Source organism: Kitasatospora sp. NPDC050543, assembly GCF_044457565.1.
Taxonomy (GTDB): domain Bacteria; phylum Actinomycetota; class Actinomycetes; order Streptomycetales; family Streptomycetaceae; genus Kitasatospora.
Genome location: NZ_JBITGZ010000041.1, coordinates 1 through 53,471, shown reverse-complemented (window position 1 = coordinate 53,471; position 53,471 = coordinate 1). Strand labels below are relative to the sequence as shown.

Sequence of the window (53,471 nt, the reverse complement as noted above, 5' to 3'; positions counted from 1 at the left end):
ATCCACAACGCGCTCAAGAACACCGACGGCACCCCCGCCCTCAACATCCACGCGACCACCGCCCACGGCGACATCACCGCCCGCAGCCTCTGAAGCGCCACCCGGCCCGAAGGAGCCGACGGGACCGTCCGTCCACGCTCCTGATCCACCTCCGACAAGCTCCGACCCCTCCGCCACGAACGCCGAATCCCCGGCCGGGGGCGACGGCCGGGGATTCGGTGGAGGGGCTTCAGCCTTCGGTGCCTAGCACTCGATGACGTTGACGGCGAGGCCGCCGCGCGAGGTCTCCTTGTACTTGACCTTCATGTCGGCGCCGGTCTCCTTCATCGTCTTGATCGCCTTGTCGAGCGAGACGTGGTGCCGGCCATCGCCGCGCAGAGCCATCCGGGCCGCGGTGATCGCCTTGACGGAGGCCATGCCGTTGCGCTCGATGCAGGGGATCTGGACGAGGCCGCCGACCGGGTCGCAGGTGAGGCCGAGGTTGTGCTCGATGCCGATCTCGGCGGCGTTCTCCACCTGCTCGGGGGAGCCGCCGAGCACCTCCGCCAGGCCGCCGGCGGCCATCGAGCAGGCCGAGCCGACCTCGCCCTGGCAGCCGACCTCGGCGCCGGAGATGGAGGCGTTCTCCTTGAAGAGCATGCCGATCGCGCCGGCCGCGAGCAGGAAGCGCACGATGCCGTCGTCGTCCGCGCCGGGGATGAAGTTCAGGAAGTAGTGCAGGACGGCCGGGATGATGCCCGCCGCGCCGTTGGTCGGGGCCGTGACGACCCGCTGGCCGGAGGCGTTCTCCTCGTTCACGGCCATCGCGTAGAGGGTCACCCACTCCATCGCGTTGGCCGGGCCGATGCCCTCGGCGCGCAGCGCCCGGGCGCCCGAGGCGGCCCGGCGGCGGACCTTCAGGCCGCCGGGCAGGATGCCCTCGCGGGACATGCCGGCGCTGACGCACTCCTGCATGACGCGCCAGATCTCCAGCAGGCCGGCGCGGATCTCCGCCTCGCTGCGCCAGGCCTTCTCGTTCTCCAGCATCAGGCCGGAGATCGACAGCCCGGTCTCCCGGGTGAGGCGCAGCAGTTCCTCGCCGGTACGGAAGGGGTAGCGCAGCACGGTGTCGTCGGGCACCACCCGGTCGGCGCCGATCGCGTCCTCGTCGACCACGAAGCCGCCGCCGACGGAGTAGTACGTCTTCTCCAGGATCGTCGCGCCGGTGGAGTCGAAGGCCCAGAGGGTCATGCCGTTGGCGTGGTACGGCAGCGAGCGGCGACGGTGCAGGATCAGCTGGCTGTCGGTGTCGAAGTCGATCTCGTGCGTCGCGCCGAGGTCGTGGCCGAGCAGCCGCAGCCGCTTGTCGGCCTTGATCCGTTCGACGTCCAGGTCGGCCTGGTCGACGTCGACGGTACGGGGGGAGTTGCCCTCCAGCCCGAGCAGCACGGCCTTGGGGGTGCCGTGGCCGTGGCCGGTGGCGCCCAGCGAGCCGAAGAGCTCGGCGCGGACGGCGGTGGTCTGGGCCAGCAGCCCCTCGGACTTCAGCCGGCGGGCGAACATCCGGGCGGCCCGCATCGGGCCGACGGTGTGCGAGCTGGACGGGCCGATGCCGATGGAGAAGAGGTCGAAGACGCTGATGGCCACGAGAGGACGTCCTTGTCTGGGTCTCGGGAAGGACGGGCAGGAGCATGGGACGGGGCACCGCGCTCCACGTTCCAGTGTGCGCGGTGCCCCGGGGTTTCGTAAGGCCGGTCGGGGAAGGGTCCGGGCCTTGCGAATGAAGAGGTGCTTACAGGTTCGGGTACAGCGGGTACTTCGCGGCGAGCGCGCTCACCCGGGCCTTGAGGCTCTCGGCCTTGGCCTCGTCGAAGGCCGGCAGCAGCGCCTCGGCGATGATGTCGGCGACCTCGCGGAAGTCCTCGGCCTGGAAGCCGCGGGTGGCCAGGGCCGGGGTGCCGATCCGCAGGCCGGAGGTGACCATCGGCGGGCGCGGGTCGTTCGGGATCGCGTTGCGGTTGACCGTGATGCCGACCTCGTGCAGGCGGTCCTCGGCCTGCTGGCCGTCGAGCTCGCTGTTGCGCAGATCGACCAGGACGAGGTGGACGTCGGTGCCGCCGGAGAGCACCGAGACGCCGGCCTCGGCCGCGTCGGCCCGGAGCAGGCGCTCGGCGAGGATCTTGGCGCCTTCGAGGGTGCGCTGCTGGCGCTCCTTGAACTCCTCCGAGGCGGCGACCTTGAAGGCCACGGCCTTGGCGGCGATCACGTGCTCCAGCGGGCCGCCCTGCTGACCGGGGAAGACCGCGGAGTTGATCTTCTTGGCGTACTCCGCCTTGGAGAGGATCACGCCGCCGCGCGGGCCGCCGAGGGTCTTGTGGGTGGTGGTGGTGACCACGTCCGCGAAGGGCACCGGGTTGGGGTGCAGGCCCGCGGCCACCAGGCCGGCGAAGTGCGCCATGTCGACCATGAGCAGGGCGCCGACCTCGTCCGCGATGCGGCGGAACTCGGCGAAGTCCAGCTGGCGGGGGTAGGCGGACCAGCCGGCGATGATCAGCTTCGGCTGGTGCTCCTTGGCCAGGCGCTCGACCTCGGCCATGTCGACCTGGCTGGTCTTCTCGTCCACGTGGTAGGCCGCCACGTTGTACAGCTTGCCCGAGAAGTTGATCTTCATGCCGTGGGTGAGGTGACCGCCGTGGGCCAGGCTCAGGCCCAGGATGGTGTCGCCCGGCTGGATCAGCGCGAACATCGCGGCGGCGTTGGCCTGCGCGCCCGAGTGCGGCTGGACGTTGGCGTGCTCGGCGCCGAACAGGGCCTTCACCCGGTCGATGGCGATCTGCTCGGCCACGTCGACGAACTCGCAGCCGCCGTAGTAGCGGCGGCCGGGGTAGCCCTCGGCGTACTTGTTCGTCAGCACCGAGCCCTGGGCCTCCATGACCGCCACGGGGGCGAAGTTCTCGGAGGCGATCATTTCCAGGGTGGTCTGCTGGCGGTGCAGCTCGGCGTCGACCGCGGCGGCGATCTCGGGGTCGAGAGCGTGCAGGGACTGGTTGAGAACCGTCATGGTGGGTCTTCCCGTCATGGGGCTTCCGCGCGCAGCGCTTTCGTCAGGTGTGGCGGCGGGCGGGAGGGCGAAGGACCGGCGTGGGAGGTGGGGGCGGCCGCCGCGCTGCGGCCGCCCCCCGGGGTTCAGCTCTTGGTGAGGTCGCTGTACTCGTCGGCGGTCAGCAGGCCGTCCTGCAGCGCGTCCACGCGCAGCTTGAACAGCCAGCCGCCGGTGAAGGCCTCGGAGTTCACGAGCCCGGGCTCGTCGATGACGGCCTGGTTGACCTCGACGACCTCGCCGGTGGCGGGCGAGTACAGGTCGCTGACCGACTTGGTGGACTCGAGCTCACCACAGGTCTCGCCGGCGGTGATGGTCTCGCCCACCTCGGGGAGCTGCACGTAGACGATGTCACCGAGGGCGTCGGCCGCGTGGGCGGTGATGCCCACGGTCGAGACACCGTCCTCGGCCGCCGTCAGCCACTCGTGCTCCTTGCTGTACTGCAGGTGCTGGGGGTTGCTCATGTCGTCATTCTCCAGGATGAAGGGCGGTCGGCGGAAAACGGGTCGGCGACATGGCCCGCCGGGGCGGGCGCCGACCAGGGGGGACGCGATCCGGGCTGCTCGGCGAGCAGGCCCGGCGGCCGGGCTCAGCGCGGGAGCGGGCCTGCGGCCGGGCTCAGCGAGCGCGCTTGTAGAAGGGCAGCGCGACGACCTGGACCGGCTCGTGGCGGCCGCGGACGTCCACGGCGACCGTGCTGCCGGGCTCCGCGTGCGCGGCGTCCACGTAGGCGATCGCGATCGGCTTGCCCAGGGTGGGGGAGGGGGCGCCGGAGGTGATCCGCCCGATCGGGGTGCCGTCCTCGCTGACCACGGCGTACTCGGCGCGCGGGACGCGCTTGCCCTCGGAGACCAGGCCGACCAGCTTGCGCGGCGGGTTGGTCTCGGCCTCGGCGGCGGCCTGCTCCAGGGCCTTGCGGCCGACGAACGCGCCGCCGTTGGTGGTCTTGTCGAAGCGCACCACGCGGCCCAGACCCGCGTCGAACGGGGTCAGGTCGGTGCTCAGCTCGTGCCCGTACAACGGCATGCCCGCCTCCAGGCGCAGCGTGTCGCGGCAGGACAGGCCGGCGGGGACGAGGCCGGCGTTCTTGCCCGCCTCGGTCAGGGCGTTCCACAGGCGCTCGGCGTCGGCCGGGGCGCAGAAGATCTCGAAGCCGTCCTCGCCGGTGTAACCGGTGCGGGCGAGCCACACCTGGCGGTCGGCCACGGTGGCGGGCAGCAGCGCGTAGTACTTCAGGCCGGGCAGGTCGGCGTCGGTGACGGAGGCCAGGATGCCGTTGGCCTCCGGGCCCTGGACGGCGAGCAGCGCGTACGCGTCGCGGTCGTCGCGGACGGTCGCCTCGAAGCCCTCGGCGCGCTCGGTCAGCGCGTCCAGCACCACCTGGGCGTTGGAGGCGTTGGCGACCACCATGTACTCGTCCTCGGCGGTGCGGTACACGATCAGGTCGTCCAGGATGCCGCCGTCCTCACGGCAGATCATCGTGTAGCGGGCGCGCAGCACGCCGAGCGCCGAGATGAAGCCGACCAGCGCGTGGTCGAGCAGTTCACCGGCCTGCGGGCCGGAGACGGTGATCTCGCCCATGTGGGAGAGGTCGAACAGGCCGGCCTTGGTGCGGACGGCGAGGTGCTCCTCGCGCTCGCTGCCGTAGCGCAGCGGCATGTCCCAGCCGGCGAAGTCGGTCATGGTCGCGCCGAGGGCGCGGTGCAGCGCGTCGAGCGCGGTGAGACGGGGGGAGGACATGGCCTGTGACTCCTTGGGCTGGGCACTCAGGTGTGCGCACGCCGGATCCGACCCCGATGGGGACCTCGTCCCGCGCGCGGGCATGCGGCGGCTGGGTCTCCCCATCTGTCGTCACAACCTGAGAGCTTCACCGCGCGCTGCCCACAGGACAGCATGGCGGCTTGCACCGTGGGTGGGCGCACGGCAGGGCCGTGTCCGCTTTCCAGATGTGCCTCGCCCGTGCGGTAGGGGTGCCTGAGAGATTCCGGGGAGGACTTGCTCCTTCGGCGCCGGCTGGGCCCCTGGTGACCGGGGCGCTCCGGGCTCTCCCGCGCGGGTTCGAGCGGCCGATATGGAGTTGGGTGCCCCGCCGAATCACGCACGAGGACGCGCACATCATGGCACGCCCTCGCAGTACAGGCCAGGGAAGGGGTGAGGTTCGGGCGCGGGCCGGGGCGGGCGGGTCCGGCCCGATACGCTTCGGGGAGCGGCGAGGAGTAGGGACGGTAAAGGGGCGTATGGGGTACCCGGTGGAGCAGACGCAGGCGTGGGGCGGGCCGGAGGCGGCGCCGCAGGGTGGCAGCTGGCCCGCGAACGAGCTGGAGCAGGTGCTCACCGCCGCGCTCGGCGATCCGGGCGCCACGCCCCGGGTGATCGAGGTGCTGGCCCGCAGCCAGGTGTGGATCCCGCTGCCGGCCGGGGCCGACCCGCAGGGGCAGTCGCTGGACCTGCCGACGATCGAGCTGGCCGGGGCGCCGTACGTGCCGGTGTTCTCCTCCCAGGAGCAGTTCGCCCAGCAGGCGCCCGGGCTGGCGTTCGCGATCGCGCCGGCGTGGGAGTTCGCGCGCGGACTGCCGCTCGGCGTCGGCATCGCGGTCAATCCGCAGGCGCCGGTCGGCATTCCGGTGCCGCCGGAGGGCGTGGCCGAGCTGCGCCGCGGGCCGCGCGAGGACCGCTGGGCGCAGGAGGGTGAGAGCGGTGGCCGGGTGGCGCTGCGCGAGCCGGTGTCCGATGAGGAGCCGGTCGGCTTCCTCGCCGCGGCTGCGGCCGAACTATCCCTGCTGCCAGGGGTGTTGACCGCCCGCCGGGCGCTGGCCAGCGTGGAGGGCGAGCCGACGGTGATGTTCGTCGGGGTCCAGCTCGATCCGGCCGGGCCCGCCGATCCGGCCGTCGTCAACGAGGCCCTCGGCCGGGCGCTGGGAACCGCGCCGCTGCCCGGCGGCGTCCACCTCGTACTGCTCGACCTCGTGGACGACCCGGTGGTCGAGTGGCTGCTGAACCGGGTACAGCCGTTCTACGCGCGGATGTGACCGGCGCGTAGGGGCACGTCGGCATGGCGGCTGTCCGGTGCGCCCAATAGGGTGCGTGCAGACACCCGACCAGACAGGCCGCGGTGGACGAGGAAGAGGGCTCGAAGTGAGCGAGCGGAGCGAGCGCGCCGTTGAAGGGTGCGCGTTTCGTGAAGCGACCGTCGGGCGGCGGGGCGCTGCCCTGCCGGCGGCCGGGGAAGAGGTGGACGGATGAACCCGGCAGCGCCCGGCGGCGCACCGCCGCCCTGGGGCCAGGCCTCCGCCGCACGGCCCACCGGTGACCCGGCGGCCCTTGAGCGCGCCCTGCGCGACGTCGCGCCCGAGCGCTACGAGGCGTACGAGGCGCTGCTGCGCGCGCTGGCCGAGGGCCAGGTCTGGATGCTGCTCTGGCACGGTTCGCCGGGCAGCCCGGACGCCCAGTACGGGAACATGGACGTCAGCGGTCACGGCTACGCGCCGGCCGTCACCTCGCCCGAGCAGCTCGCGGCGAGCGGCTGGGCGCGCGCCCACGAGGTGATCTCCGGGCCGGAGATCGCCGCCTCGCTGTACCGCACCCGCTGGGGACTGTGGCTGAACCCGCACGCGCCCGGCGGCGGTGTCGGCGTGCCGTGGGCGGATCTGCGCCGGATCGCGGCGGGCCTGGACCGGCTGCCGGCCGGCCCGCTCCAGCTCGGCGAACCCCAGGTGCAGGCTCCGCAGTTCTACGCGCTGCTGGAGCGGCAGGCGGCCGAGGTCCGGGCCGTCCGGGCGCTGCGCCGGGCCTGGGTGCGGCCGGCCGTCGGCGAGCCGTACCTGGCGATCGGGCTTGAGCTCTACGACACCTCGCCGCCGGCGGTCGAGGCGGTACGGGCGCTGATGCAGCGTGCCATCGCGGTCGCGCCACAGGGACTGGCGGTGTCGACGGTGGCGATGGCCGACGAGTACGACCCGGTGGCGCTGTGGATGCGCGCGCACGCCCGGCCGTTCTACGACCGTGAGGCGGCGGGCCTGGGCCGGCCGCCGCAGGCAGCGCCCTACCCGCCGGCGCCGTACCCGCCGCAGACGGGCTACGGCTACCCGGCGCAGCCGCCGCACACCGGGCCGGGCTGGCCGCAGCAGCCGCAGCAGCCGTGGGGGTCCGGGTACCCCGGGCGCTGACGTACCCGCAGGCACCCTCGCGCCCCCGCCCTTTCGGCCGGTCCGACCTCGTGTCGGGCCGGCCGCGGCGTTTTCCGGCCGTTCGGGCCCGTTTCGGAGGGCATGGCGGGCGGACATCTTGACATGCATGTAACAGCTGTGTGAAGAGCCCTATGCCGCGAATTCCGGTATGCATGCCTACAGATCACAGTTGGGCATCCTTCGGTTGTCAGGGCTGGCGCAAGGCCGCTCGGATGGCAGAGAGTTCTGCGCAATGCAGGTCGCGAACGGTGCCTCACAAGGGCGAACGTGCCTGCTGAACGCCTGATCCGCGCGACGCGAATTCCGCGCGGCCGTACCTGAGCACCACCGAGTACCGCTGTTCCGCACCACCGCTGTTCCGCTGTACCCGAGTTCCGCCGCACCGCTGTTCCGCCGCACCTGTGCCGTTCCATCAGCACCGCTTCCGCCGTACCGCTGTTTCGCCGTACCGCAGCACCGCTTTGCCGTACCGCTGCCGCAGTAACGCTTGCGCAGTACGTCCGCACGTCCGCACCGCCGTACCGCCGACCAGGCGACCGGCACCACCGCACCGTTGCACCGCAAGATCGCACCAGTCGCGCCACCCGGCTCTCGCAGCCCGGGCCCGGATCGGGCCAGGGACACCGGCGAGGCGGGGCACCGTGGGCCGGCCACCGTCGGCGAGGGGACCGAACTGACCATGACCGCACCCATTGAGACCTTCGGATCAGCACCGGAGGCCGAGCCAGCCGCAGGCCCGGCGAAGAAGATCGAGGGCCGTTCCCTCAGTCAGATCGCCTGGCTGCGCTTCAAGCGCGACAAGGCCGCCGTAGCCGGCGGAGTGGTCGTGATCCTGCTGGTACTGCTCGCCGTACTGGCCAAACCGATCGAGTCCGTGTTCGGCCTCGATCCCGACGCCTTCCACCAGGACCTGCTCGACGCCAACCTCGGCGGAATCCCGCTGGGTGACTGGGGCGGCATGAGCGGCGATCACCTGCTGGGCGTGGACCCGCAGTACGGCCGGGACATCCTGTCCCGGATCATCGAGGGATCGTGGGTCTCCCTCCTGGTGGCCTTCGGCGCCACGTTGCTGTCCAACGCCATCGGCACCGTGCTCGGTGTCATCGCCGGCTACTACGGCGGCTGGGTGGACACCGTGATCAGCCGGCTGATGGACACCTTCCTGGCGTTCCCGCTGCTGCTCTTCGCGATCTCCATCTCGGCCTCGCTGCAGGGCGGTGCGTTCGGACTGCACGGCCTGCCGCTGCACATCACCGTGCTGATCTTCGTCATCGGCTTCTTCAACTGGCCCTACATGGGCCGGATCGTGCGTGGGCAGACGCTGTCGCTGCGCGAGCGGGAGTTCGTCGACGCGGCCCGCAGCCTGGGTGCCCGGGGGCCGTTCATCCTGTTCAAGGAGCTGCTTCCGAACCTGGTCGGTCCGATCCTGGTCTACTCGACCCTGCTGATCCCGACCAACATCCTCTTCGAGGCCGGTCTGAGCTTCCTCGGAGTCGGTATCCAGCCGCCGCAGGCGTCCTGGGGCGGGATGCTGAGCGACGCGATCACCTTCTACCAGGTCGACCCGCAGTACATGATCGTGCCCGGCCTGGCGATCTTCATCACCGTGCTGGCCTTCAACCTCCTGGGCGACGGTCTCCGTGACGCCCTCGACCCCAAGAACAACTGACCTCGCGTCAGGAATCCGTTTCCTAACCATTCCCTCAAGGGGTTGATCTCACCCATGCGCAGGTCCCGCAGCACCGCACTGACAGCCCTTGCCGCGGCTGCCGTCCTGGTGGTCACCGGCTGCTCCAGCAGCTCCAAGAGCGGCGACACCGGCGGCAGCTCCGCCGGCGTCAACGCGGCCACCAACAAGGTCGTGAACGCCTCGGACAAGAAGGGCGGCACGGTCGTCTACGAGCACAGCGATGTGCCGGACTCCTTCGACCCGGGCAACACGTACTACGCGTACATGTACAACTTCTCGCGTCTGTACGGCCGTCCGCTGACCACCTTCCAGCCCGCCGCGGGCGAGGAGGGCAACAAGCTGGTGCCGGACCTCGCGGAGTCGCTGGGCCAGGTCGGCGCCGACGGCCTGAGCTGGACGTACAAGATCCGGGCCGGCCTGAAGTACGACGACGGCACCCCGATCACGTCCAAGGACGTCAAGTACGCGGTGGAGCGCAGCAACTTCGCGCCCGACGTGCTCTCCAACGGCCCGACGTACTTCCACGACCTGCTCAAGGACAACGACACCCCGTACGAGGGCCCGTACAAGGACAAGAGCCCCGAGGGCCTGAAGTCCATCGAGACCCCGGACGACACCACCATCGTCTTCCACCTGAAGCAGCCGTTCGCGGACTTCGACTACCTGGTCAGCGCGCCGCAGACGGTGCCGGTGCCGCAGGCGAAGGACACCGGCGCGGACTACGTGAAGCACATCGTGTCCTCCGGCAGCTACAAGTTCTCCAGCTACGAGGACGGCAAGCAGGTCGAGCTCGTCCCGAACACCAACTGGGACGCCAAGAGCGACCCGATCCGCAAGCAGCTGGCGGACAAGATCCAGCTCAAGCTGAAGATCGCGCAGAGCACCATCGACCAGGACCTGCTGGCCGGCAACGCGCAGGTCGACCTGGCGGGCAAGGGTGTCGACCCGCAGACCCAGGCCAAGCTGCTCACCGACCCCAAGCTCAAGGCGCAGACCGACAACGCCTACGGCGGCCGGCTGGTCTACACCGCGATCAACACCAAGGTCGCGCCGTTCGACAACCTGGAGTGCCGCAAGGCCGTCCAGTACGCGATCGACAAGGTCTCGGTGCAGACCGCGATCGGCGGCCCGATCCGCGGTGACATCGCCTCCACCGTGCTGCCCCCGGACATCCCCGGCCAGCAGAAGTTCGACCTCTACGCGACCAACGGCAACAAGGGCGACGAGGCCAAGGCCAAGGACGCGCTGAAGGCCTGCGGCAAGCCGGAGGGCTTCAAGACCAGCATCATGGCCCGCCAGGACCGCTCCACCGAGGTCGCCTCGGCCACCGCGATCCAGGCGGCGCTGAAGAAGGTCGGCATCGAGGTCGACATCCAGCAGTACCCGCAGGGCAAGTACTTCTCGGACTTCGCGGGTGTCCCGCAGTTCACCGAGGAGCACGGCACGGGCCTGATCATGATGCAGTGGGGCGCCGACTGGCCGACCGGCTACGGCTACCTCCAGCAGGTCGTGGACGGCCGGGCGATCAAGAAGTCCGGTAACACCAACCTGTCGCAGCTCAACGACCCCGCGATCAACAAGCTGCTGGACGACGCGATCGGCAACACCGACCGGGCCGCCCGCGAGAAGATCTACGGCGAGATCGACAAGAAGACCATGGAGGCCGCGGTCATCGTGCCGCTGACCTACTACAAGGTCTTCCTGTACCGCCCGACGAGCGCCACCAACGTCGGTTCGACGCCGGCCTTCTCCGGTCAGTACGACTACCTGAACATCGGTGTCAACAAGTAAGAGCCTGGCTCCGCACCCCTGAAGGCAGGTGAAGGCAGCGGCCCCCGCCGCCACCCGGTGACCCCGGGTCGGCGGCGGGGCGCCGCAGCCGACCGACTATGTTCGCCTACATCATCCGAAGGACCTTCGCGGCCCTCCTGCTGCTGCTCGTGGTCAGCGCGGTCACCTTCGCGATCTTCTTCCTGCTGCCGGCCCTGGCGGGCGAGACCACCGACCAGCTGGCAGCCCAGTACGTCGGCAAGAACCCCAGCCCGGAGGCCGTCCTCGCGGTCAAGCAGAACCTCGGGTTCGACCAGCCGCTGTACGTGCAGTACGGGCGGTTCCTCAAGGCGCTGGTCTCCGGCGCCGAGTACAAGTTCGGGCCCGACCCGGTCACCTGCCACGTCCCGTGCTTCGGCTACTCCTTCAAGAACCACATCGAGGTCTGGCCCGAGATCACCTCGCGGATCCCGGTGACGTTCTCACTGGCCATCGGCGCGGCGGTGCTCTGGCTGCTCTCCGGTGTCTCGACCGGTGTGGTCTCCGCCCTCAAGCCCAAGTCGATCTTCGACCGGCTATCCATGGGCGTCGCACTGGCCGGCGTCTCGATGCCGATCTTCTTCACCGGCGCGCTGTTGCTCACCGCGTTCAGCTTCGAGCTGCCGCTCTTCGACAACCTGACCTACGTCGACTTCACCGACGACCCGCTGATGTGGGCCCGCAACCTGGTCCTGCCGTGGGTCTCGCTGGCCTTCCTCTACTCCGCGCTCTACGCCCGGCTCACCCGCGCCGGAATGCTGGAGACGATGAGCGAGGACTACATCCGTACGGCCCGCGCCAAGGGCCTGGTCGAGCGGAAGGTCATCGTCCGGCACGGCCTGCGCTCGGCGCTCACCCCGATCATCACCATCTTCGGCATGGACCTCGGTCTGCTGCTCGGCGGTGCGCTGATCACCGAGCAGGTGTTCTCCATGCAGGGCATCGGCTTCTACGCGGTCTCGGCGATCCGGGACAACGACCTGCCCAAGGTCCTCGGGGTCACGCTGACCGCCGCGTTCTTCATCGTCATCTGCAACCTGCTGGTTGACCTCCTGTACGCCGCTGTCGACCCCCGGGTGAGGCTGTCGTGACCGACCTTCTGAAGCCCGCGGGCGGGGGCAGCTTCCTGTCCGTGCGCGACCTGCGGATCCACTTCGACACCGACGACGGCCTGGTCAAGTCCGTCGACGGGGTCAGCTTCGACCTGGAGCGCGGCAAGACCCTCGGCATCGTCGGCGAGTCCGGCTCCGGCAAGTCCGTCACCTCGCTGGGCATCATGGGCCTGCACCGCTCCAAGCGGGCCCGGATCACCGGCGAGATCCACCTGGACGGCGAGGAGCTGATCGGCGCCGACCCGGACCGGGTGCGGCAGCTGCGCGGGCGCTCGATGGCGATGATCTTCCAGGATCCGCTGACCGCGATGCACCCGTACTACACGGTCGGCCAGCAGATCGTGGAGGCCTACCGGGTGCACCATCCGGAGGCCAAGAAGGCCGCCGCCCGCCGGCGGGCGGTCGAGATGCTCGACCGGGTCGGCATCCCGCAGCCCGACCGCCGGGTCGACGACTACCCGCACCAGTTCTCCGGCGGCATGCGCCAGCGCGCGATGATCGCCATGGCCCTGGTCAACGACCCCTCGCTGCTGATCGCCGACGAGCCCACCACGGCCCTGGACGTCACCGTCCAGGCGCAGATCCTGGACCTCATCCGCGACCTCCAGCAGGAGTTCGGCTCGGCCGTCATCATCATCACCCACGACCTCGGGGTGGTCGCCGAGCTCGCCGACGACATCCTGGTGATGTACGGCGGCAAGTGCATCGAACGCGGGCCGGCCGCAACGCTGTTCGACTCGCCCGAGCACCCCTACACCTGGGGCCTGCTCGGCTCGATGCCCCGCCTGGACCGGGAGCTCCAGGAGCGGCTGATCCCGGTCAAGGGCACCCCGCCCAGCCTGATCAACGTGCCGAGCGGCTGCGCTTTCCACCCGCGCTGCCCCTACGCGGAGCTGACCGACGGGCGCTCCTCGTCCGAAGTGCCCGTCCTGGTCGAGGCCACCGGCTCCGAGGCCGGCGGCCACTGGGCCGCCTGCCACCTGCCGGCGGCCAAGCGGCACCAGATCTTCGCCGACGAGATCGCGCCCCGGCTGTGAGCCCGCACCACCTTTCAGGAGACACCCCATGACGGACACTCAGGCGGCGGCGATCCCCGCACCCGCGCCCGCCCCCGATCGCGAGCCGCTGCTCCGGGTGGCCGGCCTGACCCGGCACTTCCCGATCACCAAGGGGCTGCTGCGGCGCCAGGTCGGTGCCGTGCGGGCCGTCGACGGCATCGACTTCACGGTCAACGCGGGGGAGACCCTGGGCGTGGTCGGCGAGTCCGGCTGTGGCAAGTCGACGATGGGCCGGCTGGTCACCCGGCTCGACGAGCCGACCGGCGGGAAGATCGAGTTCGAGGGCACCGACATCACCCACCTCGGGGTCGGGGCGATGCGGCCGCTGCGCCGCGACATCCAGATGATCTTCCAGGACCCGTACTCCTCGCTGAACCCCCGGCACACCGTCGGCACCATCGTCGGAGCGCCGTTCAAGCTGCAGAAGGTCCAGACGGAGCACGGCACCAAGCGCGCGGTCCAGGAGCTGCTGGAGCTGTGCGGGCTCAGCCCCGAGCACTACAACCGCTACCCGCACGAGTTCTCCGGCGGTCAGCGCCAGCGCATCGGCATCGCCCGAGCGCTGGCCCTGCGGCCCAAGATGATCGTCGCGGACGAGCCGGTCTCGGCGCTGGACGTCTCGATCCAGGCGCAGGTGGTCAACCTGCTGGACGACCTCCAGCGGGAGCTGGGCCTGACGTACCTGATCATCGCGCACGACCTCTCGGTGGTCCGGCACGTCTCCGACCGGGTCGCGGTGATGTACCTCGGCAAGATCGTCGAGATCGCCGACCGGGACTCGCTCTACCGGGCGCCGCTGCACCCGTACACCACCGCCCTGATGTCTGCGGTGCCGGTGCCGGACCCGCGGCGCAAGGAGCGGGGCGGGCGTGAGCGGATCCTGCTCACCGGTGACGTGCCCTCGCCGATCAACCCGCCGAGCGGCTGCCGCTTCCGCACCCGGTGCTGGAAGGCGCAGGACGTCTGCACCTCGCAGGAGCCGCCGCTGGTGGCCCTGAAGACCGGGCACCAGGTGGCCTGCCACTTCCCGGAGAACCACGACACCCCCGAGAAGACGCCGGCCTGACCGGCGGATCCGACAGCGCGAGAAGGGGCGCCCCCGCAGCGGGGGCGCCCCTTCGGTGTTGCCGGCCGGGCTGACAGGCCCCGCCGGCAACACGGCCCTACTGGGCCCGTGCCGGCACCTGCTCCTCGCGGGGCGCGAGAGCCTGCGCCGGCTCCTCGGCCGCGGCGCCGACGGCGGCGCGCGAGCGGGCCGTACGGGCGGACAAGGCCTTCAGCAGACGGTTGCCGAGCTTCTGCCCGGGCAGCTCCAGGAAGCGGTGGGTCAGGTAGCTGAGCACCAGCACCGAGGTCAGGAAGATCGCGGTCGGGATGAACTTGCCGAAGCCGTGCTTGGGGAACTGCTGGTCCTTGAGCAGCCAGGCCATCGCGTGGATCACCGGGATGTGCACCAGGTACACCGAGTAGCTGACGGTGCCGAGCCAGGTGAGCACCCGCGGGAAGCGGCGGTTGCGCAGCGCCATCCCGAGCAGGAACACCGCCCACGCCCCGACGTACGCGTAGGACCAGGCCATCCAGCTCACGGTCCAGGTCCGCCACAGCGCCGAACCGTTGTTGTACATCACGCCCACCAGGAAGCCGGCCACCATCACGAACCCGCAGGCCATCACGGCGTGCAGGCGCTCGATCTGGCCGTGCTGGACGCGGTAGAGCACCGTGCCGCAGAACATCGTCGCGAAGATCATCATGGTCTCGAAGACGGTGGCGCGGGCGTTGGTGAAGGCCAGCAGCAGGCCGAGCCCGCCCAGCAGCAGGGCGCCCGTCCGGGTGAGCGCGTCGTTGCCGCTCAGCACGCAGGCCATGCCCATCACCACGACCACGCCGGCGCCCAGCACCAGGTGGCGGGTGGACAGCTCGTCGACGGAGATCATCGTCGGGGCGATCGCTGCGCCCAGCAGCAGTGCCACGGTGGCGAAGCCGATGGCGATCGAGGTGCTCTTGCGGTGCCAGCCCAGCACGAACAGCGCCGAGACGAAGTAGTAGAAGACCATCTCGTAGGAGAGGGTCCACATCACACCGAGCACGCTGGGCACCGCCAGCATCTCGTGCAGCATCAGCCCGTTGGCGGCGGTGGCCAGCAGCGAGTGGTCGAACGCGTAGCCCTGCACGGCGGCGTAGGCCCGCGGAAGGACGGCCAGCGAGGCCACGATGATCACGATGAGCACGGGGTAGATCCGGAACAGCCGGCCGACCCAGAAGCCCCGCACATCGCCGCGGCGCTCCAGAGAGGCCGGCACGATGTAGCCACTGACCAGGAAGAACAGCACGACCGCGAAGATGCCGTAGTCGAAGCGGTCGCCGACCCAGGTGCCGTACGGGATCAGGAACGGCACGTTGAAGTGGTAGCACGCGACCACCAGCGCCGCTATTCCGCGCAGGGCGTCCAGCCAGCCGAATCGCGCGCCGGTCCGGCCCGCAGCGGGCTTCTTCGAGTTCGAGGTCCCGACGGTCTGCCGCGTCGGTGGCTGCTCAGTGACATTCACATGCTGGAGGCTAGCCGACTACCTGTGTCCGTCCGTGATCGCGCTGGTGAGGAGGGCGGATCGGTAGCAGATCTTGCTCGAACCGCGACCTCACGGACCCGCGTCCCGCCGGGGGATGGGGGGTGCATAGCGCCTTGCTTGCGGACAGCAGGTACATATTGGACGGTGACATCCCAGATCTTCGCCCCCGACGTCCAGCAGACGCTGGACCTGATAGGCATCTTCGTCTTCGCCCTCTCCGGCGGCCTGCTGGCCGTGCGCAAGAACATGGACATCTTCGGAATCTGTGTGCTCGCCGAGGTCACCGCTCTCGGCGGCGGGGTGATGCGGGACCTGGTCATCGGGGCCACACCGGTCGCGGCGTTCACCAACCTGGGGTACTTCTCCACCCCGCTGGTGGCCGGTCTGGTGGTGTTCTTCCTGCACCCGCAGGTGGAGCGGATCAACCGCAGCGTGCAGACCCTGGACGCGCTCGGGCTCGGCCTGTTCTGCGTCACCGGCACCGCGAAGGCGCACGACTACGGCCTGGGCGCGGTCGCCTCGGTCGCCCTCGGGATGGTCACCGCGGCCGGCGGCGGCGTGATGCGCGACGTGCTCGCGCAGGAGATCCCCTCGCTGCTGCGCTGGGACCGCGAGATCTACGCCGTGCCGGCACTGATCGGCTCCGCGATGGTGGTCGTCCTGATCGGCCAGGACCATCTGACCGCGGCCACCGGCACGGCCGCCGCCCTCACCGCCTTCGGCCTGCGGATGCTGGCGCTCAAGTACGGCTGGCGGGCGCCGCGGGCCTGGCACCGCAGGAGTTCTCGCGCCGGCGAGGAGTAGGCGCGCCGCCGTACGCCAACGAGATCGCCTCGGCGGTGCAGAGCAGTTCGGGCAGCGGCCGCGCCGCCCGGCTGCCGCGGCGGCCTCGGTGGGCACCGAGACGGAGCACGGGGCCCCGCCGAGCGAGGCAGCGGGTCAGGGGGCGCGCGGCGGCGGGGCAATGGCCGAATCGTGACCCTCTGCGGCCCACCGGCCGGGGGAGGCCGCGACGGCCCCTACAATTAGCGGGTTATGGCATACCTGGACCACGCGGCGACCACGCCGATGCTGCCCGAGGCGATCGCCGCGATGACGGCGCACCTCGGTGTCGTCGGCAACGCCTCCTCCCTGCACGCCGCCGGCCGACGGGCCCGGCGGGTGGTGGAGGAGTCCCGCGAGTCGCTGGCGGAGTCGCTGGGCGCCCGCCCGAGCGAGATCGTCCTCACCGGCGGCGGTACCGAGTCGGACAACCTCGCGGTCAAGGGCCTGTTCTGGGCCCGGCGCGACGGGGATCCGGCCCGCAGCCGGGTGCTGTGCAGCCCGGTCGAGCACCACGCGGTGCTGGACGCCGTGCACTGGCTCTCCGAGCACGAGGGCGCCCTGGTGGAGTACCTGCCGGTCGACCCGCAGGGCCGGGTGCACCCCGCCGCGCTGCGCGAGGCCATCGAGCGCGACCCGGCCTCGGTCGCGCTGGTCACCGTGATGTGGGCCAACAACGAGGTCGGCACCATCCAGCCGGTCACCGAACTCGCCGCCGTGGCGGCGGAGTACGGCATCCCGATGCACGCGGACGCGGTGCAGGCGCTGGGTCAGGTCCCGGTCTCCTTCGCCGAGTCGGGCCTGACCGCACTGACCGTCACCGGGCACAAGATCGGTGGCCCGTTCGGCATCGGCGCCCTGCTGCTCTCGCGCGGAGCCGCCCCCGTACCGCTGCTGCACGGCGGCGGACAGGAGCGGGACGTCCGCTCCGGCACCCTGGACGCCCCGGCCGCCGCGGGCTTCGCGGCCGCCGCCCAGATCGCCGTCACCCGCCGGGCCGAGCACGCCGCCACGGTGGCCGCGCTGCGCGACCGGCTGACCGCCGCGGTGCTCTCCGCCGTCCCCGACGCGGTGCTCAACGGCGACCCGACACCCGGCGGGCGGCTGCCCGCCAACGCCCACTTCTCCTTCCCCGGCTGCGAGGGCGACGCGCTGCTGATGCTGCTGGACGCCCAGGGCATCGAGTGCTCGACCGGCTCGGCCTGCTCGGCCGGTGTCCCGCAGCCCAGCCACGTCCTGCTGGCGATGGGGGTGGATCCGCACTCGGCCCGGGCCTCGCTGCGCTTCTCGCTCGGCCACACCTCGAGCTCGGCGGACGTCGCGGCGCTCGCCGCCGCGATCGGCCCCGCCGTGCTGCGCGCCCGCAACGCCGGGCTGGCGGCGGCCGCCCGCCGCTAGGGCCCGTCCGACGGTTCCCGCCGGGCGCGCGACGCCGGGCGGGCGGGGTGGGCCGAAACCCCGGCGAGGCGCGGGCGGGCACCACGTACTCTTGGAAACATCATGACTGACTTCCCGGGTGCCCCCACTGGTCCGAGCCCGCTCGACGCCGCAGGCGGGCGACGCCTTCGCGTGCTGGCCGCGATGTCCGGCGGGGTGGACTCCGCCGTCGCCGCCGCCCGTGCCGCCGAGGCGGGGCACGAGGTCACGGGCGTGCACCTGGCGTTGTCGTCCAACCCGCAGTCCTTCCGCACCGGCGCGCGCGGCTGCTGCACCATCGAGGACTCCCGGGACGCCCGCCGGGCCGCCGACGTGATCGGCCTCCCCTTCTACGTCTGGGACCTCGCCGAGCGCTTCCGCGAGGACGTGATCGACGACTTCGTCGCCGAGTACGCGGCCGGCCGCACCCCCAACCCGTGCCTGCGCTGCAACGAGAAGATCAAGTTCGCCGCGCTGCTGGACAAGGCGATCGCGCTCGGCTTCGACGCCGTCTGCACCGGCCACTACGCCAGGATCGTCGACCTGCCCGGAGGCGAGCGCGAACTGCACCGCGCCGTGGACATCGCCAAGGACCAGTCGTACGTCCTCGGCGTGCTCGACGCCGACCAGCTCGCCCACTCGCTCTTCCCGCTCGGCGACACCACCAAGGACGTCATCCGCGCGGAGGCCGAGCGCCGGGGCCTGGCCGTCGCCAAGAAGCCCGACAGCCACGACATCTGCTTCATCGCCGACGGTGACACCCAGGGCTTCCTGGCCCGGCACCTGGGCACCGCCACCGGCGACATCGTCGACACCGACGGCACCAAGCTCGGCGAGCACGACGGCGCGTACGGCTTCACCATCGGCCAGCGCAAGGGCCTGCGGATCGGCCGCCCCGCCGCCGACGGCAAGCCCCGCTACGTGCTGGACATCTCGCCGGTGAACAACACCGTCACCGTCGGGCCGGCCGAGGGCCTGGACGTGCTGGCGCTCACCGCGATCCGGCCCCGCTGGTGCGGCGGTACGCCCGCCGCCGACGGCCGCTACACCGCCCAGCTGCGTGCCCACGGCGAGGAGGTGCCGGTCACGTCCGCCCTCGTCGACGGCGAGCTGCGGGTCGAGCTCGACACCCCGGCCCGGGGCATCGCGCCGGGCCAGGCCGTGGTGCTCTACGACGGCACCCGGGTGGTGGGCTCGGCCACCATCGCGAGCACCGAGCGGCGGCCCGTCCCGGCCTGAGCGCCGCCCGCCCCGGGGTCGTCCCGGGCCCGGAATGCGGATGATCGGCCCCGGTCGCGCGTGATAGACCAGTGCCCATCATGAATATCTGCGTCTTCTGCTCCGCGTACTCGCTCGACGAGCGCTACACCGCCCCGGCCGCCGAGTTCGCCCGACTGCTCGGCGAGGGCGGGCACACCCTGGTCTGGGGCGGTTCCGACGCCGGCCTGATGGGGCTGCTCGCCGACCACGTGAAGGCGGCCGGCGGCAAGCTGGTCGGCGTCCTGGTCGAGCTCCTGGCCCACAAGGGCTACCAGGGCGCCGACGAGCTGGTGATGACCCGCGACCTCGCCGAGCGCAAGGCGCAGCTGCTGATGCGCGCCGACGCGGTGGTCGTACTGGTCGGCGGCCTCGGCACGCTGGACGAGGTCACCGAGGTGCTGGAGCTGAAGAAGCACGCCCTGCACGACAAGCCCGTGGTCGTCCTGGACACCGCGGGCTTCTACGACGGCCTGCGCACCCAGCTGGAGCGGATGGACGCCGAGGGCTTCCTGCCCCGCCCGCTCGGCGAGCTGATCACCTTCGCCACCGAGCCCGCCGAGGTGTTCACCCACCTCGGCACGGGGATCTGAGAAGCTTCGGATCATGGGAAATCATCTGATCACCGGAGCCGGGTCGGGCATCGGCGCCGTCGTCGCGCGGCGTCTGGCCGAACGGGGCGAGGACATCTGGCTGTTCGCCCGCAACGCCCGGCGCGCCGCCGAGCTGCGCGAGCGCTTCCCCACCGCCCGGACGATCGTGGCCGACCTCGCCGACCCCGCGAAGCTCTCCTGGATGCTGGGCCAGCAGGAACTGCCCGTGGAGATCGACTCGCTGCTGCACATCGCCGGGGTGGTGCAGCTCGGCGAGGTCGGGGACCTCCCGGTCAAGGCCTGGCAGGAGCAGCTGAACGTCAACCTGGTGGCCCCCGCCGAGCTGACCCGCCTGGTGCTGCCCTCGGTGCGGCTGGTCCGCGGGCACGTGGTCTTCGTCAACTCCGGCGCCGGGCTGATGGCGCACGCCAACTGGGCCGGCTACGCGGCCAGCAAGTTCGGCCTGCGGGCGCTCGCGGACTCGCTGCGGGCCGAGGAGCAGGGCAACGGCGTCCGGGTCACCTCGGTGTACCCGGGCCGGACGGCCACCGCCATGCAGGTCAAGGTGCACCAGCAGGAGGGCGCCGAGTACGACCCGGAGCGCTGGATCGACCCGGGCTCGGTGGCCACGGCCATCCTGGCCGCCCTCGACCTGCCCCGCGACGCGGTGATCACCGAGATCACGGTGCGGCCCGGCCGCTGAGCCGGCCTCTCACCGGCCGGGACTCATGGTGTCGCTCCTCCGTCGGCCGCCCCCTGGGAGTCCGCCCCATCAGCGTGGGACGGTTCTCAGGTGGGCAACTCGGCCCAGGTGGTCTTGCCGAGTGGTTCGGGAGTAGCTCCCCAGCGCCCATGGGTCAACCGGTTGACCAGGCTCAGCCCACGGCCGGACTCGGCATCCTCGTCCTCGGACTGGATCAGTACTGGCAGTGTCCGTGAGCCGTCGCGGACGGCGATGCGGACGGTATGCGGGGTGTGGCGGCGGATGGTGACGCACATACGGCGTTGACGGCCGGTCTTGGCGGCATTGGTGGCCAGCTCGCTCACGATCACCTGGGCATCGTCCGCCAGGTTGTCCATGCCCCACTCGATCAGCTTGTCGCGTACGAGTCTGCGGGCCGCCGCCGCGGATTCGGGCCGGTACGGCAGGAATGTCGATGCGGGCTTCACGGTGGCGGACGGTCGGCTCGCTACGGTCGTCATGAGCGGTCCCTTTCACAGATCGGTGACGCACAGTCAACTTCCGGTCACTGGCGTGGGGCCGTCGCCTAAGCAGGATGCGCATGTGGGTATGCGTCGGGTGCATACGGGTGGGGATCGGCGGGGTGGCTCTGATGGACTGGCAGCGGGAGATCCGGGACGCATCACGGGCGGGGGACTACGGTCGCGTGATCGAGCTGAGCCGCAAGGAGAAGCGGTTGACCCAGCTCCAGCTCGGCGAAGCCCTGGGCCTCTCTCAGTCGGCGGTTTTCCGGATGGAGACACACGGCTCGGCTGGGGCATACGACATGCTGCTGCTTGGCAGGGCTGCGGCTCATCTGCACATCTCCGCCGGATTCCTCGGTCTGGCGGACAGCGCGGCAGGGGCAGATCCAGTGGAACGACGCCAGCTTCTGGGTGGGGTCGCCGCAGTGGTGGCGACCCCGGTTCTGGCCGCCCTTCCCGGCTCCCCTGGAACCGGGCAGGCGTCGGCACTCCAGCTGGGCACCATGGCGTACCGACGTCTCGACGGCTCTATCTCGTCGCGGGATCTTGCGGACGCCGTGCGTGGACATATCCAGCTGATCCAGCGGCTGAGCAGCAATGGCGGAGAACGTTCGAGGCTGGCGGCCGTCGGGAGCGAGGCAGCCAGTCTCGCCGGGTGGTTGGCCTGGGACATGGGAGACCACGGCTCGGCGCGTACCTGGTACGGGCAGGCGATCAGAGCGGCGAAGGCGGCGAAGGACCCACTACTGGCCGCCTACCAGACCGGGAGCCTCGCCCAGTTCGAGGCCCATGCCGGCAATGCCGCGCAGGCGCTGAGCCTGGCTTGTGTGGCCCGGAAGTCTCTTGGTACGAGAACGCCGGTGATCGCCGACGCGTGGCTCAGCTCGGTGGAGGCGCTGGCCCATGCAGCCGCTGGTGATCTCCGCTCCGCGGACCGGGCGTTGGTCCGCAGCGGCGCGGCCGCAGCCCGGCGAGAGGGCGCTCCACCGTGGCCATGGGTGTTCACGTTCGACGAGTCCAAGGTAGCCGCGTGCAGGGTGACATGCGGCGCCCGGCTCGGTGAGCCCGAGTGGGTGCTCGGTGAGGACGCCGCAGCACTGGCTACCGGGCACGCCAAGCAGCGGGCGCTTCTGGTCCTGGACGTCGCAGCCGGGCACCTTGCGGCAGGGCGGCTGGAAGCGGCGTTCGCACTCGCCGGCCGGGCGCTCGACACGGGCCTGCAGTACCGGCCCGGCCGGATCGTGGACCGGGCCAGGGCGCTGCGTCGTACGCTCGCCACGGCGTCGCCGCCGAAGGCGGTACGCGAGTTCGACGAGCGCATGCGTGACGTGCACCTGTAGGAGACATGTACCTGTAGGAGGAGACATGCGAGTGGGCATCACCGGCCATCGGGGGCTCGGCGAGGCGGTGGAGCAGCGGGTACGACGGCTGTTGGACGAAACGGTCGAGGGGCTGGGCACCGAGCTGGTCGGAGTGTCGTGCATCGCGGATGGCCCCGACGCGTGGTTCGCGGAGGCGGTGCTGGAGCGCGGGGGACGGCTGGAGGTGGTCATTCCCGCCGACGGATACCGAGATGGTCTTCCTGAAGGCCATCGCCCGCTCTACGACCGATTGCTGCGGCAGGCCGCCGAGATCCATCACACCGGCATGGCGGAGTCCGACTCGGCCGCGCACATGGCGGGCAGTGAGATTCTCGTGGGCCTGTCCGACCTGCTGCTGGCCGTGTGGGACGGGAAGCCCGCCTGGGGCTACGGAGGCACCGCCGATGTCGTGGCGTACGCCGAGCGGCGTCGGGTTCCTGTGCGGGTGCTCTGGCCGGAAGGGGCGGAGCGATAGTGAAGGCGCTGGTGGGCGCGACCAGGGCGCAGGACTGGCTAGGCTCGGCGGCGTGACCACCGAACTCGTCTTCCCCGACCTGCACGGCGCCGCCACCGGCGTCGGCTCGATGCCCGGTACCGACGCGCGGGAGGCCGCCAAGACCTCCGTCGGCGCGCTGGAGCAGCTGCCGCACCTGCCGGAGCTGCCCGCGCGCGGGCCCGGCGCCGACATGATCGGGCGCGGGGCCGGCCTCCTGGTCGAGCTGTTCGCCCAGACCGAGCCCAGCGGCTGGCGCTTCGCCGACCGGCCGGGCCGGGACACCAAGCGGGCGCACTCCTGGCTCGGTGAGGACCTGGACGCCCTGGAGGAGTTCACCCAGGGGTACCGGGGCGCGCTCAAGCTCCAGGCCGTCGGGCCGTGGACGCTGGCGGCCTCGATCGAGCTGCGCAGCGGCGAGAAGGCGCTGCGCGACCCGGGGGCCTGCCGGGGCATCGCCGAGTCCCTTACCGAGGGCCTGCGCCGCCACCTGGAGGACGTCCGCCGGCGCATCCCGGGCGCGCAGCTCGTGCTCCAGCTGGACGAGCCCTCGCTGCCCGCCGTGCTGGCCGGTTCGGTGAGGACCGCCAGTGGCTTCCAGCGGCTGCGCGCGGTGGACCGCCAGGTCGCCGAGGAGGTGCTGCGCGGGGTGGTGCGGGGAGTGGACGTGCCGGTGGTGGTGCACTCCTGCGCCCCGGGGGTGCCGATCCCGCTGCTGCGCCGGGCCGGGGTGGCCGGAGTGTCCCTGGACTTCTCACTCCTGACGGAGCGTGAGGACGACGACCTGGGTGAGGCGGTCGAGGCGGGCACCCGCATCCTGGCCGGTGTGGTGCCCTCCACCGACCTCGGATTGTCGGACCCGGCCGGTAGTGTCCAGGGTGTCAGGACGTTGTGGCGCAGGCTCGGGCTGGCCCCGGAGCTGCTGGGCCGCCGGGTGCTGGTGACACCGACCTGCGGGCTGGCGGGGGCGAGCCCCGCGTACGCGCGCAAGGCGATGTCACTCAGCGTGAGGGCGGCGCAGAGCCTGGTGGACAATCCGGAGTGAGACGGTAGGAGGCGTACGGTGGCGGCTGTCGAGGGCTGGGAAGAGGTCCCGGCGGAGGTGCGCAAGCGGCACGCCGAGCTGGCGGCCGAGATCGAGGAGCACCGCGCCCGGTACTACGAGCAGGACGCGCCGGTCGTCAGCGACGCCGAGTTCGATGCGCTGATGCGCGAGCTGGAGGCGATCGAGGCCGGGCATCCCGTCCTGGTCACCCCGGACTCGCCCTCCCAGAAGGTCGGTGGCGCGGCGGCCGAGGGCTTTGCCAAGGTGGAGCACCGCGAGCGGCTGCTGAGCCTGGACAACGCGATGGACGACGAGGAGCTCGCCGCCTGGGCCGAGCGGGTCGCCCGTGAGCTGGCCGGGGCGGAGTACCACTACCTCTGTGAGCTCAAGGTGGACGGCCTGGCCGTGAACCTGACCTACGAGCGGGGCCGGCTGGTGCTGGCCGCCACCCGCGGCACCGGCCGGGTGGGCGAGGACATCACCGCCAACGTCCGCACCATCAAGGAGATCCCGCACCAGCTGGCGGGCGAGGACATCCCCGAGCTGGTGGAGATCCGCGGCGAGGTCTACCTGCCCACCGAGGCCTTCGCGGAGCTCAACGGCCAGCTGGCGGCGGAGAACGAGCGCCGCCGGCAGGAGAACGAGGAGCGCGCCAGGGAGGGCAGGCGCCCGCACGCCCTGCTGAAGCTGTTCGCCAACCCGCGCAACGCCGCCGCGGGCTCGCTGCGCCAGAAGGACCCGCTGGTCACCGCCTCCCGGCCGCTGCACATGGTGGTGCACGGCATCGGCGCCCGGGCCGGCTTCGACATCGACTGCCTCTCGCACGCCTACCAGCTGCTGCGCGACTGGGGCCTGCCCACCGCCAGGCACAACCGGGTGGTCTCCACCCTGGACGAGGTCCGCGCCTTCATCAAGCAGTACGGCGAGCAGCGGCACTCGGTCGAGCACGAGATCGACGGCGTGGTCGTCAAGGTCGACGAGATCGCGCTCCAGGGCCGGCTCGGTTCCACCTCCAAGTCCCCGCGCTGGGCGATCGCCTGGAAGTACCCGCCGGAGGAGGTCACCGCCAAGCTGGCCCGCATCCAGGTCGGCATCGGCCGCACCGGCCGGGCCACGCCGTTCGCGGTGCTGGCCGAGCCGGTCAAGGTGGCCGGCTCGATGGTCCAGTACGCGACGCTGCACAACCAGCAGATCGTCAAGGCCAAGGGCGTGCTGCTGGGGGACACCGTGGTGCTGCGCAAGGCGGGGGACGTCATCCCCGAGATCCTCGGCCCGGTGGAGGACTTGCGGGACGGCACCGAGCAGGAGTTCGTGATGCCCTCGCACTGCCACGAGTGCGGCACCGAGCTGCGGCCGATGTCCGAGGGCGACATCGACCTGCGCTGCCCCAACGCCCGGTTCTGCCCCGCCCAGGTGCGCGAGCGGATCGCCTACCTCGGCGGCCGGGAGGCGCTGGACATCGACGGCCTGGGCTATGTCGCCGCGACCGCGCTCACCCAGCCGCTGGAGCCCAAGGAGCCGCCGGTCGGGAACGAGGGGGACATCTTCGGCCTGACGATGGACCAGCTGCTGCCGATCAAGGTGCTGGTCCGCGACCAGAAGTCCGGTATGCCCAAGCTGGACGACAGGACGGGCGAGGAGAAGGTCATGACCTTCTTCGCCAACAACAAGGGCGAGCCGAAGAAGACGGCCACCCTGCTGCTGGAGAACCTGGAGAAGGCCAGGGACCGCCCGCTCTGGCGGTACGTCAACGGCCTGTCGATCCGGCACGTGGGCCCGGTCGCCGCCCAGGCGCTGGCTCGTGAGTTCCGCGACCTGGACCGGATCTTCGCGGCCTCCGAGGAGGAGCTGGCGGCCGCCGAGGGGGTCGGCCCGATCATCGCCCGCTCGATCAAGGAGTGGCACGAGGAGGAGTGGCACCGCGAGATCCTGGAGAAGTGGCGGGCCGCCGGGGTGCGCTTCACCGAGGAGGGCGGCGAGCAGACGGGCCCGCGTCCGCTGGAGGGGCTGACGGTGGTGGTCACCGGCACGCTGACCGGCCACACCAGGGACGGCGCCAAGGAGGCGCTGACCTCGCGCGGCGCCAAGGTGACGGGCTCGGTGTCCAAGAAGACCGACTTCGTGGTGGTCGGCGACAACCCCGGCTCCAAGTACGACAAGGCCGTACAGCTGAATCTGGCCGTCCTGGACGACGCCGGCTTCGAGGTCCTGCTGGGGCAGGGTCCCGCCGCGGCCAGGGCCTACCTGGGCCGCCCGGAGCCCGAGGCGACCGAATCCTGACCTGAACGGCACCTGACGAGATGGTGTTGTTATCGTCCTGATGCGTCGTCACCGGGGTGTCGTGCAGCGAAAGCGGGCATTCTTTCACTGCGCGGCACCGCGTGACGGTGGCGCGATCCCGGTTGCCCGAAAGTCTGCCCATGCGGTGGGCCCCGGCTTACCCTGGAGCGCAACAGAGTGTCAGCAGGGGTGGGGGCACCGGCTGAGCCGGTCTCCGCGGGGCGCTCCATGCCCGGCAGCCGCCGGCACCGGCGCGGTGTCTCACCGTAAGGCGGCCTGACCGGGGCGGGCCCGACGGAGGACAGGGCTTATGGATCGTACGACCGGCGGCGCGCCCACACGCCCGCCGCAGGGGGTGGCAGGGGCGGTCCTGCTGCTCGGCGTGCTGCTGGCCGGGGCCGCGCCGCTCATCCCGCTGGCCGTCCTGGTCTACCGGTACGAGCCCGAGCTGCTCCCGCTCTTCGCGGTGCCGCTGGCGGTGCTGGTCGCCGCCTGGCGGATGGCCCGGGACCGCGCCCGGGACCAGCTCACCGACCCGCTGACCAACCTGCCGAACCGTCAGGCGTTACTCATCGCGGCGCAGGAGGCGATCGCCGACCACGGCGACGGCTACAGCGTCGGGCTGATCCTGCTGGACCTCGACCGGTTCCGCTCCCTCAACGACACGCTCGGCCATACCGCCGGGGACCGGCTGCTGGTGCACATCGCCCGCCGGCTGCACCGGGCCCTGCGCCCCGGCGCGCACAGCGGGCACGGCGGCGAGTCCGTCGACGACGTCTTCGCCGGCCTGCCGGCCGCCGAGCAGCGCGGCGGCCGGCCCGTGGTGGCCCGGATGGGCGGGGACGAGTTCGCCGTGCTGCTGCCCGGCATCGGCTGCCCGGCCACCCTGGAGCGGGTCGCCAAGACCCTGATCGCCGAGCTCGGCGCGCCGATCCGCCTCGACGGCCTGCTGCTCGTGCTGGAGGCCAGCGCCGGCGTCTGCGTCTACCCCGAGCACGCCCAGGACGCCGAGGAGCTGCTGCGCCGGGCGGACGTCGCGATGGGCCACGCCCAGCGCGGGCGGACCTGCGTGGAGTGCTACCACGAGTCCCAGGACGTCGACACGCCGTACCGGATCGGGCTGCTCGGTGATCTGCGCCGCGCCCTGGAGACCGGTGAGGTGCAGCTGCACTACCAGCCCAAGGTCGCCTTCGACGGCCGGGTGGTGGGCCTGGAGGCGCTGCTGCGCTGGGAGCGCCCGGGCCAGGGCAGGGTCTCCCCGGACGAGTTCGTCGGGCTGGCGGAGTCCAGCGGGCTGATGCCCCGGCTGACGGACTACGTGCTGGAGGCCGCCGTCGGCCAGCTCGCCAACTGGCGCGAGCAGGGGCTCCAGGTGCAGGTCGCCGTCAACGTCTCCCCCCGCGACGTCCTCAACCCGGGCTTCGCCCAGCGGGTCGCCGGGCACCTGGTGCGCCACCACGTGCCCGCCCACGCCCTCCAGCTGGAGATCACCGAGCGGCTGCTGCTCGACGACTCCCGGCGGGCCGCCGACACCCTGGCCGAGCTGCGCGGATACGGCGTGGGGATGTCGCTGGACGACTTCGGCACCGGCCACTCCTCGCTGGTGCGGCTGCGCAGCCTCCCGGTCGGCGAGCTGAAGATCGACCGCTCGTTCGTCTCCCGGATGGTCGCCGACGACCACGACGCGGCCGTGGTGCGCTGCTCGGTGGAGCTGGCGCACTCGCTGGGGCTGACGGTGGTCGCCGAGGGCGTCGAGGACGACGAGACCTGGGAGCGCCTGCACGCCATGGGCGTGGACGCCGTCCAGGGCTGGCTGGTGTCGGCGGCCCTGCCCGCCGAGCAGGCCACCGCCTGGCTGCGGGTGCACCGCACCGGCGCCCCGCCGGTGGAGCGGATGGCTCCGCGGGCCGCGCTGCCGCCCGCCCTCCCGCCGGTGATCAAGGCCGTGCAGCAGGCCGTCCAGGCCGCCGCCCAGGTGGAGTTTCCGGCGCCGACCACGCCGCAGTGAGCCGGGCGGCGGGATAACCGTGGCCGGTGCCCGGCCCGGGCCCCATAGGATGGGCCCCATAGACCAAGAGGACGGGAGCGCCGAGCGGCTGCTCCCGTCCGGGTCGGGCACCGCGGGACCGCGGACCCGGCCTCACCAGAACTCACCTTGAGGATCGCTGCATGCCTGGCATCACGCGCGAGGAGGTCGCCCACCTCGCTCGGCTGTCGCGTCTGGAGTTGCAGGCCGAAGAGCTGGACCACTTCGCCGAGCAGCTCGACGTGATCATCGGCGCGGTCGCCCGCGTTTCCGAGGTCGCCGGACAGGACGTCCCGCCGACCTCCCACCCGCTGCCGCTGACCAACGTCATGCGCGCGGACGAGGTGCGGCCCTCGCTCACCCCGGAGCAGGCGCTGTCCGGCGCCCCCGCCGCCGAGGAGCAGCGCTTCCGTGTGCCCCAGATCCTCGGGGAGGACTGATCACCATGACCGATCTCATCCGCTTCACCGCCGCCGAGACGGCCACCGCGATCGCCTCCGGTGAGGTCAGCGCCGTCGAGGTCGCCCAGGCGCACCTGGACCGCATCGACGCCGTCGACAAGAAGGTCAACGCCTTCCTGCACGTGGACACCGAGGGTGCGCTGGGCGCCGCCCGCGCCGTGGACGCCAAGCGCGCCAAGGGCGAGGAGCTGGGCCCGCTGGCCGGCGTCCCGCTCGCGCTCAAGGACGTCTTCACCACCAAGGGTGTCCCGACCACCTGCGGCTCCAAGATCCTCGAAGGCTGGATCCCGCCGTACGACGCCACGCTGACCAGCCGTCTGAAGGACGCCGGCGTGGTCATCCTCGGCAAGACCAACATGGACGAGTTCGCCATGGGGTCCTCCACCGAGAACAGCGCCTTCGGTCCGACCGGCAACCCGTGGGACCTCACCCGCATCCCCGGCGGCTCCGGCGGCGGCTCGGCCGCGGCACTGGCCGCCTTCGAGGCCCCGCTGGCGATCGGCACCGACACCGGCGGCTCGATCCGCCAGCCCGGCGCCGTCACCGGCACCGTCGGCGTGAAGCCCACCTACGGGTCGGTCTCCCGGTACGGCCTGGTCGCGTTCTCCTCCTCGCTGGACCAGGGCGGCCCCTGCGCCCGTACCGTCCTCGACGCCGCCCTGCTGCACGAGGCGATCGCTGGGTACGACCCGATGGACTCCACCTCGATCAACGCGCCCGTCCCGGACGTGGTCGGTGCCGCGAAGCTGCGTGACGTGCGCGGCATGCGGATCGGCGTGGTCAAGGAGTTCGCCGGCGAGGGCTACCAGGCCGGCGTGATGCAGCGCTTCAACGAGTCGGTGGAGCTGCTGCGCGAGCTGGGCGCCGAGGTCGTGGAGGTCTCCTGCCCGTCCTTCACCCTGGCGCTCCCGGCGTACTACCTGATCGCGCCGAGCGAGGCCTCCTCCAACCTGGCCCGCTTCGACGCGATGCGCTACGGCCTTCGGGTCGGCGACGACGGCACCCGCTCCGCCGAGGACGTCACCGCCCTGACCCGCGAGGCCGGTTTCGGCCCCGAGGTCAAGCGCCGCATCATCCTGGGCACGTACGCGCTCTCCTCGGGTTACTACGACGCCTACTACGGCTCGGCCCAGAAGGTCCGCACGCTGATCTCGCGGGACTTCGACGCGGCGTTCGCCGGTGTCGACGCGCTCGTCTCGCCGACCACGCCGACCACCGCCTTCCCGATCGGCGAGCGCGCCGACGACCCGATGGCGATGTACCTGGCCGACCTGTGCACGATTCCGTCCAACCTGGCGGGCAACGCGGCCATGTCGCTGCCCTGCGGCCTCGCCCCGGAGGACAATCTCCCGGTCGGCCTGCAGATCATCGCACCCGCGATGGCGGACGACCGCCTGTACCGCGTGGGCGGCGCCGTCGAGGCCGCACTCAACGACAAGTGGGGGCACCCCCTGCTGGAGGAGGCACCGGCACTGTGAGCAAGATCGAGAAGGCCAAGGGCTTCAAGCACAGCAAGCCCGGCCTGTGGCTGTCCATCGGTACCAGCGCCTTCGGCGCGGTCTCGATCGTCAAGGACGTCAAGAAGGCCCGCGGCGAGCAGGACACCCTGAAGCTGGTCAACGCCCTGGTCGGAGCCCTGGCCCTGGTCACCGGCACCGCCCTGCTGGTCCGTGAGCTCAAGCGGCTCGGCGACGACGACGTGCTGCTGGGCTGAGCGCCCGTCAGGCCCGGCCCCCGCACAGGGGCCGGGCCCGTACCTCCCAAGACTTTTAGTGAAGGGGACGCTGTGAGCGTCAGTAACCTGGTCTCCTACGAGGACGCTCTCGCGTCGTACGACCCGGTGATGGGCCTTGAGGTCCACGTCGAGCTGGGCACCAAGACCAAGATGTTCTGCGGGTGCTCCACCGAGCTGGGCGCCGAGCCCAACTCCCAGGTCTGCCCGACCTGCCTGGGCCTGCCCGGCTCGCTGCCGGTGGTCAACGCGATCGGCGTGGAGTCGGCCGTCAAGATCGGCCTGGCGCTGAACTGCGAGATCGCCCAGTGGTGCCGGTTCGCCCGGAAGAACTACTTCTACCCGGACATGCCGAAGAACTTCCAGACCTCGCAGTACGACGAGCCGATCGCCTTCAACGGCTACCTCGACGTCCAGCTGGAGGACGGCGAGACCTTCCGGGTCGAGATCGAGCGCGCCCACATGGAGGAGGACACCGGCAAGTCCTCGCACATCGGTGGCGCGACCGGCCGCATCCACGGCGCCTCGCACTCGCTGCTCGACTACAACCGGGCCGGCATCCCGCTGATCGAGATCGTCACCAAGCCGATCGAGGGCGCCGGCGTCCGGGCCCCCGAGGTCGCCAAGGCGTACGTCGCCGAGCTGCGCGAGCTGATCAAGGCGCTGGGCGTCTCCGAGGCCCGGATGGACAAGGGCCAGATGCGCTGCGACGTCAACCTGTCGCTGCGCCCGCACGGCACCGAGAAGTTCGGCACCCGTTCGGAGACCAAGAACGTCAACTCGCTGCGCTCGGTGGAGCGCGCGGCCCGCTTCGAGATCATGCGGCACGCCACCGTGCTGACCGACGGCGGCACGATCATCCAGGAGACCCGGCACTTCCACGAGGAGGACGGCTCGACCACGGCCGGCCGGATCAAGGACAACGCCGAGGACTACCGCTACTTCCCCGAGCCGGACCTGGTGCCGATCGCGCCCTCCCGCGAGTGGGTCGAGGAGCTGCGCGCCGAGCTGCCCGAGCTGCCCCGGGTGCGCCGCGCCCGCCTCCAGGGCGAGTGGGGCCTGTCGGACAAGGACATGCAGTCGGTGCTGAACGCCGGCGCCGTCCAGCCGATCCTGGAGACCATCGCCGCCGGCGCGCCCGCCGACCAGGCCCGCAAGTGGTGGATGGGCGAGCTGGCCCGCCGCGCCAACGAGACCGGCACCGACCTCGCCGAGCAGCCGATCACTCCCGCCCAGGTGGCCCGGGTCACCGCGCTGGTCGCGGAGGGCAAGCTCAACGACAAGCTGGCCCGCCAGGTCATCGAGGCCGTGCTGGCCGGCGAGGGCGAACCGGACGAGGTCGTCGCCAACCGCGGCCTGGCCGTCGTCTCGGACGACTCCGCGCTCGGCGCTGCCGTCGACCAGGCCATCGCCGAGAACGCCGCCGTCGCGGACAAGATCCGCGACGGCAAGGTCGCCGCCGTCGGCGCGCTGGTCGGCGCGGTCATGAAGGCCACCCGCGGCCAGGCCGACGCCGCCCGCGTCAAGGACCTGATCCTGGAGCGGCTGGGCGTCGAAGGCCAGTAGGCACCGAGGGCCCGGCCTGAGGCAGCCCCTGAGGCTCCTAAGGCTCCTTAGGGAGCAGCCGGCCCCGCCTTAGCCCGCCCGAGCGGGCCGCAGGGCACTAAGGCCCGGATCCGTCCCCCCACGGGGCGGATCCGGGCCTTCGCCGTTCCCCGGCCGCGCGTGCCTAAGGCCCTGACGGCCCGGAAGATGCGGCAGGCTGCCGATGTGGCGCACCCCCCTGGGCGAGGAGGCTGTTCTCAGACGGAAGACCGGGACAGACACCCGGAGCAGAGACCGGGACACACGGTCCCGGAACGAGGGGAACACCATGATCGAGTACCAGCTCATCCAGCACCGGGCCCAGGAACTCCAGCAGCAGGCCGGACACCGGCGCCTGGTCCGCCAGGCCGAGGCCGCCCGCCGGGCCGGCCGGGCGCAGCGCCCCGGACTGGTCCGCCGGCTGACCACCTCGGGACGCACCACCGCCGCCACCGGAGAGCGGCGCCCGGCCCGACTTCACGAATGCTGACAGACCGGCACGACCCGGCCACCGCCCGGGTCACGCAGGGGGAGGACGCCAACGGCGCCTCCCCCTGCGGCCGTCCGGGGAACGGGATAACGGCTCGGCCCGCCGCCGAGCGCTGTGGCATGCTCACCCCCATGCAGCAGATATCGGTGAGTCCCGTCTTCGTCGGCCGCGGCACCGAGATCAGCTCCCTGGTCACCGCGCTGCGCCGGGCCGAGGAGGGCGACCCGCAGGCGGTACTGATCGGTGGTGAGGCCGGCGTCGGCAAGACCCGACTGCTGGAGGAGTTCCTCCAGCAGGCCGCCACCAGCGGGCCCACCGCCGTCACCACACTCGGCAGCTGCCTGGAGGTGGGCTCCGAGGGTCTGCCGTACGCGCCGCTGGCCACCGCGCTGCGCCAGCTGCACCGCAACCTGGGCCGCGAGCTGGAGGCGGCCGCCGCCGGGCTGGAGGGCCACCTCGCCCGGCTCTTCCCCGACCTCGGCGAGGCCGACGGCGAACCCAACGACGAGTACGGCCGCGCCCGGCTCTTCGAGTCCACCGCCCTGCTCTTCGAACGCCTCAGCGCCGGCCGCACCCTGGTGCTCGCCGTCGAGGACCTGCACTGGTCCGACCGCTCCACCCGCGAGCTGCTCGCCTACCTGCTGCGCACCCTGCACCACGCCCGGGTCCTGATCGTCGCCACCTACCGCACCGACGACCTGCACCGGCGCCACCCGCTGCGCCCCTTCCTGGTCGAGCTGGAGCGGCTGCGCACCGTCCAGCGTCTGGAGCTTGAACGCTTCGGCCGCGGCGAGGTCGCCGAGCAGCTGGCCGGAATCCTCGGCACCGCAACCCCGGACCGGGAGCTGGTCGACCGGATCCACCGCCGCTCCGAGGGCAACCCGTTCTTCGTCGAGGAGCTCGCCGCGTCCTTCCGGGAGGGCTGTTCCGCCGGGCTCACCGACTCGCTGCGCGACATCCTGCTGGTCCGGGTCGAGGCCCTGCCCGAGTCCGCCCAGCGGGTCGTCAGAATCGCCGCCGAGGGCGGCTCCTACGTCGAGCACGCGCTGCTCGCCACCGCCCTCGGTGACGACGAGGAGGACCTCATCGAGGCGCTGCGCACCGCGGTGGGCGCCAACATCCTGCGGCCGGACACCGATGGCGACGGCTACCGGTTCCGGCACGCCCTGGTCCGCGAGGCGGTCTCGGACGACCTGCTGCCCGGTGAGCGGCACCGGATCAACCGCCGCTACGCGACCGTCCTGGAGGAGCACCCCCAGCTGGTCGGCGCCGAGGCCAGGCCGGCCCGGCTGGCCAACTACTGGTATCACGCGCACGATCCGGCCCGGGCCCTGCCGAGCGCGCTGGACGCCGCCCGGGCCGCCCGCCGGCGCAACGCCTTCGCCGAGCAGCTGAAGATGCTGGAGCGCGCGCTGGAGCTGTGGGACCAGGTCTCCGAGGAGGTCCTGGACAACACCCTGCGCCCGTACGACTGGGCCGAGACGTACCCGCCGTGCAGCTGCGACCGGGACACCCACGACGCCTCCTGCGAACAGCTCTGCCTGGTGGACGTGCTGGCCGAGGCGGTCGTCGCGGCCCGGCGCAGCGGGGATCGCGAGCGCGGGCTGAGCCTGGCCAAGCGGGCCCTGAAGCTGGTCGACGAGAGCGAGAACCCGGCCCGCGCCGCCTGGTTCCGGATGAACCGCTCGCGGATGCTCGGCCACCTCAACCGGCCCGGTGACGAGGACGAGATCCAGTACGCCCGGCGCCTGGTGGAGGGCCTGCCGCCGTCCGCCGTGCAGGCCGAGGTGTTCGCGCTGGGCGCCTCCGTCGCGATGCTCAAGAACCCCGGCCCCGAGCAGATCGAGCTCGCCGAACGGGCGGTGCGGATCGCCCGGCAGGTCGGCGCGGGCGCCGTCGAACAGCACGCCCTGATGACCCTGGGCACCCTGCGCAGCGAGTTCGGGGAGGACCTGGAGTCCGCCATCGCGCACCTGAGCGACGCGGTGGCCGCGACCAGGGAGCTCGGCGCGCCGGACGTCCTGCTGCGCGGCCTCAACAACCTCGCCAGCCTGCTGAACGCCGTCGGCCGCTCACAGGAGGCGGTGGGCTTCGCCCGCGAAGGCCTGGAGGCCTCGGTCCGCACCGGCCTGCTGCACAACACCGGGGCCATCCTGACCGGCAACCTCGCCGAGGCGCTGATCGCCACCGGCCGGCTGGAGGAGGCGGCCGAGCTGCTGTCCGCCACCGAGCTGGGCCGGCCCACCGCCTCGCATGCCGAGTACCTGGACCGGATCCGCAGCGAGATCGCCCTGATGCGCGGGGATCTCGCCGAGGCGGCCGGCCTGTTGGCCCAGGCCCGGGTGCCCAAGCGGGCCGCGCAGCTCCAGCACGTCGTCCCGATGTCCGTCCTGGCCCTGCAGATCGCCGCGCGGGGGGGCCGGGCGCTGGACGCCAGGGCCGAACTGCTCGCCGTGCTGGACGGCGAACTGCCGACCTGGGGCGAGTCGCTGCTGCTGCCGCTGCTCGCGCTCGGGGCCGGTGCGGAGGCGGACAGCAGGGGCCTGCCGGCGGCCGACCCGGGCCGTGCGGCGGTGCTGGCCAGGATCGCCGAGGCGGCGGCCGGACTGGCCCCCAGGGCGCCGCTGCACCTCGGCTGGGCCAGGCTGACGGAGGCCGAACTCGCCCGGGCCGAGGGTGCCGACCGCGCCGAGCACTGGGCGGCCGCGGCCGCGCCGCTGCGGGAGACCGGACTGCCGTACCCGCTGGCCCTGGTGCTCTACCGGGCCGCCGACGCCGAGGCGGCCGCCGGACGGCGCGAGGCGGCCGCGGATTCGCTGCGGGAGGCCTGCGAGCTGGCCCGCCGCCGGGGTGACAGCTACCTGCTGGCCGAGCTCGCCGCCCTCGCCGACCGGGCCGGCCTCGCACCCCACGCGCCGCGCGGGTGCGCCCCCTCGGCGGCGCCGGAGCCGGCCGAGGCGCTCGGCCTCACCCCCCGTGAGCGGGCCGTGCTGAGGCTGCTGGCGCGCGGCCGGACCAACCGGCAGATCGCCGAGGAGCTGTACATCTCGCCGAAGACGGCGAGCGTGCACGTGTCCAACATCCTGGCGAAGCTGGAGGTGACCGGCCGTGGTGAGGCCGCCGCCCTCGCGCACCGGCTGCGGCTGTTCCCCGACGACCTGGCCCCGTCCGCCGTCTGACGCGCCGTGAACGCCCCGCCCCGTCGGGCCGCCACGCCCGGGCGGCCCGGCGGCGGGCCGCTTCGACCTGCGCCACCGTAAGGGGCCGGTGGACCGAACGACGGGCCCGTGCTCCCGTGCGAGCCCCGTGTGCTCCGGGGGTGTGCATCGCCGCCAACCGGGGACGATATGGCTGAAGCGGGTGCATTTCCCTGCTCTCGGGCCATTACTCTAAGTTTAGCATGCGTGTCATTGAGTGACCGAAGTGGTGTAGTGTCCCGATTGGGAACATCGGTGCGGCGCGGCGGTCCCAGGGCCGCCGGCACCCTGGGACACGGCCATGACGGTGTGTCGGATCGCGGTGCGCGACAGGTGGCCCGTGGCCACACCGGTCGGCGGCGCGGCCCACGCCCGGGGGCTGCCCGGCCCCGGGCCGGAGGGGGAGATGTCCAGTGAGCTCCACCGAAACGGTGCGGTCCGACTCGGTCCGGCCGGCCACGGCGGACCACGCGGCGAACCAGGAGCCGCCCCCCGCCCCGGGCGGGGGCACGATCCGCCGACTGCTCCAGCACCGGCGCTGCCCGGGCGTCCTGCTCGGATCGCTCTGCCTCGCCTACACCCTCGGCGCGGCGGTCGGCTGGGGCTCACCCGGGCTCGCCCTGTTCATGGGCGACTTCGGCCTCGCCGCCGCCGCCCTCGCCGCCGCGCTCTCCTGCCTCGCCCACGGCTGCACCGTCGGCGGCCACGTCCGCGCCGCCTGGCTGCTGTTCGGCCTCTCCTCCTCCATGGTGGCCTTCGGCAACGGGACCTGGGGCTGGTACGAGGTCGTGCTGCGTCGCACCCTCCCGGAGGACTCGCTCGCCGAGTTCGCCTTCCTGCTGTTCGCGCCGCTGGCCATCACCGGCCTGCTGGTACTGGCCCAGCGCCCGCGCAGCGCCGCCGGCTGGCTCTGCCTGCTGCTGGACGGCTGGCTGGTGGCCGGCTCGCTGTTCACCCTCAGCTGGAGCCTGGCCCTCGGTCGCACCGCCGAGGGCGAGACCGGCGACCCGCTGCGCCTGGCCCTCCAGCTGGCCTACCCCGTCCTGGACATCCTGCTGGTCAGCCTGGTGGTGGGCCTGCGCTTCCGCAGCCGGGACGGCAACCGGGCGGCCGTCCACACCGCGATGGTGGGTCTGGCCCTGACCGTCGTCTGCGACGCCCTGTTCACCTCGCCCGAGCTGCGCAGCAGCTACCACTCGGGGGAACTGCTGGACGCCGGCTGGTTCGCCGGTAGCGTGCTGCTGGCCTGGGCGCCCTGGTCGACGCGCTGGCGCCGGCCGACCCGGGAGCACCCCGCCGCCGCCGGCGCCCCCCGGCGGCGGGTGGCCAGCACCTTCAGCGCGCTCACCCCGTACGTCGCGGCGGCGGTCTGCACCGCGGGCATCCTCTACAACGCGCTGGGCGGACACCCGCTGGACTGCGTGGTGGAGGCCGCCGCCTGCACGGTGGGTCTGGCGCTGATCCTGCGCCAGGGCGTGATGCTGCTGGACAACCTCTCGCTGGCGCAGGAGCTCGCGCAGAAGGAGGCGCACTTCCGCTCCCTGGTGCAGGGCTCCAGCGACGTCATCATGATCGCCGGCGGCAACGGCGTGCTCTCCTACGTCAGTCCGGCCGCGCTCGGCGTCTACAACCGGGATCCGGAGGAGCTGGTCGGCGGGAACCTGCTCAACCTGGTCCACCCGGACGACGTGGACCGCGTCCTGCTGGAGGTCCGCCGCTTCCTCGCCAAGGGCCAGCACGCCACCCACCGCGGCCCGGTGCCGGCCGCCGAGCCGTCCGCCCGGGTCGAGTGCCGGGTGCGCTCGGGCAGCGGCGAGTGGCTGCACGTCGAGTCGACGGTCAACCGCTACCGGGACGGCCTGATCCTCAACAGCCGGGACGTCACAGAGCGGGTGACACTGCAGGCCCAGCTCCAGCACAACGCCTTCCACGACCCGCTCACCGACCTGCCCAACCGGGCGCTGTTCGCCCAGCGGGTGCACGCCGCGCTGGGCGGCCCGGTCGGTGACCGGCCGCGCGAGCACCACGAGGACGACGGCTCGACCGTCGCCGTGCTCTTCATCGACCTGGACGGCTTCAAGGCGGTCAACGACACCGCCGGGCACCAGGTCGGCGACGAACTGCTGGTCCAGGCGGCCCGCCGGCTGCAGAGCGTGGTGCGCTCGGGCGACACGGTGGCCAGGTTCGGCGGCGACGAGTTCGCGGCGCTGGTCTGCGGGCGCCTGGGCCGGGTCCAGGTGCAGGAGCTCGCCGAGCGGCTGCGCTCGGCGCTCTCCGAGCCGTACTGGATCGGTGGCGCCGAGCTCGGCGTCGCGGCGAGCATCGGGATCGCCTTCGGATCACCCTCGTACGGGCCCTGCGCCGATCCGAAGGCGGCCACCGACGAGCTGATGCGCAACGCCGACCTGGCGATGTACCGGGCGAAGTCCGAGGGCAAGGGCCGGGTGGTGCTGTACAGCCCGGCCATGCGGGTCGACCGGGAGCGGCGCACCGAGCTGGAGGAGCGGCTGCGGGTGGCGGTGCGCGAGGGCAGCTTCACCCTGCTGCACCAGCCGGTGGTGGACCTCACCACCGGCGCCGTCACCGTCGTCGAGGCGCAGGCCCGCTGGCGCTCCGCGCAGGGCCTGCTGCTCACCCCCGCCGAGTTCCTGCGCACCGCCGAGCGCGGCGACGCGGCGACCCGCTTCTCCCGCTGGCTGATCCACGAGGCGGTGTCCGCCGCCGCCCTGCGCCGCGGCGCGCTGGTCAGACCCAGAGCGGTGCCCGTCCCGGTGTCCGTACGGCTGTCGGCGGAGCGGCTCTGCGCGCCGGGGATGTACGAGACGGTGGTCGCCGCACTGCGCGACAGCGGGCTGCCCGCCACCCAGCTGGTGATCGAGGTCGCCAGGACCGGCCCGGACACCATGGCGGACGAGCTGGGCCGCCGGCTGACGGCGCTGCGCCGGCTCGGGGTCTCCACGGCCGTGGCGGGCTTCGGCTGTGGCGGCGGTTCGCTCGGCGTGCTGGCCCGGCTGCCCTTCGACTCGCTCAAGCTCGACCGGACCCTCGTCCGGGACCTCGCCGAGTCCGCGCTGACGAGGGCGCTGGCCGGGCACGCGCTGCGACTGGGCCGGGACCTCGGCCTGGTCACCGCCGCCGAGGGCGTCGACCTGCCACGTCAGGTGCTGCTGCTCCAGGAGCTGGGCTGCCGCCAGGGCCAGGGGGCGGCTTTCGCCCAGCCGCTGGACGATCAGCGGTTGCGCCGGGCGCTGGCCCGCCTGGTGTACCCGCTGCCGAGGCCGCTCGGGGCGCCCTCGGCGCGGCGCGCCTACCTCGCGGCGGACGCCCGTTCGGGTGGCTGCGGGGAGTCCGGCGCCGGGCGTGTCGCACATCACCACGGGGCCTCCGACCTGCCCGAACGTCGAGCGGTCGCAGGTCCGGGCCATGGTCCGCATGGTGAGACCTCCATCCCACCCGCTTGACACCCGAGCCCGCCCGGGAGGAAGGTCGTTGCCATGCGCACCCGAATTCTCGTACTTGGCGGGCGCGTCGGCTGAGCGGGCCTGTAGCCCCGCTCGTGACAGACCGACGCGCCACCCCTCGCATGCCCTTGGCACGAGGGGTTTTTTGTTGCACTGGAACTGTTGGAACACCGCTAGACCACTGGCCACAGCCGTCCGATATGCGGACGATTGAGGCAGAGCCGGCGACCGGCCCACCCAGGTAGACCCTCACTGCCCGGGCCGGCAGAACCCGAGAAGAGACAGGCAGATGACTGAGCACGCCGCTTCCCCCCGCCGCGGGGACAACCCGGCCGCGCACGCTCCGGGCCCGCAGAACGTCGTAGAGACGATGACCGGCGCGCAGTCGCTCATCCGCTCGCTGGAGGCCGTGGGCGCGGAGACCGTCTTCGGCATCCCGGGCGGGGCCATCCTTCCCGCGTACGACCCGCTGATGGACTCCGCCAAGGTGCGCCACATCCTGGTCCGGCACGAGCAGGGCGCCGGCCACGCCGCCACCGGCTACGCGCAGGCCACCGGCAAGGTCGGCGTCTGCATGGCCACCTCGGGCCCGGGCGCGACCAACCTGGTCACCCCGATCGCCGACGCGTACATGGACTCGGTGCCGATGGTCGCGATCACCGGCCAGGTCGCCTCCAAGGCGATCGGGACCGACGCCTTCCAGGAGGCGGACATCTGCGGCATCACGATGCCGATCACCAAGCACAACTTCCTGGTCACCGACCCGGCGGAGATCCCCCGGGTGATCGCCGAGGCCTTCCACATCGCCGCCACCGGCCGCCCGGGCCCCGTCCTGGTCGACATCGCCAAGGACGCGCTCCAGGCCACCACGACCTTCCGCTGGCCGGTGGAGACCTCGCTGCCCGGCTACCGCCCGGTCACCAAGCCGCACGCCAAGCAGATCCGCGAGGCCGCGAAGATGCTGGTCAGCGCCCGCAAGCCGGTGCTGTACGTGGGTGGCGGCGTGCTCAAGGCGAACGCCTCCGCCGAGCTGCGGATCCTCGCCGAGCTGACCGGCGCCCCGGTCGTCACCACCCTGATGGCGCTCGGCGTCTTCCCCGACAGCCACCCGCAGCACCTGGGCATGCCCGGCATGCACGGCAGCGTCCCGGCCGTCACCGCGCTGCAGAAGTCGGACCTGCTGTTCACCCTCGGCGCCCGCTTCGACGACCGCGTCACCGGCAAGCTGGACAGCTTCGCCCCGTACGCCAAGGTCGTCCACGCCGACATCGACCCGGCCGAGATCGGCAAGAACCGCCCGGCGGACGTGCCGATCGTGGGCGACGCCCGCGAGGTGCTGGCGGACCTGATCGTCGCGGTCCAGGCCGAGTTCGACGCCGGCCACACGGCCGACTACGCGGACTGGTGGGTCCGGCTCAACGAGTGGAAGAAGACCTACCCGCTGGGCTACGAGCCGGCCCCCGCCGGCGAGCTCTCCCCGCAGCAGGTGATCGAGCGGATCGGCCAGCTGGTGGGCTCGGACGCCATCTACGCGGCGGGCGTGGGCCAGCACCAGATGTGGGCCTCGCAGTTCATCAGCTACGAGAAGCCGGCCACCTGGCTGAACTCCGGTGGCGCGGGCACCATGGGCTACGCCGTCCCCGCCGCGATGGGCGCCAAGGCCGGCCGGCCCGAGGCCGTGGTCTGGGCGATCGACGGCGACGGCTGCTTCCAGATGACCAACCAGGAGCTGGTCACCTGCGCGCTGAACGACATCCCGATCAAGGTCGCCGTCATCAACAACGGCTCGCTCGGCATGGTCCGCCAGTGGCAGACGCTCTTCTACAACCAGCGCTACTCCAACACCGTGCTGCACGCGGGCCCCGGCCACGACGGCAAGGAGCCGCCCGCCCAGGGCACCCGCATCCCGGACTTCGTGCTGCTCTCCGAGGCGATGGGCTGTGTGGGCCTGCGCTGCGAGCGCCCGGAGGACCTGGACGCGGTGATCAAGCAGGCGATGGAGATCAACGACCGCCCGGTCGTCATCGACTTCATCGTGCACCAGGACGCCATGGTCTGGCCGATGGTCGCCGCCGGCACCAGCAACGACGAGATCCTCGCCGCCCGGGACGTGCGCCCGGACTTCGGCGACGACCTCGACTGAGCCCGCGCCGCCCGCCGCCACCCCCCTACGACCGGCTGCGCCGGACCCCTCCTGAGACACAGGAATAGAGACCCATGTCAAAGCACACCCTCTCCGTCCTGGTCGAGAACAAGCCCGGCGTGCTCGCCCGCATCGCCGCCCTGTTCTCCCGTCGGGGCTTCAACATCGACTCGCTCGCCGTCGGCCCGACGGAGCACCCGGACATCTCCCGGATGACCATCGTGGTCAACGTCGAGGACCTCCCGCTGGAGCAGGTCACCAAGCAGCTCAACAAGCTGGTCAACGTGATAAAGATCGTCGAGCTCGACCAGGCCGCTGCGATCCAGCGGGAACTGGTCCTGGTGAAGGTCCGCGCCGACAACGAGACCCGGTCGCAGATCGTCGAGATCGTCCAGCTGTTCCGCGCCAAGACGGTCGACGTGTCCCCCGATGCGGTGACCATCGAGGCCACCGGCAGCTCGGACAAGCTGGAGGCGATGCTGCGGATGCTGGAGCCGTACGGCATCAAGGAGCTCGTCCAGTCCGGCCTGGTGGCCATCGGGCGCGGCGCCCGTTCGATCACCGACCGCTCGCTGCGCGCCCTCGACCGCAGCGCGTAGTGACACCTGGGACACTCCGCGAAGGAGCTGTCTCACCCCCTGAAGCACCGCCCCACACCCCCGCCGGGTCGACGTACGGTTGGAACCGCAGTACCCGGCATCACCATCACGCAAGGAGATGTGCCCCCGTGGCCGAGCTGTTCTACGAAGACGACGCCGACCTGTCCATCATCCAGGGCCGCAAGGTCGCGGTCATCGGCTACGGCAGCCAGGGCCACGCCCACGCGCTGTCGCTGCGCGACTCGGGCGTGGACGTCCGCGTCGGTCTCCTGGAGGGCTCCAAGTCCCGGGCCAAGGCGGAGGAGGCCGGCCTGCGCGTGGTCACCCCGTCCGAGGCCGCCGCCGAGGCCGACGTCATCATGATCCTGGTGCCGGACCCGATCCAGGCCGACGTCTACGAGGAGTCCATCGCGCCGCACCTGAAGGCGGGCGACGCCCTGTTCTTCGGCCACGGCCTGAACATCCGCTTCGGCTTCATCAAGCCCCCGGCCGAGGTCGACGTCTGCATGGTCGCCCCGAAGGGCCCGGGCCACCTGGTCCGCCGCCAGTACGAGGAGGGCCGCGGCGTCCCCGCGATCGTCGCCGTCGAGCAGGACGCCTCGGGCAGCGCGTTCGCGCTGGCGCTCTCGTACGCCAAGGGCATCGGCGCCACCAAGGCCGGCGTCATCAAGACCACCTTCACCGAGGAGACCGAGACCGACCTGTTCGGTGAGCAGGCCGTCCTCTGCGGTGGCACCGCCGCCCTGGTCAAGGCCGGCTTCGAGACCCTGGTCGAGGCCGGCTACCAGCCGGAGATCGCCTACTTCGAGTGCCTGCACGAGCTGAAGCTCATCGTCGACCTGATGTACGAGGGCGGCCTGGAGAAGATGCGCTGGTCCATCTCGGAGACCGCCGAGTGGGGCGACTACGTGACCGGCCCGCGCATCATCACCGCCGACACCAAGGCCGAGATGAAGAAGGTCCTCGCGGAGATCCAGGACGGCACCTTCGCCAACACCTGGATCGCCGAGTACAAGGCGGGCCTGCCGAAGTACAACGAGTACAAGACCGCCGACTCCGAGCACCTGCTGGAGACCACCGGCAAGAAGCTCCGCAAGCTGATGAGCTGGGTCAAGGAAGAGGCGTAGCCCGCCCGCCGCCCGCGCCGCCCCACCCGGGACGCGCGGCGGGCGGCACCCCGAACGGGGCAGGCGCGTGGCCGGAACGGTCTGCGCCTGCCCCGCTCTGTACATCCTGGTTGTCCCGTGCGGGTGATTTCGCCGCACGGGGGCAGCCCGGCGGCCCACCCGTCGATAGACTTCCGAGTGCGCGTCAGGCCCACAGCGTCGTGCGTCTACCTACGCGGCATGCCACCTTCCCCCGCCGGTCACGCCACCTTCGTGCCCTGGACCGGGGAGAACCGGACAGTTAAGGACACACTGTCGTGAGCACTGTGACATCCAAGAGCGCCGTAGTACTGATCGCCGAAGAGCTGTCCCCCGCCACCGTCGACGCGCTGGGCCCGGACTTCGAGATCCGCCACTGCAACGGGGCCGACCGCACGGAGCTGCTGACCGCCATCGCCGATGTGGACGCGATCCTCATCCGCAGCGCCACCAAGGTGGACGCCGAGGCCCTGGCGGCCGCGAAGCGACTGAAGGTCGTCGCCCGCGCCGGCGTCGGTCTGGACAACGTGGACGTCTCCGCCGCCACCAAGGCCGGCGTGATGGTCGTCAACGCCCCGACGTCCAACATCGTCACCGCCGCCGAGCTCGCCTGCGGCCTGCTGATCTCCGTCGCCCGCAACATCGCGCCGGCCAACGCCGCGCTCAAGCAGGGCGAGTGGAAGCGCAACAAGTACACCGGCGTCGAGCTGAGCGAGAAGGTGCTGGGCGTCGTGGGCCTGGGCCGGATCGGCGTGCTGGTCGCCCAGCGGATGTCCGCCTTCGGTATGAAGATCGTCGCCTACGACCCCTACATCCAGGCCGCCCGCGCCGCCCAGATGGGCGTCAAGCTGGTCTCGCTGGAGGAGCTGCTGGAGGTCTCGGACTTCATCACCGTCCACCTCCCCAAGACCCCCGAGACGATCGGCCTGATCGGCGACGAGGCGCTGCACAAGGTCAAGCCGACCGTGCGCATCGTCAACGCCGCCCGCGGCGGCATCGTGGACGAGGCGGCGCTCGCCAGCGCGCTGCGCGACGGCCGGGTGGCCGGCGCCGGCCTGGACGTCTACGCCAAGGAGCCGTGCACCGACTCCCCGCTGTTCGGCTTCGACAACGTGGTGGCCACCCCGCACCTGGGCGCCTCCACCGACGAGGCGCAGGAGAAGGCGGGCATCGCCGTCGCCAAGTCCGTGCGCCTGGCACTGGCCGGCGAGCTGGTGCCCGACGCCGTCAACGTCCAGGGCGGCGTGATCGCCGAGGACGTGCGCCCGGGCCTGCCGCTCGCCGAGAAGCTCGGCCGGATCTTCACCGCGCTGGCCGGCGAGGTGGCCGTCCGGCTGGACGTCGAGGTCCGCGGCGAGATCACCCAGCACGACGTGAAGGTGCTCGAACTCTCCGCGCTGAAGGGCGTGTTCGAGGACGTCGTGGCCGAGACGGTGTCCTACGTCAACGCCCCGCTGTTCGCCCAGGAGCGCGGCGTGGAGGTGCGCCTGACGACCAGCAGCGAGAGCCCCGAGCACCGCAACGTCATCACCGTGCGCGGCACGCTGGCCGACGGTGGCGAGATCGCCGTCTCCGGCACGCTCTCCGGCCCGAAGCAGACCCAGAAGATCGTCGGCGTGGACGCCTTCGACGTGGACGTGGCCCTCACCGACCACATGGCCTTCTTCAAGTACGAGGACCGGCCCGGCGTGGTCGGCACCCTCGGCCGGATCCTCGGCGACGCCGGCATCAACATCGCCGGCATGCAGGTCGCCCGGGACGGCGAGGGCGCGCTGGCCTCCATCACCGTGGACAGCCAGGTCTCGCAGGACGTGCTGACCGAGATCGCCACCGCGATCGGCGCCAAGTTCGCCCGTTCGGTGGACCTCGGCTGACCTCCCCGGCCTGCTCCCGCAGGGCCCGGACCACCTCGGTGGTCCGGGCCCTGCGGCGTTCCGGGCGACTTGGCGTCTCAGATACTAGGAAATCCAACTATTCGTGCAGACAGCGCCCGCCGTACGTCGTACCGTGAAAGAGCCATACGGTGCGCCACCCCTGGAAGCCAGGGCGCGTGGCCCGTGTGTGCGTACGCACCATGGCAGGCGATCCCTGCTCGGCGTATCCCCTCCCCACCCTCGGCACGTATGTGCCCATGAACCAAGGAGTCCGGTATGCCCCCCACCGCAGACCGCCACACCTCCCCCGCCAGCTCCGACGCCCGATCCCCCCGCCGGCGTCGTCGCACCGAGCCCAACCCGCACGCCGCAGCCGCCCTGCAGCGCGCGCTGGACCGCCGCGACAACGGCGGCGTCACCGGCCACCTGAGCCACGTCTGACCCGAATGGCCTGACGGCACGTCACCCCGGAGAGTGTAAGTAACGCCCGTACGAGGGACGTTGCTCGCACTCTCCGGCGCGATGATCCTAATTTGGTGCCTCCGGAAGGGTGATCGACGGCCGCACGGGGCGGACGTCAGCGGCACGCCGTGCGGATCAGTCCACCCCTGCCGGGGGAGAGGGCCACGTGCGCAAGCCACCCGTCCGCCGTCCGGTCGCCGGAGCCGGATTCGTCCTCGCGCTTCTCGCGGGCCAGGCTCTGGTCGGCGCCGCCCCGCCCAGCGCCGCGCAGGGCCCACCGCCCGCCCGCGCCGCAGCGCGCGGCGCCACCGTCAGCGTCCTGCTGGAACTCGGCACCGAGCCCGCCGCCCCCGCCTGGCGGCGTGCCCTCGGCCAGGCTCGGCGCGAGCTGCGCTCCCCGCAGGAGGCGCGCCGGCAGGCCGCCCGGGCCGGTGCCGAGCAGCGCGGCCACGCCCTCGACGCCCTCGACGGGCTGACGCGCTCCCTGCGTACCGCCGCGCCCGCCGCCCGGGAGCTCTACCGCACCCAGACCCTGCTGACCGGCCTGGCCGTCACCGCACCCGTCGAGGCGCTGCCCGCGCTGCGCGCCCTGCCAGGCGTCACCGCCGTCCACCCGATCATCCGCAAGGAGCGGTCCAACTCCTACTCGGTGCCGCTCACCGGCGCGCCCGCCGTCTGGTCCGGCATCGGCGCCGGCGCAGGCACCGGGCAGGGCACCCGGATCGGCATCATCGACAGCGGCATCGACTACACCCACGCCGACTTCGGCGGACCGGGCACCGAGCAGGCCTTCACCGCCGTGGACGGCGCCAAGCCCGCGCCCGCCGCGCTCTTCCCGAACGCCAAGGTCGTCGGCGGCCGGGACCTGGTCGGCGACGACTACGACCCCGACCCGTCCTCGCCCGCGTTCCAGCCCGTCCCGCACCCCGACGGCAACCCGATCGACTGCGCGCTCAACGGCCACGGCACCCATGTCGCCGGCACCGCCGCGGGCTTCGGCGTGAGCGCCGACGGCCGTCCGTACACCGGCCCCTACCGGCCCGGCCTCGACCCGGCGGCGTTCCGGATCGGCCCCGGCGCCGCACCCGGTGCCCAGCTGTACGCGATCCGGGTGTTCGGTTGCGACGGCTCCACCGACCAGCTCGCCCAGGCCCTGGACGTGGCCGCGGACCCGGACGGCGACGGCGACCTGACGGACCGCCTGGACGTCGTCAACCTCTCGCTCGGCAGCCGCTTCGGCAACACCGACGACGCCGACTCGATCGCCGCCGACCGGCTCAGCGCCAGCGGCACCGTGGTGGTCGCCGCGGCCGGCAACGAGGGCGACGTCTACGGCGTCGGCGGCAGCCCCGGCACCGCCCCGCGCGCCCTCGTCGTCGCCGCCTCGGTCGACCCGCACAGCGACAGCGACGGCATCCGGGTCCTCGCCCCCCAGTCCCTCGCCGGTGTCCTGCCCGCCCACTGGAGCGCCCGCTACCAGGGCTGGAGCAGCACGGAGGTCAGCGGGGAGCTGGCCCTGCCCGCCGACCAGGCGGACGGCTGCACCGCCTTCGGCGAGGCCGACGCCCGCCGCCTCGCCGGCAAGATCGCCGTCCTCGCCTGGCAGACCAAGGAGCCCGACCGGGCCTGCGGCTCCGCACCCAGGACCGACCACGCCGCCGACGCGGGCGCGATCGGCGTGCTGCTCGCCGCCGACAGCGACCACCTGCCCGAGATCGCCGGCAACGACCGCATCCCGGCCGCGCTGCTCGCCCACGCCGACGGGGAGCGGCTGCGTGAGGCCGCCGGCGCGGAGCCCGTCCGGGTCCAGCTCGCCACCCCCGGCAACGGCTTGCACGGCGTCGTCGGGCAGGACCAGCCGCAGCGGGTGGACACCCTCACCGACTTCACCTCGCGCGGCATCGGCGTGCCCGGGGTGGTCAAGCCCGACCTGGCGGCACCCGGCGAGACCATCTGGTCCGCGAAGGCGGGCACCGGCGTGGGCGGCATGCGCGAGGACGGCACCTCGATGGCCACCCCGCACGTGGCCGGGCTCGCCGCGCTGGTCCGCGCCGTCCACCCCGACTGGACGGTCGAGCAGGTCAAGGCCGCGCTGATGAACACCGCCGGGGACACCTGGCTGGGCGACGGCCACGGCGGCCCGGTCTACGGGCCGGAACGCACCGGCGCCGGACGCGTCAGGGCCGACCTGGCCGTCGCCACGCCCGCCCTCGCGTACGCGGCGGGGGAGGGCGCGGTGGAGGGAGCGGTCGGCGTCTCCTTCGGCCCGGTGGCCGTCAACGGGCCGTCGGCACTGACCCGCGAGGTGGAGGTCCGCAACGTCTCCGCCGCGCCGTTGACCTATCGCACCGGCTACCAGGCCGCCACCGAGCTCCCCGGCGCCGCCTTCGACCTCTCCCCGGAGCGGATCACCGTCCCGGCCGGCGAGAGCGCCCGGGTCAAAGTCACCCTCCGGGTCCCCGGGCAGCTGGAGCGCGCCCCTGACCCGACCATCGACCTCACCCAGGGCGGGCACGCCCGCAGCTACCGCGGCGAGCTCTCCGGCCGCCTGCTGCTCACCCCCGAGAGCGCCGGGCCGCCCGTCCTGCGGGTGCCGCTGTTCGCCGCTCCCCGGCCCGCCTCCGACCTCTCCGCGGGCCTCCAGGCCGACGCGGCCGGGGCCGGCAAGGTCCTGGGGCTCACCGGCCGCGCCGCGCCCACCGCCGTGGGGGGGCTGGTCAGCGCCTTCGCGCTGGGCGGCGAAGGCGAGCGCTGGCCCGACTGCCCCTCGCCCGACCTGTGCGTCGACCGCCCCGGCGACCGCGCCGCCAACCTCAAGGCGGCCGGCGCCGCCAGCGACGCCCCCGCGGTCGGTGGTGACCCGCTCGCCGACGGCACGCTGTACCTCGCCGCTTCCTTCTGGGCCCCCGTCGCGACGCCGGTCGGCTCCTTCGCCGTCCGCGCCTCGATCGACACCGACGGGGACGGCGTCACCGACGCCGTGGTCCAGGCCGACCGCCTCACCGGCAGCGACGTCCTGGTGGCCCGGACCCTGGACGCCCGCAGCGGCGCCGAGCTGGACGTCCAGCCGCTCAACGCCCGCTGGGGCGAGACCGACACCGACCTGCTGGACAGCGACGCGCTCGTGCTGCCGGTACGGCTGGCCAAGCTGCCGCACCTGCGGCCGGGCGCCTCGAAGATCCGCTACGGCCTGTGGACCGGCTTCACCGGCCCGGGGCTGCCCGACGCCCACGAGGCGCTCGGCAGCATCGGCCTCAAGGACGCCCGCCCGACCCTCACCATGGACGTCCTGGCCCCCGCCCTGGACATCCGCAGCGGCATCGGCGGCCCCGCGGCGATCGCGGCGCCCGAGCAGCCGGGCGACGTCCTGGACGTCAAGCGCGTCATCGGCGACACCACCACCCGGGTGCTGCTCATCCACCACCTGAACATCGACGGCCACCGCGCCGAGATCGTCCGCCTCGGCTGACCGCCGGCGTCCGTCGGGAGCCCCTGCCCACCGGCGGGGGCTCCAACCTTGCTGGACCCGGCGCGCACGACAGGCGCACGCTCCCCCACAGGGGTGGCTCGGGCGGGGATACGCCGTGCGCCTCGCGGATCGGCGTCATAGTCCGGTGCGGAGGACACCGTGGCCGATCGGCCGCTCCCGATGGGGATCGATCTGTCGATGATTGAGCCGCGACACCACTCGTCCGGATAGTGGACAGAAGGTGTCACCCCCTGGGACGCCGGAGTAGGGTCCCTACATGTCTCGCAGCCTTCGTCTCGCAGTGATCCCCGGTGACGGCATCGGCCAGGAAGTGGTGGCCGAAGGCCTCAAGGTCCTGCGCGCCGCGCTCCCCGCTGACGTCAAGGTGGAGACCACCGAGTACGACCTCGGCGCCCGTCTCTACCACCGCACCGGCGAGACCCTGCCGGACAGCGTGCTGGCGGAACTCAAGACGCACGACGCCATCCTGCTCGGCGCCATCGGCGACCCGAGCGTCCCCTCCGGGGTGCTTGAGCGCGGGCTGCTGCTGAAGCTCCGCTTCGCCTTCGACCACTACCTCAACCTGCGCCCGGGCAAGCTGTTCCCCGGCGTGAAGTCCCCGCTGGCCGGCGAGCCGGCGATCGACTTCGTGGTCGTCCGCGAGGGCACCGAGGGCCCGTACGTCGGCAACGGCGGCTCGCTGCGCACCGGCACCGAGCACGAGATCGCCACCGAGGTCAGCCTCAACACCGCGTACGGCATCGAGCGCGTGGTCCGCGACGCGTACCGCCGCGCCGCCGCCCGCCCGCGCAAGAAGCTGACCCTCGTCCACAAGAACAACGTGCTGGTGCACGCCGGCCACCTGTGGAGCCGGATCTTCGCGCAGGTCGGCCAGGAGTTCCCCGAGGTCACCACCGACTACCTGCACGTCGACGCGGCGACGATCTTCTTCGTCACCCAGCCCGAGCGCTTCGACGTGATCGTCACCGACAACCTGTTCGGCGACATCCTCACCGACCTGGCCGCCGCCGTCACCGGTGGCATCGGCCTCGCGGCCAGCGGCAACATCAACCCCACCGGCGAGTTCCCGTCGATGTTCGAGCCGGTCCACGGCTCGGCGCCGGACATCGCCGGCCAGGGCAAGGCCGACCCGACCGCCACCGTGCTGTCCGTCGCCATGCTGCTGGAGCACCTCGGCTTCACCGCCGAGGCGGCCAAGGTCGAGGCCGCCGTGGCCGGGGATCTGGCCGAGCGTACGGGCACCCGTTCCACCTCGCAGGTCGGCGACGCGCTCGCCGCCCGAGTATCCGGCTGACGGGCCGGAGAACCTTCACAGCTGCTCGGCCAGCTGTTCGGCACGGCCCTCTAGATGCGACTATCAACAGTGGGCCGTGCCTTCGTGTGTTCGAACACCCGTGGGCGGGGCCCGGACCAACCCCACGGTGAAGGACAGACAGCCATGAGTACGCCCACCCAGGCGCCCATCACGTTCGACCTCAAGCCCTCCGCCCACCCGCTGTCCGACGCGGAGCGGCAGGCGAGGCTGGCCAACCCGGGCTTCGGCCGGGTCTTCACCGACCACATGGTCACCATCCGCTGGACCGAGGGCCGCGGCTGGCACGACGCCCAGCTCACCCCGTACGCGCCGCTGGAGATCGACCCGGCGAACATGACGCTGCACTACGGTCAGGCGATCTTCGAGGGCCTCAAGGCCTACCGCCAGGCCGACGGCTCGATCTCGACCTTCCGGCCCGCCGCCAACGCCGAGCGCTTCCAGGCCTCCGCCCGCCGGCTGGCGATGCCCGAGCTGCCGGTCGAGGCCTTCGTCGAGGCGGTCGAGGTGCTCGTCCAGCAGGACCAGGCGTGGGTGCCCAGCGAGGCCGAGCAGAGCCTGTACCTGCGGCCGTTCATGTTCGCCACCGAGGTGGGCCTGGGCGTGCGCCCGGCCAACGAGTACCTCTTCATGATCATCGCCTCCCCGGCCGGCGCCTACTTCCCCGGCGGGGTCAAGCCGGTCTCGGTCTGGCTCTCCGAGGAGTACGTCCGGGCCGCTCCCGGCGGCACCGGCACCGCCAAGTGCGCCGGCAACTACGCCGCCTCCCTGGTCGCCCAGGCCCAGGCCGCCGCCAAGGGCTGCGACCAGGTCGTCTGGCTCGACGCCGCCGAGCACCGGTGGATCGAGGAGATGGGCGGGATGAACCTGTACTTCGTCTTCGGCGAGGGCAAGGACGCCAAGATCGTCACCCCGGAGCTCTCCGGCGCGCTGCTGCCCGGCATCACCCGCGACTCGCTGCTCTCGATGGCCGCCGACCTCGGTTACGCCGTCGAGGAGCGCCGGATCTCCACCGACGAGTGGAAGCAGGGCAACGCCGACGGCACCCTGACCGAGGTCTTCGCCTGCGGCACCGCCGCTGTGATCACCCCGGTCGGCTCGGTGAAGTCCGCCCGCGCCGACTGGACGGTCGGCACCGGCGAGCCCGGCCCGATCACCATGGAGCTGCGCAAGGCGCTGCTCGCCGTCCAGGGCGGCCAGGCCCCGGACACCCACGGCTGGATGCACAAGATCGCCTGAGTCGGGCCGCCCCGGGCCGGGCGCCCCGCACCATCGGGACGCCCGGCCCGGTCACCTCGAAGTGCTCCGCTCGTCGAGCCGCTCGCAGGGAAGGAGGCCGTGCCCGCGTCCTTTGGCAGTGCCCGGCCGACCTCAGGCGTTTCGTATCGCGAGACGCCCCGGCCGGGTCGCGGTCGGTGTGTCAGACTGCCGGTGTGTCCTCGCTTACGCTGATCATTAGCAGCAGGCGCGCCGGTCCGCAGTGACCGCTCCGCAGTACCCGAACGCGGAGCGACCACCAGCGTCCAGACCCGCGCGCAGACCTCTCGCACCCGCGAGGGGTCTTTTGTTTTGCCCCGGACCGGCCGGAGCCCCCACAAGGGGCCGAGGGACACCGGGAGCGCGCGGGATGCTGGACAGTGGAGCCGGATCCGACCGGCAACAGCAGTAACTCCACCGAACGGAGAACCCAGGGCCATGACCGAGGCCAGTAGCCGCACCGACGACAGCTTCCACGTCTTCGACACCACCCTGCGCGACGGCGCGCAGCGCGAGGGCATCAACCTCACGGTGGCCGACAAGCTGACCATTGCCCGGCACCTGGACGAGTTCGGAGTCGGCTTCATCGAGGGCGGTTGGCCCGGCGCCAACCCCCGCGACACCGAGTTCTTCGCCCGGGCCGCCGCCGAGCTCGACCTTCGGCACGCCAGGCTGGTCGCCTTCGGGGCCACCCGCCGGGCCGGCGGCAAGGCCGCCGAGGACCCGCAGCTGGCCGCACTCGTCAACTCGGGCGCCCCGGTGATCACCCTGGTCGCCAAGTCGCACGACCGGCACGTGGAGCTCGCCCTGCGCACCACGCTGGAGGAGAACCTGGAGATGATCCGGGACAGCGTCGAGTACCTGCGCTCGCGCAAGCGCCGGGTCTTCATCGACTGCGAGCACTTCTTCGACGGCTACCGGGCCAACCGTGACTACGCGCTCGCCGTCGTGCGTACCGCCCACCAGGCCGGTGCCGACGTGGTGGTGCTCTGCGACACCAACGGCGGGATGCTCCCGGCCGGGGTCCGGGACATCGTCGCGGACATCATGGCGCACTGTGCCACCTACAAGCCCGGCGCGCGCCTGGGCATCCACGCCCAGGACGACACCGGCTGTGCGGTGGCCAACACGCTGGCCGCCGTGGACGCCGGTGCGACGCACGTCCAGTGCACCGCCAACGGCTACGGCGAGCGGGTCGGCAACGCCAACCTCTTCCCGGTGGTGGGCGCGCTGGAGATCAAGTACGACCGCCGGGTGCTGCCGGCCGGCAGGCTGGCCGAGATGACCCGGATCTCGCACGCCATCGCCGAGGTGGTCAACCTGGCCCCGTCCACCCACCAGCCGTACGTCGGCTTCTCGGCCTTCGCGCACAAGGCCGGCCTGCACGCCTCGGCGATCAAGGTCGACCCGGACCTCTACCAGCACATCGACCCGGAGCGGGTCGGCAACACCATGCGGATGCTGGTCTCCGACATGGCCGGGCGGGCCTCGATCGAGCTCAAGGGCAAGGAGCTGGGCTACGACCTCTCCGCCGACCGCGACCTGGTCGGCCGGGTGGTCGCCAGGGTCAAGGAGCAGGAGAACCTGGGGTACACCTACGAGGCCGCCGACGCCTCCTTCGAGCTGCTGTTGCGCGACGAGGTGCGCGGCGGGCGGGAGCGGTTCTTCACCCTGGAGTCCTGGCGGACCATCAGCGAGCAGCAGGCCTGGGGGCCCGCCGGGTCGGAGAGCGGGGCAGGGGGGGCCGGCAACGAGGCGACGGTCAAGCTCTGGGCCAAGGGCGAGCGCCGGATCGCCACCGGTGAGGGCAACGGGCCGGTGGACGCGCTGGACAAGGCGCTGCGCACCGCGCTGGAGAAGATCTACCCGCAGCTGGCCGCGCTGGAGCTGGTGGACTACAAGGTCCGCATCCTGGAGGGCCAGCACGGTACGGGCTCCAAGACCCGGGTGCTGATCGAGTCCACCGACGGTACGGCGAACTGGTCGACCGTCGGGGTGGCCGACAACGTCATCGCGGCCTCCTGGCGGGCCCTGGAAGACGCGTACACCTACGGACTGATCCGCGCCGGGCTGGAGCCGTAGAACCGCCCTCGGGTCCGCTCACACGACGGCCGCGGCCCACGGACCGTGAGGTCCGTGGGCCGTTCGCCGGCACCGTCCGCCCGCCTGGGCATCGGGTCAGCGCAGTCGGGCGAGGAGTGCGTGTTCGACGAGGGTGATGAGGGCGCTTTTGGCGCTGTCGCGGCGTCGGGCGTCGAGGGCG

The 53,471-nt window shown here is 72.1% G+C and carries 38 protein-coding genes, 2 pseudogenes and 1 riboswitch; of the genes and pseudogenes, 33 read left to right on the top strand and 7 right to left on the bottom strand.

Features of this window, described 5'->3' with window-relative positions:
- Positions 1–243: 243 nt before the first annotated feature.
- From ACIBH3_RS32020 to gcvT, 4 genes are all read right to left on the bottom strand, one after another.
- Complete coding sequence (locus ACIBH3_RS32020) at positions 244–1,626, bottom strand: L-serine ammonia-lyase (RefSeq protein ID WP_396315609.1); 1,383 nt, start codon at positions 1,624–1,626, stop codon at positions 244–246.
- Positions 1,627–1,771: 145 nt separating this feature from the next.
- Complete coding sequence (glyA, locus tag ACIBH3_RS32015) at positions 1,772–3,040, bottom strand: serine hydroxymethyltransferase (RefSeq protein WP_396315608.1); 1,269 nt, start codon at positions 3,038–3,040, stop codon at positions 1,772–1,774.
- Between the two features lie 125 nt (positions 3,041–3,165).
- Positions 3,166–3,543 carry a glycine cleavage system protein GcvH gene (gene gcvH, locus ACIBH3_RS32010; RefSeq protein ID WP_396315607.1) on the bottom strand — a complete coding sequence of 126 codons (378 nt, stop codon included), beginning with the start codon at positions 3,541–3,543 and terminating at the stop codon, positions 3,166–3,168.
- Positions 3,544–3,697: 154 nt separating this feature from the next.
- The gene (gene gcvT, locus ACIBH3_RS32005) at positions 3,698–4,819 is read right to left on the bottom strand and encodes a glycine cleavage system aminomethyltransferase GcvT (RefSeq protein WP_396315606.1); all 1,122 of its coding nucleotides are present in this window, start codon (positions 4,817–4,819) and stop codon (positions 3,698–3,700) included.
- A 212-nt stretch (positions 4,820–5,031) separates the two neighbouring features.
- A riboswitch (glycine riboswitch) is annotated at positions 5,032–5,140 on the bottom strand.
- Positions 5,141–5,316: 176 nt separating this feature from the next.
- On the opposite strand from gcvT, the gene ACIBH3_RS32000 reads away from it, so the two are divergent.
- From ACIBH3_RS32000 to ACIBH3_RS31970, 7 genes are all read left to right on the top strand, one after another.
- Complete coding sequence (locus ACIBH3_RS32000) at positions 5,317–6,108, top strand: enhanced serine sensitivity protein SseB C-terminal domain-containing protein (protein ID WP_396315605.1); 792 nt, start codon at positions 5,317–5,319, stop codon at positions 6,106–6,108.
- A gap of 210 nt (positions 6,109–6,318) precedes the next feature.
- The gene (locus ACIBH3_RS31995) at positions 6,319–7,245 is read left to right on the top strand and encodes an enhanced serine sensitivity protein SseB C-terminal domain-containing protein (protein WP_396315604.1); all 927 of its coding nucleotides are present in this window, start codon (positions 6,319–6,321) and stop codon (positions 7,243–7,245) included.
- A 700-nt stretch (positions 7,246–7,945) separates the two neighbouring features.
- Positions 7,946–8,935, top strand: coding sequence for an ABC transporter permease (locus tag ACIBH3_RS31990; RefSeq protein WP_396315603.1), 990 nt, complete (start codon positions 7,946–7,948; stop codon positions 8,933–8,935).
- 54 nt (positions 8,936–8,989) lie between these two features.
- Positions 8,990–10,747 (top strand): ABC transporter substrate-binding protein, encoded by a 1,758-nt coding sequence (locus ACIBH3_RS31985; RefSeq protein WP_396315602.1) that lies wholly within the window; start codon positions 8,990–8,992, stop codon positions 10,745–10,747.
- Between the two features lie 98 nt (positions 10,748–10,845).
- A complete protein-coding gene (locus ACIBH3_RS31980; RefSeq protein ID WP_396315601.1) occupies positions 10,846–11,856 on the top strand; it encodes an ABC transporter permease in 1,011 nt (336 codons plus the stop codon).
- Entirely contained in the window at positions 11,853–12,914 is a 1,062-nt protein-coding gene (locus ACIBH3_RS31975) for an ABC transporter ATP-binding protein (protein ID WP_396315600.1), read from the top strand. The genes ACIBH3_RS31980 and ACIBH3_RS31975 overlap by 4 nt, the downstream gene beginning before the upstream one ends.
- A gap of 28 nt (positions 12,915–12,942) precedes the next feature.
- Positions 12,943–14,001, top strand: coding sequence for an ABC transporter ATP-binding protein (locus ACIBH3_RS31970; protein WP_396315599.1), 1,059 nt, complete (start codon positions 12,943–12,945; stop codon positions 13,999–14,001).
- A 97-nt stretch (positions 14,002–14,098) separates the two neighbouring features.
- On the opposite strand, the gene ACIBH3_RS31965 is transcribed toward ACIBH3_RS31970, so the two are convergent.
- Positions 14,099–15,481, bottom strand: coding sequence for an acyltransferase family protein (locus ACIBH3_RS31965; RefSeq protein WP_396315598.1), 1,383 nt, complete (start codon positions 15,479–15,481; stop codon positions 14,099–14,101).
- Positions 15,482–15,646: 165 nt separating this feature from the next.
- Here ACIBH3_RS31965 and ACIBH3_RS31960 point away from each other — a divergent pair, with 165 nt between their 5' ends.
- The 5 genes from ACIBH3_RS31960 to ACIBH3_RS31940 all read left to right on the top strand — a co-directional run bounded on the left by ACIBH3_RS31960 (position 15,647) and on the right by ACIBH3_RS31940 (position 20,293).
- Positions 15,647–16,306 (top strand): trimeric intracellular cation channel family protein, encoded by a 660-nt coding sequence (locus tag ACIBH3_RS31960; protein WP_396315597.1) that lies wholly within the window; start codon positions 15,647–15,649, stop codon positions 16,304–16,306.
- Positions 16,307–16,537: 231 nt separating this feature from the next.
- Entirely contained in the window at positions 16,538–17,722 is a 1,185-nt protein-coding gene (locus tag ACIBH3_RS31955) for a cysteine desulfurase family protein (protein WP_396315596.1), read from the top strand.
- Positions 17,723–17,824: 102 nt separating this feature from the next.
- Positions 17,825–18,979: a tRNA 2-thiouridine(34) synthase MnmA gene (gene mnmA, locus ACIBH3_RS31950; RefSeq protein ID WP_396315595.1), complete on the top strand. Its 1,155-nt coding sequence runs from the start codon at positions 17,825–17,827 to the stop codon at positions 18,977–18,979.
- An 80-nt stretch (positions 18,980–19,059) separates the two neighbouring features.
- A complete protein-coding gene (locus ACIBH3_RS31945) occupies positions 19,060–19,590 on the top strand; it encodes a TIGR00730 family Rossman fold protein (RefSeq protein ID WP_396315613.1) in 531 nt (176 codons plus the stop codon).
- Between the two features lie 13 nt (positions 19,591–19,603).
- The gene (locus ACIBH3_RS31940; RefSeq protein ID WP_396315594.1) at positions 19,604–20,293 is read left to right on the top strand and encodes an SDR family oxidoreductase; all 690 of its coding nucleotides are present in this window, start codon (positions 19,604–19,606) and stop codon (positions 20,291–20,293) included.
- A gap of 86 nt (positions 20,294–20,379) precedes the next feature.
- Here ACIBH3_RS31940 and ACIBH3_RS31935 read toward each other — a convergent pair whose 3' ends face one another.
- Positions 20,380–20,793, bottom strand: coding sequence for an ATP-binding protein (locus tag ACIBH3_RS31935; RefSeq protein WP_396315593.1), 414 nt, complete (start codon positions 20,791–20,793; stop codon positions 20,380–20,382).
- Positions 20,794–20,924: 131 nt separating this feature from the next.
- Between ACIBH3_RS31935 and ACIBH3_RS31930 the strand changes: the two genes are divergently transcribed.
- The 21 genes and pseudogenes from ACIBH3_RS31930 (at position 20,925) to cimA (ending at position 53,290) form a co-directional block, all read left to right on the top strand.
- Positions 20,925–22,136, top strand: coding sequence for a DNA-binding protein (locus tag ACIBH3_RS31930; protein ID WP_396315612.1), 1,212 nt, complete (start codon positions 20,925–20,927; stop codon positions 22,134–22,136).
- A 25-nt stretch (positions 22,137–22,161) separates the two neighbouring features.
- Positions 22,162–22,632 (top strand): hypothetical protein, encoded by a 471-nt coding sequence (locus ACIBH3_RS31925; RefSeq protein WP_396315592.1) that lies wholly within the window; start codon positions 22,162–22,164, stop codon positions 22,630–22,632.
- A 52-nt stretch (positions 22,633–22,684) separates the two neighbouring features.
- Positions 22,685–23,695, top strand: coding sequence for a methionine synthase (locus tag ACIBH3_RS31920; RefSeq protein ID WP_396315591.1), 1,011 nt, complete (start codon positions 22,685–22,687; stop codon positions 23,693–23,695).
- Between the two features lie 18 nt (positions 23,696–23,713).
- Positions 23,714–25,975 (top strand): NAD-dependent DNA ligase LigA, encoded by a 2,262-nt coding sequence (ligA, locus tag ACIBH3_RS31915; protein WP_396315590.1) that lies wholly within the window; start codon positions 23,714–23,716, stop codon positions 25,973–25,975.
- A 373-nt stretch (positions 25,976–26,348) separates the two neighbouring features.
- Positions 26,349–27,983 (top strand): annotated as a pseudogene (locus ACIBH3_RS31910) (putative bifunctional diguanylate cyclase/phosphodiesterase); the annotation flags it as partial.
- Between the two features lie 161 nt (positions 27,984–28,144).
- Positions 28,145–28,441, top strand: coding sequence for an Asp-tRNA(Asn)/Glu-tRNA(Gln) amidotransferase subunit GatC (gatC, locus tag ACIBH3_RS31905; protein ID WP_035797834.1), 297 nt, complete (start codon positions 28,145–28,147; stop codon positions 28,439–28,441).
- Between the two features lie 5 nt (positions 28,442–28,446).
- Positions 28,447–29,940 (top strand): Asp-tRNA(Asn)/Glu-tRNA(Gln) amidotransferase subunit GatA, encoded by a 1,494-nt coding sequence (gatA, locus tag ACIBH3_RS31900; protein ID WP_396315589.1) that lies wholly within the window; start codon positions 28,447–28,449, stop codon positions 29,938–29,940.
- Positions 29,937–30,176: a hypothetical protein gene (locus ACIBH3_RS31895; protein ID WP_396315588.1), complete on the top strand. Its 240-nt coding sequence runs from the start codon at positions 29,937–29,939 to the stop codon at positions 30,174–30,176. Before gatA ends, ACIBH3_RS31895 begins: the two co-directional genes overlap by 4 nt.
- 72 nt (positions 30,177–30,248) lie before the next feature.
- On the top strand, positions 30,249–31,760 hold the full coding sequence (gene gatB / locus ACIBH3_RS31890) for an Asp-tRNA(Asn)/Glu-tRNA(Gln) amidotransferase subunit GatB (protein ID WP_396315587.1): 1,512 nt from the start codon (positions 30,249–30,251) through the stop codon (positions 31,758–31,760).
- 307 nt (positions 31,761–32,067) lie between these two features.
- Positions 32,068–32,268 carry a hypothetical protein gene (locus ACIBH3_RS31885; RefSeq protein ID WP_396315586.1) on the top strand — a complete coding sequence of 67 codons (201 nt, stop codon included), beginning with the start codon at positions 32,068–32,070 and terminating at the stop codon, positions 32,266–32,268.
- Between the two features lie 131 nt (positions 32,269–32,399).
- Positions 32,400–35,447 (top strand): helix-turn-helix transcriptional regulator, encoded by a 3,048-nt coding sequence (locus tag ACIBH3_RS31880; protein WP_396315585.1) that lies wholly within the window; start codon positions 32,400–32,402, stop codon positions 35,445–35,447.
- 530 nt (positions 35,448–35,977) lie between these two features.
- Entirely contained in the window at positions 35,978–38,926 is a 2,949-nt protein-coding gene (locus ACIBH3_RS31875; protein WP_396315611.1) for a putative bifunctional diguanylate cyclase/phosphodiesterase, read from the top strand.
- A gap of 289 nt (positions 38,927–39,215) precedes the next feature.
- Positions 39,216–41,069 (top strand): acetolactate synthase large subunit, encoded by a 1,854-nt coding sequence (locus ACIBH3_RS31870; protein WP_396315584.1) that lies wholly within the window; start codon positions 39,216–39,218, stop codon positions 41,067–41,069.
- 74 nt (positions 41,070–41,143) lie between these two features.
- Positions 41,144–41,668 (top strand): acetolactate synthase small subunit, encoded by a 525-nt coding sequence (gene ilvN, locus ACIBH3_RS31865; protein ID WP_396315583.1) that lies wholly within the window; start codon positions 41,144–41,146, stop codon positions 41,666–41,668.
- A 128-nt stretch (positions 41,669–41,796) separates the two neighbouring features.
- The gene (gene ilvC, locus ACIBH3_RS31860) at positions 41,797–42,795 is read left to right on the top strand and encodes a ketol-acid reductoisomerase (protein WP_396315582.1); all 999 of its coding nucleotides are present in this window, start codon (positions 41,797–41,799) and stop codon (positions 42,793–42,795) included.
- Positions 42,796–43,100: 305 nt separating this feature from the next.
- Positions 43,101–44,687, top strand: a complete 1,587-nt coding sequence (serA, locus tag ACIBH3_RS31855; RefSeq protein ID WP_396315610.1) for a phosphoglycerate dehydrogenase — start codon at positions 43,101–43,103, stop codon at positions 44,685–44,687.
- 276 nt (positions 44,688–44,963) lie between these two features.
- Positions 44,964–45,128, top strand: coding sequence for a hypothetical protein (locus ACIBH3_RS31850; protein ID WP_396315581.1), 165 nt, complete (start codon positions 44,964–44,966; stop codon positions 45,126–45,128).
- A 187-nt stretch (positions 45,129–45,315) separates the two neighbouring features.
- Positions 45,316–48,618, top strand: a complete 3,303-nt coding sequence (locus ACIBH3_RS31845; protein ID WP_396315580.1) for a S8 family serine peptidase — start codon at positions 45,316–45,318, stop codon at positions 48,616–48,618.
- A 277-nt stretch (positions 48,619–48,895) separates the two neighbouring features.
- Positions 48,896–49,933 (top strand): 3-isopropylmalate dehydrogenase, encoded by a 1,038-nt coding sequence (locus ACIBH3_RS31840; RefSeq protein WP_396315579.1) that lies wholly within the window; start codon positions 48,896–48,898, stop codon positions 49,931–49,933.
- Between the two features lie 144 nt (positions 49,934–50,077).
- Positions 50,078–51,190, top strand: coding sequence for a branched-chain amino acid aminotransferase (locus ACIBH3_RS31835; RefSeq protein ID WP_396315578.1), 1,113 nt, complete (start codon positions 50,078–50,080; stop codon positions 51,188–51,190).
- A 456-nt stretch (positions 51,191–51,646) separates the two neighbouring features.
- Complete coding sequence (gene cimA, locus ACIBH3_RS31830) at positions 51,647–53,290, top strand: citramalate synthase (RefSeq protein WP_396315577.1); 1,644 nt, start codon at positions 51,647–51,649, stop codon at positions 53,288–53,290.
- 96 nt (positions 53,291–53,386) lie between these two features.
- Here cimA and ACIBH3_RS31825 read toward each other — a convergent pair.
- Positions 53,387–53,471, bottom strand: a pseudogene (locus ACIBH3_RS31825) (ATP-binding protein); the annotation flags it as partial.

Coding starts and splice junctions, on each gene's coding strand:
- glyA (WP_396315608.1), bottom strand. CDS start 3,040: ATGACGGTTCTCAACCAGTCCCTGCACGCTCTCGACCCCGAGATCGCC.
- gcvH (WP_396315607.1), bottom strand. CDS start 3,543: ATGAGCAACCCCCAGCACCTGCAGTACAGCAAGGAGCACGAGTGGCTG.
- gcvT (WP_396315606.1), bottom strand. CDS start 4,819: ATGTCCTCCCCCCGTCTCACCGCGCTCGACGCGCTGCACCGCGCCCTC.
- ACIBH3_RS32000 (WP_396315605.1), top strand. CDS start 5,317: ATGGGGTACCCGGTGGAGCAGACGCAGGCGTGGGGCGGGCCGGAGGCG.
- ACIBH3_RS31995 (WP_396315604.1), top strand. CDS start 6,319: ATGAACCCGGCAGCGCCCGGCGGCGCACCGCCGCCCTGGGGCCAGGCC.
- ACIBH3_RS31990 (WP_396315603.1), top strand. CDS start 7,946: ATGACCGCACCCATTGAGACCTTCGGATCAGCACCGGAGGCCGAGCCA.
- ACIBH3_RS31985 (WP_396315602.1), top strand. CDS start 8,990: ATGCGCAGGTCCCGCAGCACCGCACTGACAGCCCTTGCCGCGGCTGCC.
- ACIBH3_RS31980 (WP_396315601.1), top strand. CDS start 10,846: ATGTTCGCCTACATCATCCGAAGGACCTTCGCGGCCCTCCTGCTGCTG.
- ACIBH3_RS31970 (WP_396315599.1), top strand. CDS start 12,943: ATGACGGACACTCAGGCGGCGGCGATCCCCGCACCCGCGCCCGCCCCC.
- ACIBH3_RS31955 (WP_396315596.1), top strand. CDS start 16,538: ATGGCATACCTGGACCACGCGGCGACCACGCCGATGCTGCCCGAGGCG.
- mnmA (WP_396315595.1), top strand. CDS start 17,825: ATGACTGACTTCCCGGGTGCCCCCACTGGTCCGAGCCCGCTCGACGCC.
- ACIBH3_RS31945 (WP_396315613.1), top strand. CDS start 19,060: ATGAATATCTGCGTCTTCTGCTCCGCGTACTCGCTCGACGAGCGCTAC.
- ACIBH3_RS31940 (WP_396315594.1), top strand. CDS start 19,604: ATGGGAAATCATCTGATCACCGGAGCCGGGTCGGGCATCGGCGCCGTC.
- ACIBH3_RS31935 (WP_396315593.1), bottom strand. CDS start 20,793: ATGACGACCGTAGCGAGCCGACCGTCCGCCACCGTGAAGCCCGCATCG.
- ACIBH3_RS31930 (WP_396315612.1), top strand. CDS start 20,925: ATGGACTGGCAGCGGGAGATCCGGGACGCATCACGGGCGGGGGACTAC.
- ACIBH3_RS31925 (WP_396315592.1), top strand. CDS start 22,162: ATGCGAGTGGGCATCACCGGCCATCGGGGGCTCGGCGAGGCGGTGGAG.
- gatC (WP_035797834.1), top strand. CDS start 28,145: ATGCCTGGCATCACGCGCGAGGAGGTCGCCCACCTCGCTCGGCTGTCG.
- gatA (WP_396315589.1), top strand. CDS start 28,447: ATGACCGATCTCATCCGCTTCACCGCCGCCGAGACGGCCACCGCGATC.
- ACIBH3_RS31885 (WP_396315586.1), top strand. CDS start 32,068: ATGATCGAGTACCAGCTCATCCAGCACCGGGCCCAGGAACTCCAGCAG.
- ACIBH3_RS31880 (WP_396315585.1), top strand. CDS start 32,400: ATGCAGCAGATATCGGTGAGTCCCGTCTTCGTCGGCCGCGGCACCGAG.
- ACIBH3_RS31870 (WP_396315584.1), top strand. CDS start 39,216: ATGACTGAGCACGCCGCTTCCCCCCGCCGCGGGGACAACCCGGCCGCG.
- ilvN (WP_396315583.1), top strand. CDS start 41,144: ATGTCAAAGCACACCCTCTCCGTCCTGGTCGAGAACAAGCCCGGCGTG.
- ACIBH3_RS31850 (WP_396315581.1), top strand. CDS start 44,964: ATGCCCCCCACCGCAGACCGCCACACCTCCCCCGCCAGCTCCGACGCC.
- ACIBH3_RS31840 (WP_396315579.1), top strand. CDS start 48,896: ATGTCTCGCAGCCTTCGTCTCGCAGTGATCCCCGGTGACGGCATCGGC.
- ACIBH3_RS31835 (WP_396315578.1), top strand. CDS start 50,078: ATGAGTACGCCCACCCAGGCGCCCATCACGTTCGACCTCAAGCCCTCC.
- cimA (WP_396315577.1), top strand. CDS start 51,647: ATGACCGAGGCCAGTAGCCGCACCGACGACAGCTTCCACGTCTTCGAC.